The organism is Streptomyces triticisoli (genome assembly GCF_003270085.1).
In the GTDB taxonomy this organism is placed as follows: domain Bacteria; phylum Actinomycetota; class Actinomycetes; order Streptomycetales; family Streptomycetaceae; genus Streptomyces; species Streptomyces triticisoli.
In genome coordinates, this window is the sequence record NZ_QFDQ01000029.1 from 1 (window position 1) to 57,671 (window position 57,671).

The 57,671-nt window shown below is 69.0% G+C and carries 49 protein-coding genes, 2 tRNA genes and 1 pseudogene (1 of these 52 running past the window's edge); 23 read left to right on the plus strand and 29 right to left on the minus strand.

Annotation, left to right across the window (positions count from 1 at the left end):
• From DEP02_RS06050 to DEP02_RS34395, 7 genes and pseudogenes are all read left to right on the plus strand, one after another.
• Positions 1 to 373 (plus strand): FHA domain-containing protein (locus tag DEP02_RS06050; RefSeq protein WP_157977373.1); only part of this gene is annotated, 373 nt, incomplete at its 5' end.
• 10 nt (positions 374 to 383) lie between these two features.
• The gene (locus tag DEP02_RS06055; protein ID WP_112466300.1) at positions 384 to 896 is read left to right on the plus strand and encodes an FHA domain-containing protein FhaB/FipA; all 513 of its coding nucleotides are present in this window, start codon (positions 384 to 386) and stop codon (positions 894 to 896) included.
• A 128-nt stretch (positions 897 to 1,024) separates the two neighbouring features.
• Entirely contained in the window at positions 1,025 to 2,620 is a 1,596-nt protein-coding gene (locus tag DEP02_RS06060; RefSeq protein WP_232838978.1) for a Stp1/IreP family PP2C-type Ser/Thr phosphatase, read from the plus strand.
• A 27-nt stretch (positions 2,621 to 2,647) separates the two neighbouring features.
• Positions 2,648 to 4,093, plus strand: coding sequence for an FtsW/RodA/SpoVE family cell cycle protein (locus tag DEP02_RS06065; protein ID WP_112466301.1), 1,446 nt, complete (start codon positions 2,648 to 2,650; stop codon positions 4,091 to 4,093).
• Complete coding sequence (locus tag DEP02_RS06070) at positions 4,090 to 5,571, plus strand: peptidoglycan D,D-transpeptidase FtsI family protein (RefSeq protein WP_112466302.1); 1,482 nt, start codon at positions 4,090 to 4,092, stop codon at positions 5,569 to 5,571. Before DEP02_RS06065 ends, DEP02_RS06070 begins: the two co-directional genes overlap by 4 nt.
• Positions 5,572 to 5,741: 170 nt before the next feature.
• Positions 5,742 to 7,727, plus strand: a complete 1,986-nt coding sequence (gene pknB / locus DEP02_RS06075; protein ID WP_112466303.1) for a Stk1 family PASTA domain-containing Ser/Thr kinase — start codon at positions 5,742 to 5,744, stop codon at positions 7,725 to 7,727.
• Positions 7,728 to 8,620: 893 nt separating this feature from the next.
• A pseudogene (locus DEP02_RS34395) lies at positions 8,621 to 8,938 on the plus strand (restriction endonuclease); the annotation flags it as partial.
• A gap of 145 nt (positions 8,939 to 9,083) precedes the next feature.
• On the opposite strand, the gene DEP02_RS34400 reads toward DEP02_RS34395, so the two are convergent.
• From DEP02_RS34400 to DEP02_RS06105, 5 genes are all read right to left on the minus strand, one after another.
• Positions 9,084 to 9,863, minus strand: coding sequence for a class E sortase (locus DEP02_RS34400; protein WP_112466304.1), 780 nt, complete (start codon positions 9,861 to 9,863; stop codon positions 9,084 to 9,086).
• A 14-nt stretch (positions 9,864 to 9,877) separates the two neighbouring features.
• Positions 9,878 to 11,107, minus strand: a complete 1,230-nt coding sequence (locus DEP02_RS06090) for a class E sortase (RefSeq protein WP_112466305.1) — start codon at positions 11,105 to 11,107, stop codon at positions 9,878 to 9,880.
• Positions 11,104 to 11,742, minus strand: coding sequence for an aminodeoxychorismate/anthranilate synthase component II (locus DEP02_RS06095; RefSeq protein WP_073950646.1), 639 nt, complete (start codon positions 11,740 to 11,742; stop codon positions 11,104 to 11,106). The genes DEP02_RS06090 and DEP02_RS06095 overlap by 4 nt, the downstream gene beginning before the upstream one ends.
• Positions 11,739 to 11,900, minus strand: a complete 162-nt coding sequence (locus DEP02_RS06100; RefSeq protein WP_112466306.1) for a hypothetical protein — start codon at positions 11,898 to 11,900, stop codon at positions 11,739 to 11,741. Before DEP02_RS06100 ends, DEP02_RS06095 begins: the two co-directional genes overlap by 4 nt.
• 104 nt (positions 11,901 to 12,004) lie before the next feature.
• A complete protein-coding gene (locus tag DEP02_RS06105; protein ID WP_112466307.1) occupies positions 12,005 to 12,784 on the minus strand; it encodes a DUF881 domain-containing protein in 780 nt (259 codons plus the stop codon).
• Positions 12,785 to 12,925: 141 nt separating this feature from the next.
• On the opposite strand from DEP02_RS06105, the gene crgA reads away from it, so the two are divergent.
• On the plus strand, positions 12,926 to 13,180 hold the full coding sequence (gene crgA, locus DEP02_RS06110) for a cell division protein CrgA (RefSeq protein ID WP_112466308.1): 255 nt from the start codon (positions 12,926 to 12,928) through the stop codon (positions 13,178 to 13,180).
• 283 nt (positions 13,181 to 13,463) lie between these two features.
• On the opposite strand, the gene DEP02_RS06115 is transcribed toward crgA, so the two are convergent.
• Together DEP02_RS06115 and DEP02_RS06120 are read right to left on the minus strand one after the other, a co-directional pair.
• On the minus strand, positions 13,464 to 14,390 hold the full coding sequence (locus tag DEP02_RS06115; protein ID WP_112466309.1) for a rhomboid family intramembrane serine protease: 927 nt from the start codon (positions 14,388 to 14,390) through the stop codon (positions 13,464 to 13,466).
• A gap of 141 nt (positions 14,391 to 14,531) precedes the next feature.
• On the minus strand, positions 14,532 to 15,065 hold the full coding sequence (locus DEP02_RS06120; RefSeq protein ID WP_112466310.1) for a peptidylprolyl isomerase: 534 nt from the start codon (positions 15,063 to 15,065) through the stop codon (positions 14,532 to 14,534).
• A gap of 433 nt (positions 15,066 to 15,498) precedes the next feature.
• Between DEP02_RS06120 and DEP02_RS06125 the strand changes: the two genes are divergently transcribed.
• The gene (locus tag DEP02_RS06125; protein ID WP_112466311.1) at positions 15,499 to 16,212 is read left to right on the plus strand and encodes a DUF5324 family protein; all 714 of its coding nucleotides are present in this window, start codon (positions 15,499 to 15,501) and stop codon (positions 16,210 to 16,212) included.
• A 124-nt stretch (positions 16,213 to 16,336) separates the two neighbouring features.
• Here the strand turns inward: DEP02_RS06125 and DEP02_RS06130 are convergent.
• Positions 16,337 to 16,409, minus strand: a tRNA-Ala gene (locus DEP02_RS06130).
• 182 nt (positions 16,410 to 16,591) lie between these two features.
• Between DEP02_RS06130 and DEP02_RS06135 the strand changes: the two genes are divergently transcribed.
• Together DEP02_RS06135 and DEP02_RS06140 are read left to right on the plus strand one after the other, a co-directional pair.
• The gene (locus DEP02_RS06135) at positions 16,592 to 17,140 is read left to right on the plus strand and encodes a helix-turn-helix domain-containing protein (RefSeq protein ID WP_112466312.1); all 549 of its coding nucleotides are present in this window, start codon (positions 16,592 to 16,594) and stop codon (positions 17,138 to 17,140) included.
• Positions 17,141 to 17,212: 72 nt separating this feature from the next.
• Complete coding sequence (locus DEP02_RS06140; RefSeq protein WP_112466313.1) at positions 17,213 to 18,640, plus strand: serine/threonine-protein kinase; 1,428 nt, start codon at positions 17,213 to 17,215, stop codon at positions 18,638 to 18,640.
• Positions 18,641 to 18,678: 38 nt separating this feature from the next.
• Here the strand turns inward: DEP02_RS06140 and DEP02_RS06145 are convergent, their stop codons facing one another.
• Together DEP02_RS06145 and DEP02_RS34405 are read right to left on the minus strand one after the other, a co-directional pair.
• Complete coding sequence (locus tag DEP02_RS06145; protein WP_198668311.1) at positions 18,679 to 19,824, minus strand: hypothetical protein; 1,146 nt, start codon at positions 19,822 to 19,824, stop codon at positions 18,679 to 18,681.
• A gap of 321 nt (positions 19,825 to 20,145) precedes the next feature.
• On the minus strand, positions 20,146 to 20,274 hold the full coding sequence (locus DEP02_RS34405) for a DLW-39 family protein (RefSeq protein ID WP_003999697.1): 129 nt from the start codon (positions 20,272 to 20,274) through the stop codon (positions 20,146 to 20,148).
• Positions 20,275 to 20,611: 337 nt separating this feature from the next.
• On the opposite strand from DEP02_RS34405, the gene DEP02_RS06155 reads away from it, so the two are divergent.
• Positions 20,612 to 20,965 (plus strand): DUF6344 domain-containing protein, encoded by a 354-nt coding sequence (locus DEP02_RS06155; RefSeq protein ID WP_112466314.1) that lies wholly within the window; start codon positions 20,612 to 20,614, stop codon positions 20,963 to 20,965.
• A 346-nt stretch (positions 20,966 to 21,311) separates the two neighbouring features.
• On the opposite strand, the gene DEP02_RS06160 is transcribed toward DEP02_RS06155, so the two are convergent.
• The 9 genes from DEP02_RS06160 to dnaA all read right to left on the minus strand — a co-directional run bounded on the left by DEP02_RS06160 (position 21,312) and on the right by dnaA (position 34,299).
• Positions 21,312 to 21,388 (minus strand) — tRNA-Ile (locus DEP02_RS06160).
• A gap of 124 nt (positions 21,389 to 21,512) precedes the next feature.
• Positions 21,513 to 22,271 (minus strand): DUF3566 domain-containing protein, encoded by a 759-nt coding sequence (locus DEP02_RS06165; RefSeq protein ID WP_112466315.1) that lies wholly within the window; start codon positions 22,269 to 22,271, stop codon positions 21,513 to 21,515.
• Between the two features lie 18 nt (positions 22,272 to 22,289).
• Positions 22,290 to 24,887 carry a DNA gyrase subunit A gene (gyrA, locus tag DEP02_RS06170; protein WP_112466316.1) on the minus strand — a complete coding sequence of 866 codons (2,598 nt, stop codon included), beginning with the start codon at positions 24,885 to 24,887 and terminating at the stop codon, positions 22,290 to 22,292.
• A 42-nt stretch (positions 24,888 to 24,929) separates the two neighbouring features.
• A complete protein-coding gene (gene gyrB / locus DEP02_RS06175) occupies positions 24,930 to 26,987 on the minus strand; it encodes a DNA topoisomerase (ATP-hydrolyzing) subunit B (RefSeq protein ID WP_198668318.1) in 2,058 nt (685 codons plus the stop codon).
• A 415-nt stretch (positions 26,988 to 27,402) separates the two neighbouring features.
• On the minus strand, positions 27,403 to 27,951 hold the full coding sequence (locus DEP02_RS06180; RefSeq protein WP_112466318.1) for a DciA family protein: 549 nt from the start codon (positions 27,949 to 27,951) through the stop codon (positions 27,403 to 27,405).
• On the minus strand, positions 27,948 to 29,069 hold the full coding sequence (gene recF / locus DEP02_RS06185) for a DNA replication/repair protein RecF (protein WP_112466319.1): 1,122 nt from the start codon (positions 29,067 to 29,069) through the stop codon (positions 27,948 to 27,950). The genes DEP02_RS06180 and recF overlap by 4 nt, the downstream gene beginning before the upstream one ends.
• A gap of 63 nt (positions 29,070 to 29,132) precedes the next feature.
• Complete coding sequence (gene gnd, locus DEP02_RS06190) at positions 29,133 to 30,011, minus strand: phosphogluconate dehydrogenase (NAD(+)-dependent, decarboxylating) (protein WP_112466320.1); 879 nt, start codon at positions 30,009 to 30,011, stop codon at positions 29,133 to 29,135.
• Between the two features lie 254 nt (positions 30,012 to 30,265).
• The gene (gene dnaN / locus DEP02_RS06195; protein WP_112466321.1) at positions 30,266 to 31,396 is read right to left on the minus strand and encodes a DNA polymerase III subunit beta; all 1,131 of its coding nucleotides are present in this window, start codon (positions 31,394 to 31,396) and stop codon (positions 30,266 to 30,268) included.
• 959 nt (positions 31,397 to 32,355) lie between these two features.
• Positions 32,356 to 34,299 carry a chromosomal replication initiator protein DnaA gene (gene dnaA, locus DEP02_RS06205; protein WP_112466323.1) on the minus strand — a complete coding sequence of 648 codons (1,944 nt, stop codon included), beginning with the start codon at positions 34,297 to 34,299 and terminating at the stop codon, positions 32,356 to 32,358.
• Positions 34,300 to 34,672: 373 nt separating this feature from the next.
• Here dnaA and rpmH point away from each other — a divergent pair, with 373 nt between their 5' ends.
• The 9 genes from rpmH (at position 34,673) to DEP02_RS06250 (ending at position 41,472) form a co-directional block, all read left to right on the plus strand.
• The gene (rpmH, locus tag DEP02_RS06210; RefSeq protein WP_003956500.1) at positions 34,673 to 34,810 is read left to right on the plus strand and encodes a 50S ribosomal protein L34; all 138 of its coding nucleotides are present in this window, start codon (positions 34,673 to 34,675) and stop codon (positions 34,808 to 34,810) included.
• 21 nt (positions 34,811 to 34,831) lie between these two features.
• Positions 34,832 to 35,203 carry a ribonuclease P protein component gene (rnpA, locus tag DEP02_RS06215; RefSeq protein ID WP_112466324.1) on the plus strand — a complete coding sequence of 124 codons (372 nt, stop codon included), beginning with the start codon at positions 34,832 to 34,834 and terminating at the stop codon, positions 35,201 to 35,203.
• A complete protein-coding gene (yidD, locus tag DEP02_RS06220; protein ID WP_112466325.1) occupies positions 35,200 to 35,553 on the plus strand; it encodes a membrane protein insertion efficiency factor YidD in 354 nt (117 codons plus the stop codon). The genes rnpA and yidD overlap by 4 nt, the downstream gene beginning before the upstream one ends.
• 3 nt (positions 35,554 to 35,556) lie before the next feature.
• The gene (gene yidC / locus DEP02_RS06225; protein WP_112466326.1) at positions 35,557 to 36,831 is read left to right on the plus strand and encodes a membrane protein insertase YidC; all 1,275 of its coding nucleotides are present in this window, start codon (positions 35,557 to 35,559) and stop codon (positions 36,829 to 36,831) included.
• A 15-nt stretch (positions 36,832 to 36,846) separates the two neighbouring features.
• Positions 36,847 to 37,359, plus strand: a complete 513-nt coding sequence (locus tag DEP02_RS06230) for a Jag family protein (protein WP_112466327.1) — start codon at positions 36,847 to 36,849, stop codon at positions 37,357 to 37,359.
• 115 nt (positions 37,360 to 37,474) lie between these two features.
• On the plus strand, positions 37,475 to 38,191 hold the full coding sequence (gene rsmG / locus DEP02_RS06235) for a 16S rRNA (guanine(527)-N(7))-methyltransferase RsmG (RefSeq protein WP_112466328.1): 717 nt from the start codon (positions 37,475 to 37,477) through the stop codon (positions 38,189 to 38,191).
• Positions 38,192 to 38,443: 252 nt separating this feature from the next.
• Positions 38,444 to 39,517, plus strand: a complete 1,074-nt coding sequence (locus DEP02_RS06240; RefSeq protein WP_112466329.1) for a ParA family protein — start codon at positions 38,444 to 38,446, stop codon at positions 39,515 to 39,517.
• A complete protein-coding gene (locus DEP02_RS06245) occupies positions 39,514 to 40,641 on the plus strand; it encodes a ParB/RepB/Spo0J family partition protein (protein WP_112466330.1) in 1,128 nt (375 codons plus the stop codon). Before DEP02_RS06240 ends, DEP02_RS06245 begins: the two co-directional genes overlap by 4 nt.
• A 213-nt stretch (positions 40,642 to 40,854) precedes the next feature.
• The gene (locus tag DEP02_RS06250) at positions 40,855 to 41,472 is read left to right on the plus strand and encodes a GNAT family N-acetyltransferase (RefSeq protein ID WP_112466331.1); all 618 of its coding nucleotides are present in this window, start codon (positions 40,855 to 40,857) and stop codon (positions 41,470 to 41,472) included.
• A 93-nt stretch (positions 41,473 to 41,565) separates the two neighbouring features.
• On the opposite strand, the gene trxA is transcribed toward DEP02_RS06250, so the two are convergent.
• From trxA to DEP02_RS06285, 7 genes are all read right to left on the minus strand, one after another.
• Complete coding sequence (trxA, locus tag DEP02_RS06255; protein WP_112466332.1) at positions 41,566 to 41,898, minus strand: thioredoxin; 333 nt, start codon at positions 41,896 to 41,898, stop codon at positions 41,566 to 41,568.
• 47 nt (positions 41,899 to 41,945) lie between these two features.
• On the minus strand, positions 41,946 to 42,917 hold the full coding sequence (trxB, locus tag DEP02_RS06260; protein WP_112466333.1) for a thioredoxin-disulfide reductase: 972 nt from the start codon (positions 42,915 to 42,917) through the stop codon (positions 41,946 to 41,948).
• Positions 42,918 to 43,124: 207 nt separating this feature from the next.
• Positions 43,125 to 44,030, minus strand: coding sequence for an RsmA family anti-sigma factor (locus DEP02_RS06265; protein ID WP_112466334.1), 906 nt, complete (start codon positions 44,028 to 44,030; stop codon positions 43,125 to 43,127).
• On the minus strand, positions 44,027 to 44,767 hold the full coding sequence (gene sigM, locus DEP02_RS06270) for an RNA polymerase sigma factor SigM (protein WP_112466335.1): 741 nt from the start codon (positions 44,765 to 44,767) through the stop codon (positions 44,027 to 44,029). Before sigM ends, DEP02_RS06265 begins: the two co-directional genes overlap by 4 nt.
• Positions 44,768 to 44,793: 26 nt before the next feature.
• A complete protein-coding gene (locus DEP02_RS06275; RefSeq protein ID WP_112466336.1) occupies positions 44,794 to 46,518 on the minus strand; it encodes a protein kinase family protein in 1,725 nt (574 codons plus the stop codon).
• A 118-nt stretch (positions 46,519 to 46,636) separates the two neighbouring features.
• A complete protein-coding gene (murJ, locus tag DEP02_RS06280; protein WP_112466337.1) occupies positions 46,637 to 48,886 on the minus strand; it encodes a murein biosynthesis integral membrane protein MurJ in 2,250 nt (749 codons plus the stop codon).
• Positions 48,887 to 48,932: 46 nt separating this feature from the next.
• Positions 48,933 to 51,320: a DUF6049 family protein gene (locus DEP02_RS06285; RefSeq protein ID WP_112466338.1), complete on the minus strand. Its 2,388-nt coding sequence runs from the start codon at positions 51,318 to 51,320 to the stop codon at positions 48,933 to 48,935.
• A gap of 297 nt (positions 51,321 to 51,617) precedes the next feature.
• On the opposite strand from DEP02_RS06285, the gene DEP02_RS06290 reads away from it, so the two are divergent.
• On the plus strand, positions 51,618 to 53,090 hold the full coding sequence (locus tag DEP02_RS06290; protein ID WP_112466339.1) for a CCA tRNA nucleotidyltransferase: 1,473 nt from the start codon (positions 51,618 to 51,620) through the stop codon (positions 53,088 to 53,090).
• A gap of 140 nt (positions 53,091 to 53,230) precedes the next feature.
• Here DEP02_RS06290 and DEP02_RS06295 read toward each other — a convergent pair whose 3' ends face one another.
• The 3 genes from DEP02_RS06295 to DEP02_RS06305 form a co-directional block, all read right to left on the minus strand.
• Positions 53,231 to 54,493 (minus strand): MFS transporter, encoded by a 1,263-nt coding sequence (locus DEP02_RS06295; RefSeq protein ID WP_112466340.1) that lies wholly within the window; start codon positions 54,491 to 54,493, stop codon positions 53,231 to 53,233.
• 95 nt (positions 54,494 to 54,588) lie between these two features.
• The gene (locus DEP02_RS06300) at positions 54,589 to 55,671 is read right to left on the minus strand and encodes an inositol-3-phosphate synthase (protein ID WP_112466341.1); all 1,083 of its coding nucleotides are present in this window, start codon (positions 55,669 to 55,671) and stop codon (positions 54,589 to 54,591) included.
• Between the two features lie 45 nt (positions 55,672 to 55,716).
• Entirely contained in the window at positions 55,717 to 56,400 is a 684-nt protein-coding gene (locus tag DEP02_RS06305) for a PadR family transcriptional regulator (protein WP_112466342.1), read from the minus strand.
• Positions 56,401 to 56,797: 397 nt separating this feature from the next.
• Here DEP02_RS06305 and DEP02_RS06310 point away from each other — a divergent pair, with 397 nt between their 5' ends.
• Positions 56,798 to 57,671 carry the 5' portion of a transglycosylase domain-containing protein gene (locus DEP02_RS06310; protein ID WP_112466343.1) on the plus strand. The gene runs 1,817 nt beyond the window's last position, so 874 of the gene's 2,691 nt are visible here — the first part of the coding sequence; its start codon is at positions 56,798 to 56,800; its stop codon lies beyond the right edge, outside the window.

Here is a 57,671-nt window from a genome sequence, read left to right on the forward strand (position 1 = left end):
CATGCCGTCCGCGCCGCCGCCCGGCCGCCCCGGCGGCTACGGCTACCCGCAGCCCGCCCAGCGGCCCCCGCAGGTCCCGCAGGCCGGCGGCCGCACCCGCCACTGGATCGAGATCAACGGCACCCGCCACCAGATCTCCCGCCCGACGCTGGTGCTGGGCCGCAGCACCGACGCCGACGTGCGGATCGACGACCCCGGCGTCTCCCGCCGGCACTGCGAGATCCGGACCGGAACGCCCTCGACGATCCAGGATCTCGGGTCCACCAACGGCATCGTGGTGGACGGGCAGCACACCACCCGCGCTACGCTCCGCGACGGCTCGCGGATCGTCGTGGGCAGCACCACCGTTATCTATAGGCAAGCCGAAGGGTGAAGCGGGGGCAATGTCAGAGCTGACCCTCACGGTCATGCGGCTGGGTTTCCTGGCCGTACTGTGGCTGTTCGTGATCGTGGCCGTGCAGGTCATCCGCAGCGACCTGTTCGGTACGCGCGTCACCCAGCGGGGGTCCCGCCGGGAGGCCGCCAGGCCCCAGCAGGCCGCGCGGCAGGCCGCGCCTCCGCCCCAGCGAGGCCAGCAGGGCGGCGGCCGCCAGCGCCGCAACGCCCCCACCAAGCTGGTGGTGACCGAGGGCACCCTCACCGGAACCACCGTCGCGCTGCAGGGCCAGACGATCACCCTGGGCCGCGCGCACGACTCCACGATCGTGCTGGACGACGACTACGCCTCCAGCCGCCATGCCAGGATCTACCCGGACCAGGGCGGCCAGTGGATCGTCGAGGACCTCGGGTCCACCAACGGCACATACCTGGACCGGTCCCGGCTGACGACCCCCACACCGATCCAGCTGGGAGCGCCGATCCGCATCGGCAAAACCGTCATCGAGCTGCGGAAGTAGTGCTACGTCATGAATGAGCGCGAGCGGAGCGAGCACGCAGCGGCGGCCGTCACCCCGGGCCCCGGCGCGCTCCCGACCGGAGGGTGGGCACCGTGCGGATGTACCCGGAGCCGACGGGCGAGGTGCGCATGAGTCTGTCACTGCGCTTCGCCGCCGGATCGCACAAAGGCATGATCCGCGAGGGCAACGAGGACTCCGGCTACGCCGGACCCCGCCTGCTCGCCATCGCCGACGGCATGGGCGGCGCCGCGGCCGGAGAGGTCGCCTCCTCCGAGGCGATCTCCACCATCGTCGCCCTCGACGACGACATCCCCGGCTCCGACATCCTCACCTCGCTCGGCTCCGCCGTGCGGCGCGCCAACGACCAGCTGCGCGCCATGGTCGAGGAGGACCCGCAGCTGGAGGGCATGGGCACCACGCTCACCGCCCTGCTGTGGACCGGCCAGCGGCTCGGCCTCGTGCACGTCGGCGACTCGCGCGCCTACCTGCTGCGCGACGGCGTGCTGACCCAGATCACGCAGGACCACACCTGGGTGCAGCGCCTCGTCGACGAGGGACGCATCACCGAGGAAGAGGCCACCACCCACCCGCAGCGCGCCCTGCTGATGCGCGCCCTGGGCAGCGGCGAACACGTCGAGCCCGACCTGTCCATCCGCGAGGTCCGCGCCGGCGACCGCTACCTGATCTGCTCCGACGGCCTGTCCGGCGTCGTCTCCCACCAGACGATGGAGGAGACCCTCGCCAGCTACCAGGGCCCCCAGGAGACCGTGCAGGAGCTGATCCAGCTCGCGCTGCGCGGCGGCGGCCCGGACAACATCACCGTCATCGTCGCCGACGTCCTCGACCTGGACACCGGCGACACCCTCGCCGGGCAGCTGTCCGACACCCCCGTCGTGGTCGGCGCGGTCGCCGAGAACCAGCACCCCCCGCACGACAACGGCATCATGCAGACCCCGGCCGGACGCGCCTCCGGCCTCGGCCGCCAGGTCCCCGGACAGGGCGGCAGGGGCGGCGAGTTCGGCCCGCCCGGCTCCGGCGACACCACCGGCTACGTCCCCGCCGACGGCTACGGCGACTACGGCGACGACGACTTCGTCAAGCCGAAGAAGAGCCGCAGGTGGCTGAAGAGATCCTTCTACAGCGTGCTCACGCTCGCCGTCATCGGCGGCGGCCTGTACGGCGGCCACCGCTGGACGCAGACCCAGTACTACGTCGGCGCCAACGAGGAGCACGTCGCGCTGTACCGGGGCATCAGCCAGGACCTGGCCTGGCTGAAGCTGTCCAAGCTGGAGACCGACCACCCCGAGATCGAACTCAAGTACCTGCCGCCCTACCAGCAGAAGCAGGTCAGGGCGACGATCGCCGAGGGCGGCCTCAAGGACGCCCGCAAGAAGATCGACGAGCTGGCGGTGCAGGCCTCCGCGTGCAAGAAGGAGACACAGCGCCGGGCCGCCGAGGAGAACAACGCCAAGTCGGGCCAGGGCCAGGCCGACGGCACCACCGGCACAGACACCGGCACCGCGAGCACCACCGGCACCGCGAGCACCACGGGAACCACCCGCACCGCCTTCACGTCCAAGGCGACACCGACGCCGAACCCATCGGCGTCGAAGTCACCGTCGTCCCCGTCCACGTCCACATCCACGACCGCGTCCACTCCCAGCCCCGGCCCCACTCTCTCGGAGGAAGAGCAGAAGGTCGTCTCGCTGTGCGGTAAGCAGTAGGCAAGCCGTGAGAGGCCCTGTCACACGATGAGCAGCACTACCAACCCGTCGTCGCACCACACGTCCACGATCGGCGCGATCGGCGCACCGAGCCGGCGCAACACCGAACTCGCACTGCTGGTCTTCGCCGTCGCCGTCCCGGTGTTCGCCTACGCCAACGTGGGCCTGGCCATCAACAACCAGGTGCCCGCCGGCCTGCTGAGCTACGGCCTGGGCCTGGGCCTGCTGGCCGGCGTCGCCCACCTTGCCGTACGCAAGTTCGCCCCGTACGCGGACCCGCTGCTGCTGCCGCTGGCCACGCTGCTGAACGGGCTCGGACTGGTCGTCATCTGGCGCCTGGACCAGTCGAAACTGCTGCAGGCAATCCGCCAGGCGGGAACGGCCGCACCCCGGCAGCTGTTCTACACGGCGATGGGCATCGCCCTCTTCGTAGTGGTGCTGATCTTCCTCAAGGACCACCGCGTCCTGCAGCGCTACACCTACATCTCCATGGTCGGCGCACTGGTCCTGCTACTGCTGCCCCTGGTCCCCGGCCTCGGGCAGAACATCTACGGCGCCAAGATCTGGATCTCGGTCGCCGGATTCTCCATCCAGCCCGGTGAGTTCGCGAAGATCGTGCTGGCGGTCTTCTTCGCCGGCTACCTGATGGTGAAACGCGACGCGCTGGCCCTCGCCAGCCGCCGCTTCATGGGCCTGTACCTGCCGCGCGGCCGCGACCTCGGCCCGATCCTGGTCGTCTGGGCCATCTCCATCCTGATCCTGGTCTTCGAGACCGACCTCGGCACCTCCCTGCTGTTCTTCGGCATGTTCGTGATCATGCTGTACGTCGCCACCGAGCGGACCAGCTGGATCGTCTTCGGCCTGCTGATGTCCGCCGTCGGCGCCGTCGGCGTGGCGTCCTTCGAGCCGCACATCCAGACCCGCGTCCAGGCCTGGCTCGACCCGATGCGGGAGTACCAGCTGAGCCGGGCCGGCACCAAGGACGGCATCGTCCACTCCGAGCAGGCCATGCAGGCCCTGTGGGCCTTCGGCTCCGGCGGCACCCTCGGCTCCGGCCTCGGCCAGGGCCACTCCGACCTCATCCGGTTCGCCGCCAACTCCGACTTCATCCTCGCCACCTTCGGCGAGGAACTCGGCCTGGCCGGCATCATGGCGATCCTGCTGATCTACGGCCTGATCGTGGAGCGCGGCATACGCACCGCACTGGCCGCCCGCGACCCCTTCGGCAAGCTGCTCGCCATCGGCCTGTCCGGCGCCTTCGCACTGCAGGTCTTCGTCGTGGCCGGCGGTGTGATGGGCCTCATCCCGCTCACCGGCATGACGATGCCGTTCCTGGCCTACGGAGGCTCCTCCGTCATCGCCAACTGGGCCCTGATCGGCATCCTGATCCGGATCAGCGACACCGCGCGCCGCCCCGCACCCGCCCCCGCCTCCGACCCCGACGCCGAGATGACCCAGGTGGTCCGCCCGTGAACAAGCCCCTGCGCCGGATCGCGATCTTCTGCGGCCTCCTCATCCTCACCCTGCTCATCCGCAGCAACTGGATCCAGTACGCCAAGGCCGACAGCCTCAAGAACGACTCCGAGAACCGCCGCGTCACCATCGCCCGCTACTCCACCCCGCGCGGCGACATCATCGTCGGCGGCTCCCCGATCACCGGGTCGACGGAGACGAAGAGCAGCGGGCTCAACGACCTGAAGTACAAGCGCACGTACAAGAACGGCCCGATGTGGGCGCCCGTCACCGGTTTCGCCTCGCAGGCCTACGACGCCAACCTTCTTGAGAAGGTCGAGGACGGCATCCTCACCGGCAACGACGACCGGCTGTTCTTCCGCAACACCCTGGACATGATCACGGGCAAGCCCAAGCAGGGCGGCAACGTGGTCACCACGCTCAACGCGGCCGCGCAGAAGGCGGCGTACAACGGACTGAAGAGCCACGGCAAGGGCGCCGTCGTCGCCCTGGAACCGTCCACCGGCAAGATCCTGGCACTGGCCTCCTACCCGTCGTACGACCCCTCGTCGTTCGCCGGCACCGCCAACGCGGACGCCGAGGCCTGGAAGAAGCTCCAGAAGGAGAACAACCCCGACGACCCGATGCTCAACCGGGCGCTGCGCGAGACCTACCCGCCCGGCTCCATCTTCAAGGTGGTCACCGCGGCCGCCGCACTGGAGAACGGCCTGTACACGTCGGCGGAGCAGCCCACCGACTCGCCACTGCCCTGGGTCATGCCCGGCACCACCACCGAGCTGAAGAACCAGGGCGACATCCCCTGCAAGAACGCCACCATGCGTGAGGCGCTGCGGGTGTCCTGCAACACCGTCTTCGGCAAGATCGGCTCGGACCTCGGCAACGAGAAGATGCTCGCCGAGGCGGAGAAGTTCGGCTTCAACAAGGAGCAGTTCACCCCGGTCCGCGCCAACGCGTCGGTGTTCTCCGACGACATGAACAAGTCGCAGACCGCGCTGTCCTCGATCGGCCAGTTCAACACCGCCACCACCCCGCTGCAGATGGCCATGGTCACCGCGGCGATCGCCAACGACGGCAAGCTGATGAAGCCGTACATGGTCGACGAGCTGCAGACACCGAGCGTCGACACCCTCGAGCAGACCCGGCCCGAGGAGCTGAGCCGGCCGCTGTCGTCGAGGAACGCCCAGATACTGCAGTCGATGATGGAGACCGTCGTCAAGGACGGCACCGGCAAGAACGCGCAGATCAACGGCGTCACGGTGGGCGGCAAGACCGGTACCGCGCAGCACGGCGTCGACAACAAGGAGAAGCCGTACGCCTGGTTCATCTCCTACGCCAAGACAGGCGACGGCAGCTCGCCGGTCGCCGTCGCCGTGGTCGTCGAGGACGAGAACGCCAACCGCGGCGACATCTCCGGTGGCGGCCTCGCGGCCCCCATCGCCAAGAGCGTGATGGAGGCGGTCATCAACTCCAGGAAGTGACACCTGTCACGCCCCCTTCACATCGGTGCACGTTGGGATACCGGTCCTGTATCGGGTGACGGGCTTGGCCAGGTCACACAGAGCGATCCGGGTACGGTAGGCCCGGACAGCAGCCTCCGGCGGCACACGTGGTGCCGGTCGGGACCGACGGAGAGGGCTGGTAGGGAACTATGGAAGAGCCGCGTCGCCTCGGCGGCCGGTACGAGCTGGGCCATGTGCTCGGCCGTGGTGGCATGGCGGAGGTGTACCTCGCGCATGACACCCGCCTGGGCCGCACCGTGGCGGTGAAGACGCTGCGCGCCGACTTGGCGCGCGACCCTTCCTTCCAGGCCCGGTTCCGCCGGGAGGCCCAGTCGGCCGCCTCGCTCAACCATCCCGCGATCGTCGCGGTCTACGACACGGGCGAGGACTACATCGACGGGGTCTCGATCCCGTACATCGTCATGGAGTACGTCGACGGCTCCACGCTCCGTGAACTGCTGCACAGCGGCCGCAAGCTGCTGCCCGAGCGGGCCATGGAGATGACCATCGGTATCCTCCAGGGCCTGGAGTACGCCCACCGCAACGGCATCGTCCACCGCGACATCAAGCCGGCCAACGTCATGCTGACCCGCAACGGCCAGGTCAAGGTCATGGACTTCGGCATCGCCCGCGCCATGGGCGACTCCGGCATGACGATGACCCAGACCTCGGCCGTCATCGGCACCGCCCAGTACCTGTCTCCCGAACAGGCCAAAGGCGAACAGGTCGACGCGCGATCAGACCTCTATTCGACGGGCTGCCTGCTCTACGAACTGCTGACGGTCCGCCCGCCCTTCGTCGGCGACTCCCCGGTCGCGGTCGCCTACCAGCACGTCCGCGAGGAACCGCAGTCGCCGAGCGTCTTCGACCCCGAGATCACGCCCGAGATGGACGCGATCGTGCTGCGCGCGCTGGTCAAGGACCCCGACTACCGCTACCAGTCCGCCGACGAGATGCGCGCCGACATCGAGGCCTGCCTCGACGGCCAGCCGGTCGCGGCCACGGCCGCCATGGGCTCGGTCGGCTACGGTGCCTACCCCGACGACCAGCCGACCACCGCCCTGCGCTCCGAGTCCACCGCCGGCGCCACGACGATGCTGCCGCCCATGAACCCGGACGACGGCGGCTACGGCTACGACGACCGCCCGGACCGGCGGCGCCAGAAGAAGTCCAACACCTCCACGATCATGCTGATCGTCTCCGGCGTCCTGGTCCTCGTCGGCGCCATCCTCATCGGCATGTGGATCTTCGGCGGCGACGGCGTCAAGAACGACAGGGTGCCCGTACCCAACTTCGTCGGCCAGACGAAGAGCGACGCCGAGGACACGGCGAAGAACGTCAGCCTGGAACTGGCGTTCACCAAGGACACCTGTGACGACCAGCCCAAGGGCAAGGTCTGCTCGCAGAACCCCGAGCCGGACTCGGACGCCAAGAAGGGCGACACGATCAACCTGGTGCTGTCCACGGGGGCGCCGAAGGTACAGGTGCCCGGGGTGATCGGTCTCAGTCTCGACGACGCCAAGGCGAAGCTCGAGGGCGACGACTACCAGTTCAAGGTCGAGACCAAGTTCAGGGAGTCGACGCAGGACGCGAACAGCGTCCTTGATCAGAACCCGGTGAACGGCAAGGAAGTCGAGAAGGGCTCGACGATCACCCTCACCGTCGCCAAGGCCATCGAGAAGGCCACTGTTCCGAACGTCGTGGGCCGGACCTGCGACGAGGCCAGGGCCCAGATGGAGGGCAGCGGCCTCATCGGCGACTGCACCGAGGCGCCCACCGACGATCCCAGCCAGAACGACAGGGTCATTGGGACCGTTCCGGACATCGGCCAGCAGGCCGACAAGGGCTCCCGGGTGAACATCAAGATCGGCAAGTTCCAGCAGCAGGACAAGACGCGGGTACCGAGCGTCTTCGGGATGACCGTGGCGGAAGCCAGGCAGAAACTGGCGGAGTTCGGCTTCACCAACGTCCAGGTCGCCGAAGGCAACGACCCGAGCGATGAAGCACGCGTCTTCGGCCAGGACCCGAGGGCCAACAAGCCGGTCGACGACCCCGGCAGCACAGTGATCACACTGAGGACCGCCGGCGGAAACAACGGCGGCGGAAACGGCGGCTTCTTCGGTGGAGGCGGCTGACCCGACCGCTTCCCGGCCCCGACGACAAGAGCCCCGGCCCCCTTTCACGAGGGAAGCCGGGGCTCCGTCGTACCGCCGTCCCACCCCACCACAAACCTGTACGCAATCCGATCGTGTCTTCACATGTCACCACTCGTTGATCGGGTGGGGTGGGGAATCGGAACGCTCTGCCCCGACCACGTGGCCGCACACGAACAGAAGGGCAGAACATGATCAACGAGTCGGTACTCCTGGAATCGAAGAGCATGCGCAACAGCGTGCTCGACCGCACGGACGTCCTCGACAAGGTGAAGGCGCTGTCACTGCTGCCGGACGGGATGCATGTCACGACGGCGATGGTGGCGGCGTACTTCGAAGTCACCGTCGAAGTCGTCCGTCAACTGACCAGGCGCCACCGCGAAGAGCTCAATGCCAATGGCATGGTGGTTCTGCGAGGCGCTGACCTGCGAAAATTCGAGAGTGACAACATGTCACTCTCGACGGGCAGTTATCCACAGGCGCGCCGAAGCCTCACCATCTACTCCCGCCGCGCCGTCCTCAACGTCGCGATGCTTCTCCGCGACAGCGACATCGCACGTCAGGTACGCACCTACCTGCTCGACATGGAGTACCTGGCGCGCACACAGCCTATGGAAAACTCACCGCAGCCGCCCGCCGTCTCCCTCGACGACCGCATCGACCAGCGCATCAGCCACGTTCTCGGCAGGACCGTCGTCCCCATGTTCAACGCCCTGATCGAAACGTCGGGCGAGCACCGGCGGGAGCTGATCGCGCTCCGCGCAGGCGTCCAGCACATCGAACGGCGGCTGCAGCAGCACCACGCCCGCCTCCGCAGTCTGGAGAGCCCCCGCCAGGACCGTCCCCTCGCCGGAGTCATGGCCGCCATGGACGCCATGACCGGCCGTGAGTTCGAGGAGCACATCGCCATGCTTCTGCAACGCGACGGCTGCACCAACGTCGTCGTCCTCGGGCGCCACGGAGACCGAGGCGTCGACATCACCGCGCTCACCGCCGACGGTCGGCGCCTCGTCGTCCAGTGCAAGAGGTTCGCGCCCCACCTGCGAATCACCAGCCCCGAGGTCCAGAAGTTCGTCGGATCCGCCAAGGTTCTGTACGCCTCGGACGTAGCCCTGTTCGTGGCGACGTGCCGCTTCACCCCCGACGCCCTGAGCATCGCCGAGGAGGCCGGCATCACCGCCGTACACCGCGGGCTGCTGGAGAAGTGGGGCGCGGGCGACATGCTCACGGTCCTGAAAGTAGGACCGGAACGACAGCAAGGGGCCCGAAGCCGCAAGACGAAGTTGCGGCTTCGGGCCCTCGCCATGTTAGGTGACTGCCCCCCTCGAAGGGGGTCAGTCAGCTCGCCCGCAGCTCCTTCGGCAACGTCCGCTCGGCGTCCACCTTCTCCACCCGGACCAGCTCGCCCCAGACGATGTACCGGTACCGCGAGGTGTACACCGGCGTGCACGTCGTCAGGGTGATGTAGTGGCCCGGCTTCTTCACGCCCGACTCCTTCGGGACCGGGGAGAGTACCTCGACGTTGTACTTCGAGGTCTCCGGGAGGATGTTGTAGACCTTGTAGACGTACCACTTGTCCTTCGTCTCGAAGACGACCGGATCGCCCACCCGCACCTTGTCGATGTTGTGGAACTTAGCCCCGTGCCCGTCCCGGTGGGCGGCGAGGGAGAAGTTGCCCGTCTTGCCGGACGTCGGGAGGGCCGCCTTGACGGGGTCCAGGTAGTAGCCGGCCACGCCGCCGTTCAGTACGTCGTCCGACGTGCCCTTCTTGACCAGGACCTCGCCGCTGTGCATGGACGGCACGTGCAGGAAGCCGATGCCGTCCCTGGTGTCCAGCGCGCCGGGGCCGCCGGAGGCGGACTGGGCCCACTCGTCGCGGACCTTGTTGCCCTGCTGATCGGCCTTGCGGTCCGCCAGGACGTTCGTCCACCACAGGGAGTAGGCGACGAACAGGCCGAGGACCAGACCCGCCGTGATGAGAAGTTCACCGAAAAAGCTGACGGCGAGGGCCAGCGGGCCGGGCCGCCGACGGCGTCCCCCGGGGCCGGCAGCCGGCGCGTCACCGCGCCTTCGACTGCCGTCGCTGTGCTCTGCCGTGTCGTCCGTGGTCGCTGCCACTGTTCATCCGCCCTTTAACTGACGAGCGCATCCGGCTTGCCCTTGCTGCGCGGCCGTTCCTCGACCATCTTGCCCCAGACGATCATCCGGTACGTGCTGGTGAACTCCGGCGTGCAGGTGGTCAGCGTGATGTAGCGGCCGGGCTTGGTGAAGCCCGAACCCTTCGGGACGGGGTCGAGGACACCGATGTTGGCCGGCGACGTCACCGGCAGTATCGACGCCATCTTGTAGACGAAGTACGTGTCCTGCGTCTCGACGACGATCGGGTCGCCCGGCGAGAGCCTGTTGATGTACCGGAACGGCTCGCCGTGCGTGTTGCGGTGGCCCGCGAGCCCGAAGTTGCCCGTCTTCGCCTCCGGCATCGCCGTGCTGAGGCCACCCTCCGCATAGTGCCCGACCATGCCCTTGTCCAGCACCTTCGACTTGCTGATGCCTTCCGCGACCGGCACCACCACGTCCAGCTTCGGAATGTGCAGAAGGGCGAAGCCCTGCCCCGGCTCGAACGTCCCCGGGTTCCGCTTGCCGCTCGCCCAGTCGTTCTGCAACTGGCTCGCCTCACTGCCCGCCTGGGCCTGTGCCCGCACGTTCGTCCACCACAGCTGGTAGGTGACGAAGAGCAGCATCACCACACCCGTGGTGATGAACATCTCACCGATGACCCGGCTGACGACGACACCCGGGCTCGCCCTGCGCGCCCGTGCCTGCCGACGCGCCTCCACCCGCGACAGCGGCGCGGACGGCCGGTCCGCCGGCCTGTCCTCCTCCGGCCCCGTCTCCGCGGCGGACCCACTGCGGCCGTGACGGCGCCTGGCCGCCTTTCTGCGGGCCGCACGCCCACCCCCCGGAGGTCCAGTGGCCCCCGCGGCCGAAAACTCGCCAGGCGGCGGATCCGGGATCCGCAGCGCCATCGTCTCCTCGTCGACGACAGGCGGAGCGGGGTGCGGAACGGAATGCGGGGCGGAATGCTGCGGCCCGGGCTGTGCGTATGCCGTCACCGCGTCACCGGCCGGCTCGTACGGCACCCCCGCCGACCCCGCCCGGGTCGCCCCCGGGTCCGCGTAAGGGTCCGCGTAAGGATCCGCGTAGGGGTCCGCGTAGGGGTCCGCGTAAGGATCCGCGTACGGCCCCTGAGGCACGCCCTGCGCCCCCGCGCCGCCGTACCACTCCCCGAACGTACCCGGCTCCCCATACGGCTGCTGCCCGTACGAGGTGTCCGTCTCGCGCTCGGGGCGCAGCGCGGTCACGCCGTGGCCCTGCCCACCACCGGGGCCAGCCCCGCCGATCTCGCCACGGCCCCCTCGTCGCCGCACTCCACCAGCCAGTTGGCCAGCATCCGGTGCCCGTGCTCGGTCAGCACCGACTCGGGATGGAACTGCACACCCTCCACGGGGAGTTCACGATGCCGCAGCCCCATGATGATGCCGTCGGGCGTACGCGCCGTCACCTCCAGCTCCGCGGGCACGGTCGCGGGCTCGGCGGCCAGCGAGTGATAGCGGGTCGCCGTGAACGGGGAGGGCAGACCGGCGAAGACGCCCTTGCCCCCGTGCTCCACCGGCGAGGTCTTGCCGTGCAGCAGCTCGGGCGCGCGGTCCACCACACCGCCGTACGCCACCTGCATCGACTGCATGCCCAGACACACCCCGAAGACCGGAACACCGGTAGCGGCACAGTGACGGACCATCTCCACACAGACACCGGCCTGCTCGGGCGTGCCCGGACCCGGCGAGAGCAGCACCCCGTCGAAGCCGTCCTGGGCGTGCGCCGTCGACACCTCGTCGTTGCGCAGCACCTCGCACTCGGCCCCCAACTGGTACAGGTACTGGACCAGGTTGAAGACGAAGCTGTCGTAGTTGTCGACGACGAGAATCCGCGCGCTCACTGGTTGTCCACCGTCACATCGTTGAAGGGAAGCAGCGGTTCGGCCCACGGGAAGACGTACTGGAACAGGGCGTAGACCACAGCCAGGACCAGCACCAGTGAGATCAGCGCCTTCACCCACGCGTTCCCCGGCAGATGCCGCCAGATCCAGCCGTACATGCCGTCCCTTCCGTCTCCCCCGGCACCAGACTCACGCCGTACACCACCAGACTAACGGCGCGGCGCCCAAGGTTTCGCTGCCTTCACGCGGCCGGACCGCTCCGCTACTCCACGGGCTTCGCGTAGTGCAGGTCCACTGTGCCCGAGTAGCCCGGAAGAGTCACCGTCCCCTCGTCGGTGACCTTCCAGCCGAGGCCGTAGACGTTGACGTACACCATGTAGTTCTGGATCGCCGGGGAGTCGGCGAGCGCCTTGCGCAGCTTCTCCGGGTCGCCGACCGCCGTGATCCTGTACGGCGGTGAGTACACGCGGCCCTGAAGGATCAGCGTGTTGCCCACGCAGCGCACCGCGCTGGTGGAGATCAGCCGTTGGTCCATGACCTTGATGCCCTGGGCGCCGCCGTTCCACAGCGCGTTGACCACGGCCTGGAGGTCCTGCTGGTGGATCACCAGGTAGTCGGGCTGCGGCTCGGGGTAACCGGGGAGTTTCGCGGTGGCGTCCGGCGGGGCGTCGTCGAGGGTGACCGTGATCGCCCTGCCTTTGAGCTTCTGCGTGCCCGCGCTCTTCTCCAGGCCGGCGAGCCTGTCGCCCCGGGCCTTGCCGTCGCCGTCGCCGCGCCGGGCGAGGGACTCGATGTCGTCGCGCAGGGCCGCGTTGGACTCGTCCAGTTCCTTGTTCTTGCGGCTGCGCTCCTGGACGAGGTCGGACAGCTTCAGCAGGGACGCGTCCGTGCGGATGTTGGTGCCCTTGGCCGTGTTGAAACTGGTGAAGAAGATGAGCCCGGCGAGGGCGAAGACGGCCGCGGTGAGGATCCGCACGGGCCTCAGGCGGCGCGAGCGGGCCGGTCCGTCACCCGTCGCGGGGAAGTCGGCGGAATTGCTCAACGTACCCTTATCTCCTTCTGCGCCGCGGAAGCACTACGCTAACGGACGCCCGGGAGAGTACTCAGTGTCCCCTTGTACGCTGCCCCGGAGCCAGCCCAGTTCCCTGCGCGGCCACGCAGCGCATCGACAGGAGAGACCCTCGTGCCGAAGTCACGTATCCGCAAGAAGGCCGACTACACCCCGCCGCCCGCCAAGCAGCCCGCGAGCATCAAGCTGGAGAACCGCAGCTGGGTGGCGCCCGTCATGCTGGCCATGTTCCTCATCGGTCTGGCCTGGATCGTCGTCTTCTATGTGACCGACGGCTCACTGCCCATCGACGCCCTGGGCAACTGGAACATCGTGGTGGGCTTCGGCTTCATCGCCGCCGGATTCGCCGTCTCCACGCAGTGGAAGTGACGTCGGCTTCCCGGTGACCACAGCTCTGCCCACAGCTGTTCGCTGAGTTATCCACAGGTCGGCGTAAAGCGTCCACAGGGAACTGGGGAAAAGCCCCGATCTGTGGATAACCTTTCCGCCGTTGACGCCCGTACGACTGTCACACCACCCCCCGACACCCCCGCCCCCTCCCTGACCTGCACAAACGCAGGCGGCAGGGGGCACGCTTGTTCCCACAGGCTATGCACAAGATTCGCCACCGTCTGTGGACAACGGTAGGGCCGCGGGGTTTCCGGCCGTGGTCTCAGGTGAGCTGAGCCGTTCTGAGCAGCGCCAGCACCACGACGACCGCCAGCACCAGCGCACAGGTCCCGTACTGCACCAGGGTCCGCCGCTCGCGCGGGGCGTGGACCATCGCGTACCCGATGACCGCGCCGGCGACCAGGCCGCCGATGTGGGCCTGCCAGGCGATGTTCATGCCCGGGCTGAAGGTGAAGATCAGGTTGATCGCCAGCAGGATGATGATCGGCCGCATGTCGTAGTTGAGCCGGCGCATCAGCACGGCGGTGGCGCCGAACAGGCCGAAGATGGCGCCGGAGGCGCCGAGCGAGGGCTGGCTCGGGGACTCGAGCAGATACGTCAGCGCGCCGCCCGCGAGGCCGGAGACGAAGTACAGCGCGAGGTAGCGCGCCCGGCCGAGGGCCGCTTCCAGGGGGCCGCCCAGCCACCACAGGCCCAGCATGTTGAAGGCGATGTGCCAGATCTCCTTGTGGGTGAACATCGAGGTCACCAGGCGGTACCACTCGCCGCCCGCGAGGCCCGTGGTGGGCGTGAACGGCGGCGGCGGCCACGCGCCGAGCAGGACCAGGTACTGCAGGAGCGAGGAGTCGGCGTGGACCGCGATGAACACCGAGACGTTGATCCCGATGAGGATCTTGGTGAGCAGGCGGGGGTCGGCGGTCACGGTGCCGCCGGCCAGGGTGCGGGGCCGGTTCGCGGCGGGCGCGTGGCCGGTGCCGGAGCCGCTGCGGACGCAGTCCGGGCACTGGAAGCCCACGGAGGCGTTCACCATGCACTCGGGGCAGATCGCCCGGTCGCAGCGGGTGCAGCGGATGCCGGTCTCGCGGTCCGGGTGGCGGTGGCAGGTGGGCAGGCGGTGGGCGTCCTGCGGGCCCTGCCCCGTCGGGTCCTGCCCCGTCGGGCCCTGCGTGCTGCCTGCTGCCTGGTCCATGGGGGTCCCCTCGATTCGTCGTGGGCGGTGCGCGGCTGCGGCTCCTTCGGGCAAGGCACCGCCCCGCTCATCCTTACGGACGAGCGGGGCGATTGGTTCCCTCGAGTTCCCTCGGGGAGTCGTCGGTCCGGGCCCTCGGGCTCAGCCTTCGCGGGTCTCGACGACGACGGACTCGATGACGACGTCGTCGACGGGACGGTCGGTGCGCGGGTTGGTCTGCGTGGTCGCGATGGAGTCGACGACCTTCTGACTGGCCGGGTCGGTGACCTCGCCGAAGATGGTGTGCTTGCGGTTCAGCCAGGTCGTCGCGGCGACGGTGACGAAGAACTGCGAGCCGTTGGTCCCCGGGCCGGCGTTGGCCATCGCCAGCAGGTAGGGCCTGTCGAAGGAGAGGTCCGGGTGGAACTCGTCCTTGAACTGGTAGCCGGGACCGCCGGTGCCGTTGCCCAGCGGGTCACCGCCCTGGATCATGAAACCGCTGATCACCCGGTGGAAGACCGTGCCGTCGTAGAGCTTCGCCGTGGATTTCTCGCCGGTGGCGGGGTGGGTCCACTCGCGCTCGCCCTTGGCGAGCTCGACAAAGTTCCGGACCGTCTCGGGGGCATGGTTCGGCAGGAGCCGGACCTCGATGTCGCCGCGGTTGGTCTTCAGGGTGGCGTAGAGCTGCTCAGCCACGATCTGCCTTCCGTTGTCTTCCTGTAACTCCCCGATCCTCGCACGGCCTGCGCCGTGCGTCGCCCGGCGGTGGTTTCCGGACGGACATTCGCCGGATTCGGTTGCGCGGCACCCGGCCGGTCCTCCCGGGTCGGGAGCGCGGCGCGACGATCCGTGGCATTGTCGACGAAAAGACCCTATTGCTCCGCACCCATCCGATTGATCTGATGTATCCGATCCATCCGATCAACCTGTTTTACCCGCTATCGCATGATCCGCCATCGCACGTGATCGTCTCGCGGCGGGCTCCTGACCGGAAGGGCCGCTGTGGTCGCCGAAGTCATGGCCCGTGACCCGGATGCCCGTCATCACATGCCCCCGGGCGCGTGGACAGGCATGATCCGTAAAAGGGTGGAAAGTCGAAATACCGTACGCCACCGAGGAGGAGGAACCCGTGACCCGCATCGACAGCGTGCGCGCCGCGACCGGCTCGGCGAAGGACAGCGTGCTGCACGCCGCGGAAGTGGTGGCGCCCTACGCCGACACGGCCAAGGAGAGGGCCGCGCACTACGCACACGAGGCACGCGTACGGCTCGCGCCGAAGGTGTCGCTGGCCGCCGACCAGGCCCGCGTCCAGTACGGCGCCCATGTCGCACCCCGGCTGGAGCAGGCTCGTGCGCAGGCCATGGCCCATGTGCCGCCCAAGGTCGACCTGGCCGCCCAGCAGGCGGCCGAACGGACGCGTAGGGCCGCCCGGCAGGCCGCCGAGTATTCCCGGCCGAGGATCGAGCATGCGAGGGCCGCGGCGGGGCCGGTCGCGGACGAGGCCGCCGCGCGCGGTGCCGCCGCGCTGGTCGCGCTGCGCGGTCAGGTCCCGGCACGGAAGATCCAGAAGCTGGCCCGCAGGCAGCAGCGGCGGTGCCGGGCGGGCCGTGTCGCGAGGATGTTCGCGGTGGCGGGCGTGCTCGCCGGTGGTGCCTTCGCCGCCTGGAAGTGGTGGGACAAGCAGGCCAACCCCGACTGGCTGGTGGAACCGCCGGCCGCCACGGAGGTGCCCGAGTCCGGTGGGCTGGCCTCGGTCGACGGCAGCGGCCAGTCCGTACTGGACCCGGAGGTCCAGGCGAAGCAGGCCCAGGAGGAGGCGGCTCGCCGCGACGAACGCGGCTGACCGCCTCCCGGTGGCGCGGCCATCGGCCGACGAGGCACGAAGCAGCTCCTCCTGATCCGTTCCCCGGATCGGGGGAGCTGCTTTCTCGCGTCCACGTCCGTGCCCACGGCCGTGTCCGTGTCCGTGGAGCCTAGGGGAGTCGAACCCCTGACATCTGCCATGCAAAGACAGCGCTCTACCAACTGAGCTAAGGCCCCGGAAGAGGAGCATCCGGCCGGACATCGGGCTGCCGGTCGGGTGCCGCAGACCAGAGTACCGGGTCACCCCCCGGATCCCGCAAAAGGATTGGGGGTCCCCGTGGCCGACCACTCTCCGTAAGATGCTCGGCGTGGTTCGCTACAGCGAACCTCGGTACCCGGGGAAGCGATGGGGAGACGCAATGGACGCCGCACAGCAGGAAGCGACCGCAAGAGCGCGGGAACTGCAGCGGAACTGGTACGGGGAGCCGTTGGGGGCGCTCTTCCGCAAGCTCATAGATGATCTCGGGCTCAACCAGGCCCGGCTGGCGGGGGTGCTGGGGTTGTCCGCGCCGATGCTGTCGCAGCTGATGAGCGGCCAGCGCGCGAAGATCGGCAACCCGGCGGTGGTGCAGCGGGTGCAGCTGCTGCAGGAGCTGGCGGGGCAGGTGGCGGACGGCAGCGTCAGCGCGGCCGAGGCCACCGAGCGCATGGAGGAGATCAAGCGGTCGCAGGGTGGCTCGGTGCTCAGCAACACCACGCAGTCGACGAACAGTTCGGGGGCGCCGACGGTCAAGCGGGTGGTCCGCGAGATCCAGTCGCTGCTGCGCTCGGTCGCGGCGGCCGGTGACATCATCGACGCGGCGAACGTCCTGGCCCCGACCCACCCCGAACTGGCGGAGTTCCTCCGGGTGTACGGCGCGGGCCGCACCTCGGACGCGGTCGTGCACTACCAGACCCACCAGAACTGACCCGGCGGGGGCCGTGTCCCCCCGCCGGGGAGGACACGGGGGTGGCCGCAGGGGGAGGAGCGACGCACAGCCATGGGTGAGGTCTTCGCCGGCCGGTACGAGCTGGCCGACCCGATCGGACGCGGTGGAGTGGGCGCGGTCTGGCGTGCCTGGGACCACCGGCGTCGCCGGTATGTGGCCGCCAAGGTGCTGCAGCAGCGCGACGCGCACTCGCTGCTGCGCTTCGTGCGGGAGCAGGCGCTGCGGATCGACCACCCCCATGTGCTCGCACCGGCCAGCTGGGCCGCCGACGACGACAAGGTCCTGTTCACCATGGACCTGGTGGCCGGTGGCTCACTGGCCCACCTGGTCGGGGACTACGGTCCGCTGCCCCCGGCGTTCGTCTGCACCCTGCTCGACCAGTTGCTGTCGGGGCTCGCCGCGGTGCACGCGGAGGGGGTCGTGCACCGCGACATCAAGCCCGCCAACGTGCTGCTGGAGGCGACCGGGACGGGCCGGCCCCGGCTGCGGCTGTCGGACTTCGGCATCGCGATGCGGCTGGGCGAACCGCGGCTGACGGAGACCAACCTGGTGGTGGGGACGCCGGGTTATCTCGCGCCCGAGCAGATGATGGGTGCCGAACCGGACTTTCCCGCCGATCTGTTCGCCACCGGTCTGGTCGCCCTCCATCTGCTGCAGGGTGCCAAGCCCGACGCCAAGGCGCTCGTGGAGTACTTCGTGGAGCACGGGACGCCGGGTGCGCCCCAGGGCGTGCCCGAGCCGCTGTGGCAGGTCGTGGCCGCGCTGCTGCAGCCGGACCCGCAGTCCCGGTTCCGTACGGCGACGGGTGCGCGCAAGGCCCTCGTCGCGTGCGCCGAGCTTCTGCCGGAGCCGGGTCCGGACGACGAGCTGATCGAGATCTTCGACCAACTCGGACCGCTGCCACCGGGGTTCGGACCGGAGGGTCCGCTCAGGCGTAGCCCGGGGGTGACGGTCGGGCCCGGTGGGGTGGCTGGGTCCGCCGACGCCTCGGAAGGAGCCGTCGTACCGGCTCGGCCCGGCACCGGGGCTGTCGCAGCCGGCTCCGCGGACTCGGGCACGGGTGCCGTCTCGTCGCCCCAGCGGCTCGCTCCCCGGCAGGGGACCGGGCCGGTGCCGGAGCCGGACGGCAGCGGGTCGTCTGCCGGTCCGGCCCAGCCCTCCACGATGTCGGACACCGGCAGCTTCCACCTGCCGCCGCCGCAGGCCGTTCCGCCCGCGCAACCCACGCCGGCCGCTCCTCCGGCCCAGGTCCTGCCGCCCTCCGGCGGCGTGCCGCCCGAACCCGTGCTCCGCGCCGATGCTTCCACTGCTTCGTACACCGCTCAGGACCCGCGGGTTCCCGTTCCGGCTCAGAAACGCTCCCGCCACCGTGCCGCACGTCCTCGCCGTCCCGGTCCGCCCGCCAGGGTGGCGGTCCCGCTGCTGCTGCTCGCGCTGGCCTGCTACGCCGTGGGTTTCTGGGCGCTGACCCGTCAGTGAGGCCCGCCCGGGCAGGGTGCGGTCACCCCGTCCGCGTCCTACAGGGCGCCCGAGGGGCCCGAAGCATTCGGGTCGTGAGCGGTGACGTCGAAGAGCTGCCCGGGTTCGGACCGGCCCGCGTAGTCCGGTCCGGGCCGTGCCTCACCGTCCACCCGCACGCGCAGGGTCAGGCCGTAGGGGCCCTCGCCGAATCGTTCGGCGGTCTGGGCGGCGAGGTGCACGACCAGGTAGTGGAAGCCGGCGAACCGCAGGCTCTTCACCTGGTCGGCGAAGCCGTAGCGGTTGGCGTGGGCGACGGGCGGCAGGGTCGCGAGGCCGGCCGAGGTCTGCCGGCCGCTGTAACCGGCGTACGCCTCCTCGACGTGTCCGCGCACCGGGTTGTACAGCGACAGTGTCAGCGCGCCGCTCACATAGCCGCTGCCGCTGCTCGAGCTGCCCAGTTCGGCGGTGGCGTGCGGCTGCTGTCCCCAGTCGACCGGCACCCGGTAGAAGAGGGTCTGGCCGGGCCGTATCCGGGTGCGCCAGGCCCCCGGTCCGATCGTGCTCGCCGCGGCGAATCCGGCGCCGCCCGCGCGTTCCACCTCCTGGCCGGTGACCGGCTCGGGCGAGGCGGAGTTCCAGGACTCGGGCGCTCTTGTCGCTCCGGTGTGTCCCAGGGGCGGCTCCGAGAACACGGCGAGTTCGAGGGGCCAGGTGTCGGACGAGGAGCCGTCGGCAGCGATGCGTTCGACCAGTACGTAGTACGTGCCGGCCCCCTGGCACAGTGTGCGGCCGGGGGAGGCGTCGCGTGCCCCCCAGGCGGCGATGGGGTGCGGGCTGCGGCTCGCGCCGAAGCGGGCGGTCTGGAAGGAGCAGGAGGAGCCGTGGGCGTCCTGCACCGAGATCCTGAGACCGTCGGTGGCGGCGACCGTGGTGCCGGCCGCGGGCACCGCGGTGGCGGAGACGTACGCGGCGGAGGTGGCGTCGAGGTCGAGGCGGTAGGAGAGCTTGCCGTCCCTGGGCAGGGAGCTTCTGTAGGTGCGGCCGGGCTGGAGGCGTTCGGCGTCCGTGGTGCTCGTCGTCCCGGTGACGGGCGGGGCGCCGTCGGTGAAGGCGTACGACCCCGGTGACCCGGCCGCAAACGCGTGCGGCCCGGGGACGGCCGCCGTCAGGGACAGCGCCGCCGCGGCGACGGCCAGGCGCACGGCGGGGTGGTGCGGGGGTCGGCGAGCGCGCCGGTCCCGCCGGTCGCGCCGGGGGCGTCCCGTCCTCGTCCGCCGTCCCGCTCCGCCCCGTTCCATGCCGCGCCACCCCTCGCGTCTCGTCGCTCCGGACGTCGCCCATCCTGCCCCGCGCGCCGCTGGGCCATCCGCGCATTCCGTACGAGCGTCCGAAACGTCCGCCTCCGGGAGCGGGCCCTGACCCACGAGGCGCGCCCGCGCAACAGGAGGCCGGGCCCGCGGGCCCCGACACAAAACCCCGACCGCTCGGGCGGCCGGGGTCTGCTCAGTACCGGATGCCGGTGCTCACGAACCCGTGGGCACGGAGTCAGTCGCCTCCGTCCACAGATCCTGCTCGGCGCGATCCGCCTGGATCTGGCGGTACACGAGGAGCCCGCCGATGGCGGCCAGTGCGACCAGGAGAAGCTTCTTCACCGCGCGACCTCGTCTTTCCTTGACGTAGGGGACCTCTGGCGCCCGACTATACACACCGGCCGATACCGATCGGTGACCTGCGTCGGCCCTCAACTGCCGTGTGCGCGAGCGCAGTAGGCGCGGGCGAAACCGCCCGGACCGGAGGGTGGCCGCACCCGCACGGACGGTGATTTCGACCACCCTCCTCCCTTCTTGGCAGCTTTTCGCCGCTCATGCGCCCATCCGAGTGGTGTTCATCCGAAGATCGCGGTGTCACGGGCGTCGGTCCACCACTTCGCGGCCCTCATACACATCATGAGCAAAGTACGCAAATCGCCCAACCCGAAAGTGAGGGGACATGGACCAGCACAAGGTCATGAAGCTGTGGACCGCCATCGTCACTGCCTTCCTCGCGCTGTGCACGGCGCTCGGACTGATCACCACGACCGCCTCCACCGCCGCGGCCGCGGAGCAGCCCGAGACGACGCCCAAGCGCACCGCGCCGGTGCCGGCCCAGCCGACGTCACCCTGGTCCAGAGTGCATGCACGGTCCCTTCCCCCCACGATGAAACAGCGCATCCGCGCCGAGGCCCACGGCAAGACCCCCGCATGCCGCCACCGCCCGACGGCCGACAGCCCTTCCCTCGCCGCCGATCCCCAGTGCGTCCCCGCCGGTCCACCGGCCCGGCCCACCATCCCCCTGCAACGCTGACAGCACCGCACCGGCCCCGCCGGTGCCCCTCCGCCCGCACCCATGACACAACGGCGACATTGCGTACAGCACCAGCCGCAACCCCGAAGACCCCCGGTCACCCCGACCGGGGGTCTCCGCGTTCCCGCCCCCGATCCCTCTCGGTCTCCCCGGTCTCCCCGGTCTCCCCTGGGCTCTCCCGCTCTCCCTCGGCTCCTGCGATCCGGGGGCTTTCCGGCGTTGCCGGCCGTGTCTCTCCGCCTCTGCGCGTCTGCCGCCCGCGCCCGCTGGACACCGGCCGATGCCCGCCCACGTCAGCTGTAGACGCAAAAGGTCACCTACTCAGATGAGCAGGTGACCTTCTCGCTGGTGGGGCTAACAGGATTTGAACCTGTGGCCTCATCCTTATCAGGGATGCGCTCTAACCAACTGAGCTATAGCCCCGCCGCGCTCTGCGGTATATGTTCCGCGCGCTGACTCCTGAAGGTTAGCGCACGAGGGGGGCAGTCCCAAAATCGATTGGCGAGGGACCGTCGGCGGACATTCGCGAGGCGCGTCGAGCCTCGCGTCACTCGTCCTCGGCCAGCGTCAGCTCGATGCCGCCGACGAAGCCCGCGGAGAGGTTGTAGATGAACGCTCCGAGGGTCGCCAGGGCCGTGGCGAGGACCACGTCGATGACGGCGATGACCGACGCGAACATCAGGACGTTCGGGAGCGACAGGAAGGACTGCAAGTCGAAGCCGTTCGACTCGTTCGAGCCGGTAGCCTCGGAGATCGTCCCGCCGACCGTGGAGAACACGCCCATCGCGTCCATGACCATCCACAGCACGGCGGACGCCACGACGGTGCAGATGCCCAGCGCGATGGAGAGCAGGAAGCTGACCTTCATCACCGACCACGGGTCGGCCTTGGCCACGCGCAACCGTGCCTTGCGGGTGCGCGGCACGGTACGCGCGTCCGTGCGCGGCCGGCGCACCGCACTCGCGGGTGCGGGCGCCTCGGCCGACGGATAGGCCTGCGGCGGGTGGTACGGCCCCGAGGGCTGCTGCGGCTGCCGCTCCCCCGGCAGCGGAGAGCCCGCCGCCTGCTGCGGGGCCCCCGGACCCGTCTGCCGGCCGGCCGCGTTCCGGTCCTGCTGGGGCTGTGTGCCTCGGGCGTCCGTCACCGTTGCCCCCTGGGATCCGTGCGCGTCGGTCGCGGGCGACTTGATCGCCTGCAGGTTGGTCGTGTGCGTGTCCGTCGCACGCGCGGCGGAGCCACGGCCGCCGCCGTTCGTTTCCGTACCAGTGGAGGTACCGGCCGACCCGGCGCCCGTGGCTCCGCTCACGATGACTCTCTCCTCGTACTACTCGTCCGAGGGCACCTCACCCTCGTCCGTGCCGGTGGTCACGGCACCCTCGGCGGTGTCGTCCACGGCCACGTCGCCGTCGACTTCCTCCGCCTCCCGCCCCGCCTCGGCGTTACGTGCGATCCCGACGACGGCATCGCGCTTGCCCAAGTTGATCAGTTGGACGCCCATGGTGTCACGGCCCGTCTCCCTGACCTCGTTGACCCGCGTACGAATCACACCACCAGAGAGCGTGATGGCGAGGATCTCGTCGCTCTCCTCGACCACCAGCGCGCCCACGAGCGAGCCGCGGTCCTCCACGGTCTTGGCGGCCTTGATGCCGAGGCCGCCACGGCCCTGGACGCGGTACTCGTCGACGCGGGTCCGCTTGGCGTACCCACCATCAGTGGCAGTGAACACGAACGTACCGGGTCGAACAACATTCATCGAGAGCAGTTCGTCGCTCTCGCGGAAACTCATGCCCTTGACACCCGAGGTGGCACGGCCCATGGGGCGCAGAGTGGCGTCCGAGGCGGTGAACCTGATCGACTGCGCCTTCTTGCTGATCAGCAGCAGATCGTCCTCGGCCGAGACGAGTTCGGCTCCGATCAGTTCGTCGTCGGATCCGTCCTCCCGCGCGCGCAGGTTGATCGCGATGACACCGCCGGAGCGCGGCGAATCGTAATCCTTCAGAGGCGTCTTCTTGACCAGGCCGGCCTTGGTGCCGAGCACCAGGTACGGCGCCGCCTCGTAGTCGCGGATCGCGAGGATCTGGGCGATGGCCTCGTCCGGCTGGAAGGCCAGGAGGTTCGCCACGTGCTGCCCGCGCGCGTCCCGGCCCGCGTCCGGCAGCTCGTACGCCTTCGCCCGGTACACCCGGCCCTTGTTGGTGAAGAACAGCAGCCAGTGGTGCGTGGTGGAGACGAAGAAGTGGTCGACGATGTCGTCCTCCTTCAGCTTCGTCCCGCGTACGCCCTTGCCGCCGCGCTTCTGGGCACGGTAGTCGTCGGTCTTGGTGCGCTTGATGTAGCCGCCGCGGGTGACCGTGACGACGATGTCCTCCTCGGCGATCAGGTCCTCGATGGACATGTCGCCCTCGTACGGGATCAGCTTGGTCTTCCGGTCGTCGCCGTACTTCTCGACGATCGCGGCCAGCTCCTCGCTGACGATCCCGCGCTGACGGACCGGGGAGGCCAGGATCTCGCTGTACTCGTTGATCTTCGCCTGGAGTTCGTCGTGCTCCTGGACGATCTTCTGGCGCTCCAGGGCGGCCAGTCGCCGCAGCTGCATCTCGAGGATGGCGTTGGCCTGGATGTCGTCGATCTCCAGCAGGCTCATCAGGCCCTCGCGCGCGACCTCGACGGTCGCACTGCGCCTGATCAGCGCGATGACCTCGTCGATGGCGTCCAGGGCCTTCAGCAGACCGCGCAGGAGGTGCGCCCGCTCCTCGGCCTTGCGCAGCCTGAAGCGCGTACGGCGGACGATGACCTCGATCTGGTGCGTCACCCAGTGGCGGATGAACGCGTCCAGTGACAGCGTGCGCGGCACGCCGTCGACCAGCGCCAGCATGTTGGCGCCGAAGTTCGTCTGCAGGTCGGTGTGCTTGTACAGGTTGTTCAGGACGACCTTGGCGACCGCGTCCCGCTTCAGCACGATGACCAGGCGCTGGCCCGTGCGCGAACTCGTCTCGTCGCGGACGTCCGCGATACCGCCGATCTTGCCGTCCTTCACCAGGTCGGCGATCTTCTGCGCGAGGTTGTCCGGGTTGACCTGGTACGGCAGCTCCGTGATCACCAGGCACTGACGGTTCTGGATCTCCTCCACCTCAACCACCGCGCGCATGGTGATCGAGCCGCGGCCGGTGCGGTACGCCTCCTCGATGCCCTTGCGGCCCACCACCAGCGCGCCGGTCGGGAAGTCCGGGCCCTTGATGCGCTCGATCAGGGCTTCCAGGAGCTCCTCGTGGGAGACCTCCGGGTTCTCCAGGTACCACTGGGCGCCGGCGGCGACCTCGCGCAGGTTGTGCGGCGGGATGTTGGTCGCCATGCCGACCGCGATCCCGGCCGAGCCGTTGATCAGCAGGTTCGGGAAGCGGGACGGCAGGACGGTCGGCTCCTGGGAGCGGCCGTCGTAGTTGTCCGTGAAGTCGACGGTCTCCTCGTCGATGTCACGGACCATCTCCATCGACAGCTGCGCCATCTTGCACTCGGTGTAGCGCATGGCCGCCGCCGGGTCGTTGCCCGGCGAGCCGAAGTTGCCGTTGGAGTCCACCAGCGGCATCCGCATCGCCCACGGCTGCGCCAGGCGCACCAGCGCGTCGTAGATCGAGGAGTCGCCGTGCGGGTGGTAGTTGCCCATGACGTCGCCGACAACACGGGCGCACTTGTAGAAGCCGCGGTCGGGACGGTACCCGCCGTCGTACATGGCGTACAGCACGCGGCGGTGGACGGGCTTGAGACCGTCGCGCACGTCCGGCAGCGCACGCGAGACGATGACGGACATCGCGTAGTCGAGGTAGGAGCGCTGCATCTCCGTCTCGAGCCCGACGGGCTCGATGCGCAGCGTGGCCCCGCCCTCGGAGTCTTCAGGCATGACGGGGGTGTTCTCGTCGGCCATTGCTGGTGGGATTCCTTCCTGGTGCGGTCAGCTGAGACCGACTCAGATGTCGAGGAAGCGGACGTCCTTGGCATTGCGCTGGATGAACTGCCGACGGGCCTCGACGTCCTCGCCCATCAGGACCGAGAACAGGTCGTCGGCCTGGGCGGCGTCGTCGAGGGTGACCTGCCCGAGGACACGGTGGTCGACGTCCATGGTGGTCACGCGCAGCTCCTCGGCGTTCATCTCGCCGAGGCCCTTGAAGCGCTGGATCGAGTCCTCCCTGACCCGCTTGCCGCGCTGCCGGCCCATCTCGATCAGCGCGTCACGCTCACGGTCGGAGTACGCGTACTCGACGTCCTCCCGGCCCCACTTGATCTTGTACAGCGGAGGGCGGGACAGGAACACGTGCCCGGCCTCGACCAGCGGCCGCATGAAGCGGAACAGGAAGGTCAGCAGCAGCGTGTTGATGTGCTGACCGTCGACATCGGCGTCCGCCATCAGGATGATCTTGTGGTAGCGGAGCCTGTCGATGTCGAAGTCCTCGTGCACCCCCGTGCCGAACGCGGAGATCAGCGCCTGGATCTCCTGGTTCTGCAGGATCTTGTCCAGGCGTGACTTCTCCACGTTGAGGATCTTGCCGCGGATCGGGAGGATCGCCTGGTACTCCGGGTTGCGGCCGGACTTGGCCGAGCCGCCGGCGGAGTCGCCCTCGACGATGAAGATCTCGCACTTGGACGGGTCGTTGGACTGGCAGTCGGCCAGCTTGCCCGGCAGGGACGCGGACTCCAGCAGCCCCTTGCGGCGGGTCAGGTCACGCGCCTTGCGGGCCGCCACGCGCGCGGTGGCCGCCTGGATGCCCTTGCGGACGATGTCCGCGGCCTCGTTCGGGTTGCGGTCCAGCCAGTCGTTCAGATGCTCGTAGACCGCCCTCTGGACGAAGGTCTTCGCCTCCGTGTTGCCCAGCTTGGTCTTCGTCTGGCCCTCGAACTGCGGCTCGCTCAGCTTGACCGAGATGATCGCGGTCAGCCCCTCGCGGATGTCGTCACCGGTGAGGTTCTCGTCCTTGTCGCGCAGCAGCTTCTTGTCGCGCGCGTACTTGTTGATCAGCGAGGTCAGCGCGGCCCGGAAGCCCTCCTCGTGCGTACCGCCCTCGTGGGTGTGGATGATGTTGGCGAACGAGTACACGCCCTCGCTGTAGCCGCTGTTCCACTGCATCGCGACCTCGAGGGACAGGCTCTTGTCCTTGTCCTCGGCCTCAAGGTCGATCACGGTGGGGTGCACCGCTTCGCCCTTGCGGGAGTTGAGGTACTTCACGAAGTCGACGATGCCGCCGTCGTAGCGGTACGTGACGGCCTTGACCTCGTCCTTCTCGTCCGCGCCCGCCTCGTCCGCGCCGGCGGTGGCCTTCGCCGACTCCCGCTCGTCGGTCAGCTTGATCGTCAGACCCTTGTTGAGGAACGCCATCTCCTGGAAGCGCCGTGACAGCGTCTCGAAGGAGTAGTCGGTGGTCTCGAAGATGTCCTGGTCGGCCCAGAACGTGACCGAGGTGCCGGACTCGTCCGTCTCCTCGTGCTTGACCAGCGGCGCCGTCGGAACGCCCATCTTGTATTCCTGCGTCCAGCGGTACCCGTCCCGCTTGATGTCGACGGACACCTTGCTGGACAGGGCGTTCACGACGGAGACACCGACGCCGTGCAGACCGCCGGAGACGGCGTAGCCGCCGCCGCCGAACTTGCCGCCCGCGTGCAGGACGGTCAGCACGACCTCCACGGCCGGCTTGTTCTCGGAGGGAACGATGTCCACCGGGATGCCACGGCCGTTGTCGACAACGCGCACGCCACCGTCGGACAGGATCGTCACGTCGATGGTGTCCGCGTACCCGGCCAGTGCCTCGTCGACGGAGTTGTCGACCACTTCCTGCACGAGGTGGTGCAGGCCACGCTCACCGGTCGAACCGATGTACATGCCGGGTCGCTTGCGGACCGCGTCCAGACCCTCGAGGACGGTGATCGCGCTGGCGTCGTAGGAGGCCGTGGCCTCACCGTTCGAAGAGACGGCACCGTTCACGCCGGCGTCGGTGGACGGGATGTTCTCGTTGGGGTTGCCGGAATCGGCCACGAAGCGCCCTTTCTGGCACAGCACGAGCCGGGCTCCTGGGGGTGCCCCCTCCGGGGGAGGGTTGCCGGAGCGGCTGCGGCATGTTGCGTTGATAAGCCCTTGATCAGCGTTGCTCAGCTTTTCCCGGACGGTCCCCACGTTCGGGGCGGGATTGTCCTCCAGTCTACCGGTAGCGCAGACAGTGATGGGCGTTTGCCGGTACCTGAGTACGCATGTGGCGCCCTGAACCGGTCTTGGCCGGACCCCGATATGCACAAGGGGGCTCCGAGGGGCTCACAGCGGCACTCAGCGCTTCCGGGCGTCAACCCTTCGCTACCCTCGGACCAGGTCGGGATTCGCAAGAGCGTGCGGTTGCGCGGCAGGCGGTCGGCACACCCCACCACACGCCCCCCATGAACCCACTGTGTGAGGTATGTCACCCGTAGGTGTCACCGGGGCCCCTGCTGCCCGGCGCCCGCAGCGGACCGTACCCACGGCCACCCGCACCAGGCCCGAAAACCCTGATCGTCCGAACCGCACCATGCCCGAGATCCTCGTTCAGCCGGGCCACCAGCGTCGGAGCCAGCAGGCGCAGGTTCGTCGCCCACGCGGTCGAATCGCAGCGCACCACCAGCACCCGCTCGACCTCGTCGTACCTCTCCGGCACACAGTGCTTGGCCACATCCGGACCCACGATCTGCGGCCAGCGCCCCATCACACCGCCCACCGCCGCCGGCGTCTCCCAACCGCGCTCCGTGATCAACCGGTTGATCGCAGCACCGAGCGCCATCGGATCACGACCGTCGGCGCGCGCGCCGGAGCGCAGACCACCACGCCGCGCCTGCTTCCTCTGCTGCGCCGCATCCCCACGCGCGCGTGCCGCCTCCCTCGCCGCACGCAACGCCACGCGCGCGAGGTCCACACCGGACGGCTCGGCCGCCTTCCAGGGACCGTCACGAGGTGCGGGGTCCTGCTCGATGCTCATACGCGCTCCACCGCCCCGTCCGACACGACGAACCGCGTCCCCGCCAGCACATGCGGCACGTCGTCGTCCACCGCGGCCGTCACCAGCACCTGCTCACCCGGTGCGACCAGCTCGGCCAGCCGCTCACGCCGCCGCGTGTCCAGCTCGGCGAAGACGTCGTCGAGGATCAGCACCGGCTCATTGCCCTCCGCCCGCAGCAGGTCGTACGACGCCAGACGCAACGCCAGCGCGTACGACCAGGACTCCCCGTGGGAGGCGTACCCCTTGGCGGGCAGCTGCCCCAGCTTGAACACCACATCGTCCCGATGCGGCCCCACAAGCGTCACACCCCGCTCGATCTCCTGCTTGCGGACCTCGGCGAGCGCGGCCATCAGCTGCCCGAAGAGCTCCTCACGCGCGTGTGCCCCACCGGGCGCGGACGGCCTGTACTCCAGCGCCAGCGGACCACCGCCCGGAGCCAGCTGCTCGTACGCCTTGTCGGCCAGCGGCTGCAACACGGCCACCAGGTCCAGACGCTGGGCCAGCAGCTCCGCACCCGCGCGCGCGAGGTGCTGGTCCCACACGTCCAGCGTGGACAGGTCCATCGAACGGCCACCGTGCCGACGCGCCATCGCCGCCGACTTCAGCAGCGTGTTGCGCTGCTTGAGCACCCGCTCGTAGTCCGAGCGCACCCCCGCCATCCGCGGGGAGCGCGCGGTGACCAGCTCGTCCAGGAAACGCCGCCGCTCCCCCGGATCACCCTTGACCAGCGCCAGGTCCTCGGGCGCGAACAGCACGGTCCGTACGATCCCCAGCACGTCCCGCGGCCTGACCTGCGAGGACCGGTTGATGCGGGCCCGGTTGGCCCGGCCGGGATTCAGCTCCAGCTCGACCAGCTGCTGCCGCTCGCCCTGCCTGACCTGCGCCCGGATCACCGCCCGCTCGGCACCCATACGGACCAGAGGCGCGTCGGAGGCGACACGGTGACTGCCGAGCGTGGCGAGATAGCCGATCGCCTCGACAAGGTTCGTCTTCCCCTGGCCGTTCGGGCCGACGAACGCCGTGACGCCCGGGTCGAGCCCCACCTCGGCCCGGGCGTACGAACGGAAGTCGGCCAGCGACAGATGCGTGACGTGCATGGTCGTACGCCGACCTCCCCCGGCGTTGGGGACCACTCGGTGGCCCTGTGGACTGCTTCTTCTCTACTGCTTCTTCTCTACGGCATGACCACCGAACTGGTTGCGCAGCGCGGCGATCATCTTCATCTGCGGGGAGTCCTCCTGACGCGAGGAGAACCGCGCGAACAGCGAGGCCGTGATCGCCGGCAGCGGCACGGCGTTGTCGATGGCGGCCTCCACCGTCCACCGGCCCTCACCGGAGTCCTGCGCATACCCCTTCAGCTGCTGCAGATGCTCGTCCTCGTCGAGGGCGTTCACGGCGAGGTCGAGCAGCCAGGAGCGGATGACGGTGCCCTCCTGCCAGGAGCGGAAGACCTCGCGGACGTTGTCCACGGAGTCGACCTTCTCCAGCAGCTCCCAGCCCTCGGCGTAGGCCTGCATCATCGCGTACTCGATGCCGTTGTGGACCATCTTCGCGAAGTGACCCGCGCCCACCTTGCCGGCGTGCACCGAGCCGAGGTCGCCCTCCGGCTTGAGCGCGTCGAAGACGGGCTGCACCTTGGCGACGTGCTCCGCGTCGCCGCCGTACATCAGCGCATAGCCGTTCTCCAGACCCCACACGCCGCCCGAGACGCCGCAGTCGACGAAGCCGATGCCCTTCTCGGCCAGCTGCTTCGCGTGCCTCTCGTCGTCCGTCCAGCGGGAGTTCCCACCGTCCACGACCACGTCACCGGGCTCCAGCAGCTCGGCGAGCGCGTCGATCGTGGTCTGGGTGGGCTCACCGGCCGGAACCATCACCCAGACCACACGCGGACCCTGAAGCTTGCCCACAAGCTCCTCCAGGCTGTGGACATCCGCGTGGTCGGGGTTGCGGTCGTATCCGACGACGGTGTGGCCCGCGCGGCGTATTCGCTCGCGCATGTTGCCGCCCATCTTGCCGAGGCCGACGAGACCGAGCTCCATCAGTTGCGTTCCTTAGGTTGCACGACGTGGCGTTCCGGCACTTTCGTACCTGCGTCCGAGCCTAAACCCGGACGCTCGCGCACATCCGTGGGCATACACGCTCATGCGTACACCCACGCCTGAGGCCCGCCACCTGCGGAAATCCGCTCGGCCCGTCGGACCGGCCGGCCGATCAGCCGCTGAGCCGCACCGGCATACTGCGGCCTTGTGGGGGACGCCCCCCACACCCCCAGCAGCCGGCTGCCCAGAACAGCTCAACCACTCAGCCGCACCGGCATGATCAGGTACTTGTAGGCCTCGTCCGCCTCGGCGTCCACCGCCGGCTTGCCGCTGAGCAGCGCGGGCTTGGTGGACGTCGTGAAGGACAGCTGCGCCGCCGGGGAGTCGATGGCGCTCAGGCCGTCCAGCAGGAACGTCGGGTTGAAGGCGATGGAGATGTCGTCGCCTTCCAACTGCGCGTCCACCCTCTCCACAGCCTGGGCGTCGTCGCTGGAGCCGGCCTCCAGGATCAGCACCCCCTGCTCGAAGCTCAGCCGCACCGGGGTGTTGCGCTCGGCGACCAGGGCCACACGCTTGACGGCCTCCACGAAGGGGGCGGTCTCGATGACGGCGACCGAGTTGAACTCCGTCGGGAACAGCGTGCGGTACTTCGGGAGGTCGCCCTCCAGCAGACGCGTGGTCGTACGCCGCCCGGCACCCTCGAAACCGATCAACCCCTCACCCGCGCCGGAGCCGGACAGCGCCAGGGTCACGCTGTCGCCGCTGGTCAGCGCCTTGGCGGTGTCCAGCAGGGTCTTGGCGGGCACCAGGGCGACCGCGGAGGCGTCCGGGTTCTCCGGCTTCCACAGGAAATCGCGGACCGCGAAGCGGTAGCGGTCGGTGGAGGCCAGCGTGACCGTGTCGCCCTCGATCTCGATGCGGACACCGGTCAGGACGGGCAGCGTGTCGTCGCGGCCCGCCGCGATGGCGACCTGCTGCACGGCGGAGGCGAAGACCTCGCCGGGGACCGTGCCCGTCGCGGTCGGCATCTGCGGGAGCGCCGGGTACTCCTCCACAGGCAGTGTGTGAAGTGTGAAGCGGGACGAGCCGCAGACCACCGTGGCCCGTACACCGTCCGTGGAAATCTCCACCGGCCGGTTGGGCAGGGCGCGGGAGATGTCGGCGAGCAGCCGGCCGGAGACCAGGACCGTGCCCTCCTCCTCGACCTCGGCCTCCACCGACACGCGCGCGGAGACCTCGTAGTCGAAGCTGGACAGGCTCAGCTGGCCGTCCTCCGCCTTCAGCAGCAGGCCGGCGAGAACAGGCGCCGGCGGACGGGCCGGGAGGCTGCGTGCCGCCCAGGCCACTGCCTCCGCGAGTACGTCGCGTTCCACCCGGATCTTCACGGTAAGCCGCCTCCTGCTGTTGCCACTGAGTCGCTGCTGACTCCTCCGACTCGGTGTCACCGCCCACTGCGACGGGAAGGACACCGAGGACCAGTCTGACGCACGGCACTGACAGTAGGTGCCTGTCGGGGTCAAGTCGCTCCGAGGGGCGGTCGGGCCCGGGAGGGCGAGTTGTGCACAGGACCCGCTTCGAAACGAATTCAGCGCTCTCTCTAGTCGGGGGTAGTAGTAGGGGCTGTGGATACGGTGGATAACCACGTTTGCCCAGCTCAGCGCGGAGATTTTGTCCACGGGCCCTGTGGGCGGCACCGGTGGACAACTCGGGGGTTCTGTGGAGAACGGAAAGTTCTGCACACCCCGCCCACAGCCCGAGGTGAGTTCTCCCCAGCTGCGTCCCCAGATTTGCTTAGGTTTCCCACATCCCCATGCGGCACCTCGGTGTGACGGCTTTCACTCGACGTGGTGAGCGGCCGCTCCGAGTTGCCGAACAGTGGACAGAGCTGTGGAGAAGCTACCGATGGCTGGGGACAACAGAACCCGTCCTGTGGGTTGCCGGTGGACAACTCGACGCGGAGCCTGTGGATCCTTCCTTCGTCCACAGTCTGTGGAGATCGCTCGTCCACGGATCCACAGGTTGATGAGCTGGGCTGATGGCCGGCCGGCAGCACGGCCTGTGGATGCTGTCTGGACAACTTGGCGGTCCCCAGGATGTGGACGGAAAAAACTTCAGGAATCTGTGGAGAGCGGCCGTAACCCGGGGCGGATTCGAACAGTGGGAGAGGCCGGACCTGGGCCCGCCTGGGCGGTGCGGGGGAGCTCCCGGGGTGGGTCTGTGTCCGATCCGTCGTCCTGCCCCGGCTCAGCACGGTGGAGGGCACGTAGGAAGGCCCGGGCCCGGGTACGGCAAAGGGGCGCCCCGGGACCACCGGGACGCCCCCTTCGCGCCGTACCGCTGCTGCTCAGCCGTTCTTGATGCGGTTGGTCAGCTCCGTGACCTGGTTGTAGATGGAGCGCCGCTCGGCCATCAGCGCGCGGATCTTGCGGTCGGCGTGCATGACGGTGGTGTGGTCGCGGCCGCCGAACTGCGCGCCGATCTTCGGCAGCGACAGGTCGGTCAGCTCGCGGCACAGGTACATGGCGATTTGCCGGGCGGTCACCAGGGCGCGGCCGCGTGAGGTGCCGCACAGGTCCTCGACCGTGAGACCGAAGTAGTCGGCCGTGGCCGCCATGATGGCCGTCGCCGTGATCTCCGGGGCGGTGTCCTCGCCACCGGGGATGAGGTCCTTGAGGACGATCTCCGTCAGGCCCAGGTCCACCGGCTGCCGGTTGAGCGAGGCGAACGCGGTCACCCGGATCAGCGCGCCCTCCAGCTCGCGGATGTTGCGCGAGATCCGGGAGGCGATGAACTCCAGTACCTCCGGCGGGGCGTTCAGCTGTTCCTGTACCGCCTTCTTGCGCAGGATGGCGATGCGTGTCTCCAGCTCGGGTGGCTGGACGTCGGTGATCAGGCCCCACTCGAAGCGGTTGCGCAGCCGGTCTTCCAGGGTCACCAGCTGCTTGGGCGGCCGGTCGCTGGAGAGCACGATCTGCTTGTTGGCGTTGTGGAGGGTGTTGAAGGTGTGGAAGAACTCCTCCTGTGTCGACTCCTTGTCCGCGAGGAACTGGATGTCGTCGACGAGCAGGATGTCCATCTCGCGGTAGCGCTTGCGGAAGCTGTCGCCCTTGCCGTCGCGGATGGAGTTGATGAACTCGTTGGTGAACTCCTCGGAGCTGACGTACCGCACGCGCGTGCCCGGGTACAGGCTGCGCGCGTAGTGTCCGATCGCGTGCAGCAGGTGCGTCTTGCCGAGCCCGGACTCCCCGTAGATGAACAGCGGGTTGTAGGCCTTGGCCGGCGCTTCGGCGACGGCGACCGCGGCGGCGTGTGCGAAGCGGTTGGAGGCGCCGATGACGAACGTGTCGAAGAGGTACTTCGGGTTCAGACGCGCGGTCGGTTCGCCGGGTCCGGTCGCCGGTGCGGGTTGTGCGGCGAGCGGGCCGGGGGCGCCGGTGGTGGGCAGGTTCGGGCCCATGGGACCGCCGCGGTGCACCTGGCCGGAGCCGGCCGGCGGCTCGGGCAGTTCACGGCGGCCGACGTCGCGCTGGTCGTAGTCGGGGCGGGAGGGGTGGTACGGCGGGCGGTCCATCGGCTGCGGACGGTAGTCCTGGGCCGGCGCCGACGGGCCGTAGGGAACCTGTGGGCCGTAGGGGTCCTGTGGGCCGTAGGGGTCCTGTGCGGAGGGGGAGGCGTACGGGTCCCGCTCGGGGAAGCCGAGCCGCTGCTGCTGCCAGCCGTAGTCGTCCTGGAGCTGGCGGGGCCAGGCGCCGGGCTCGGGGCGCTGGTAGTCGGCGTACTCCGCGGGGTAGGCGGGGCGGGCGGTCGGGAGCGGGTCGGAGTCGTCGGCCGGCTGGGGGCCGGTGCGCGGGGGCGGCAACTGGTCGCCTCCGGTGCCCGGGAGCTGGTCGGCGTGGCCGGGGCGGTGGCTGTCGGGCCGGCGCCGGCCGTAGGTCTCGTATCCGCCCTGGCCGGTGGGCAGCTCCTGTTCCTCGTAGCGCGGTGCGGGTGGTGCGGGAGCCTGGTGCTCGCCGACGGAGCTGTCGACGGTGATGGCGATGCGGATGGGGCGGCCGCATTCGCGGCTCAGGGTCTCGCTGACGACCGGGGCGAGGCGCCCCTCGAGGACCCCCTTGGCGAACTCGTTCGGCACGGCGAGCAGGGCGGTGTCGGCGACCAGCGCGAGCGGCTGGCAGCGCCGGATCCAGTGTTCGTCCTTGGCCTCGACGTCCTGTCCGCGGCCGTCGCCGAGAAGCTGCTCCAGGACTCGTGGCCACACTGCGGCAAGATCGGCAGGTACGTCAGCCACAGGGCACGCTCTCTCACGGGTCCCACGAACGTGTGGTTCGGGACGGGTCGGTATCTATTCGGGTGGGGCGGGGGACAAGGGAACGAATCGGAGTTCAGCCACGGTAGTCAGCGCGGCGGGTGCGGTTCAAGTTGTTGTCCCCAGGCTGTGGACAGTGTCTCCCCGTGTCCCGCGGTTTGACCGGACGGCGCAGCCGCGCGTACCGTAACGAGGTCGAGTTGTCGATGGCTGCTGCCGCCTGCCTCCGATGGGCACAGATCGCGTCAAGGTGATCGGTAGCGGTGCACTCGGGCGTAACTGCGAGCTACTCGTGGGCGCACGGTGACAGCCAGGACGGCACCCGCCACTACCGATTTCTTTCTGGAGCCCCCGAGTGAGCAAGCGCACCTTCCAGCCGAACAACCGTCGTCGCGCGAAGACCCACGGCTTCCGGCTGCGTATGCGCACCCGTGCCGGCCGCGCGATTCTCGCGTCCCGCCGCAGCAAGGGTCGCGCTCGTCTGTCCGCCTGATCCCGATCAGGTCATGACGTCGTGCTGCCCACCGAGAACCGGCTGAGGCGGCGCGAGGACTTCGCGACCGCGGTACGACGAGGGCGCCGGGCCGGACGCCCGCTCCTCGTCGTCCATCTACGTAGCGGTGCCACGGACCCGCACGCGCCTGGGGAGAGCGCTCCTCCGCCGCGTGCGGGTTTCGTCGTGAGCAAGGCTGTGGGTGGCGCGGTCGTACGCAACACGGTGAAGCGCAGACTTCGTCATCTGATGCGTGAGCGGGTCGCCCTGCTGCCCCCCGGTAGCCTGGTAGTCGTGCGAGCGCTGCCCGGTGCGGGCGACGCCGACCACGCACAGCTGGCCCGAGACCTGGATGCCGCCCTTCGACGACTACTGGGAGGGGGCGCGCGATGAAGTACCCGCTGCTGGCTTTGATCAAGCTGTACCAGTGGATCGTCAGCCCGTTGCTCGGGCCGGTGTGCAAGTACTACCCGTCGTGTTCCCACTACGGCTACACGGCCATCGACCGGCACGGTGCGATCAAGGGGACGGCACTCACTGCCTGGCGGATCCTGCGGTGCAATCCGTGGTCGCTGGGCGGTGTGGACCATGTCCCGCCGCGCAGGCGTCCGCGGTGGCACGAAATGCTGCGCAGCGCCTGGCGCGCACGCAAGGGCGGGTCCTCCGCCGCCGAAACGGCCACCGACGGGGACGTTCCGTCGAGCCCGGCCGCAGAGACCTCGTCCCATGCCCAAGGAGCATGATTAGTGGACACGATTGCCAGCCTCTTCAGCTTCATCACGACACCCGTTTCCTGGGTCATCGTCCAGTTCCACACGGTGTACGGTGCGATCTTCGGTCCTGACACCGGGTGGGCCTGGGGCCTGTCCATCGTGTCCCTGGTGATTCTGATCCGTATCTGCCTGATCCCGCTGTTCGTGAAGCAGATCAAGGCGACGCGGGCGATGCAGACGCTCCAGCCGGAGATGAAGAAGATCCAGGAGCGCTACAAGAACGACAAGCAGCGTCAGTCCGAAGAGATGATGAAGCTGTACAAGGAGTCGGGTACCAACCCGCTCTCCTCGTGCCTTCCCATCCTGGCGCAGTCGCCGTTCTTCTTCGCCCTGTACCACGTGCTCAACGGCATCGCTTCGGGCAAGACCATCGGTGTCATCAACGACCAGCTGCTGGCCAGCGCGCAGAAGGCGCACATCTTCGGCGCTCCGCTGGCCGCGAAGTTCATGGACAGCTCGTCCAAGGTCGAGGCGCTCAACGCTTCGTTGACCGATGTGCGGGTCGTCACCGCGGTCATGATCATCCTGATGTCGGCGTCGCAGTTCTACACGCAGCGCCAGCTGATGACGAAGAACGTCGACACGACGGTGAAGACGCCGTTCATGCAGCAGCAGAAGATGCTGATGTACGTCTTCCCGGTCATGTTCGCCGTCTTCGGCATCAACTTCCCGGTCGGTGTCCTCGTCTACTGGCTGACCACCAACATCTGGACCATGGGTCAGCAGATGTACGTCATCCACAACAACCCGACTCCGGGTTCCAAGGCCCAGGCCGCGTACCTCGAGCGTCTCTTCAAGCACGTCACGCATCACGGCAAGATCCGCAGGCGGAGTGAGAGGGCCGTCGTCAAGGCAATCGTCGCCAAGGGCCGTGACCGCAACGAGTTCGAGCGCAAGTTCATCAACGGTCTGAACAAGGCGGGCCTGGCGGCTCAGGCCGACGGTGCCGTGGTGAAGAGCGAGAGCGCCGTGGCCGCACAGTCCGAGGACGGTACGACCGCCACGGTCACCGCCCCGCGGCGTCAGCAGCCGAAGCGCCAGACCAAGGCGCAGCGCCAGTCGGGTGGTGTCAAGTCGGCCGATGACGCCACGGCGTCCCCGTCGCTGAGCAAGTCCGAGCAGCCGCAGGGAGCCTCGTCCGGGGCGGCCAAGAAGACCGCCCCGGAGCCGGGCAACGGTACCCGCAGCCGGGCCCAGTCCGGCCAGCGCAAGGGTCCGCAGCGGCCCAAGTCCCCGTCCAAGAAGTAAGAAGGAGCCCATCCCGTGACGGAAGGCACCACCTCCGCCGCTGCCGAGGGCGCGGACGCCCTGACCCGCCTGGAGCAGGAGGGCGAGATCGCGGCGGACTACCTCGAGGGTCTGCTGGACATCGCCGACCTCGACGGTGACATCGACATGGATGTCGAGGCCGACCGCGCCTCTGTCTCGATCATCAGCGACACCGGCAGCCGTGATCTGCAGAAGCTGGTCGGGCGTGACGGCGAGGTGCTGGAGGCGCTGCAGGAGCTCACGCGGCTGGCCGTGCACCGGGAGACCGGTGACCGCAGCCGTCTGATGCTGGACATCGCCGGCTACCGCGCCAGGAAGCGTGCCGAGCTGTCCGAGCTGGGCGCCAAGGCCGCGGCCGAGGCCAAGAGCAGCGGCGAGCCCGTGAAGCTGAAGCCGATGACTCCGTTCGAGCGCAAGGTCGTGCACGATGCGGTCAAGGCCGCGGGCCTGCGCAGCGAGTCCGAGGGCGAGGAGCCGCAGCGCTTCGTCGTCGTGCTTCCCGCCTGAGCGGTCCCACGTTCCACCGGCCCCGTCTGCCTGCAGGCGGGGCCGTATTTTGTCAGCCTGGTAGTTCTGGTGGTCGGCGCTGATCGCGCTGATGTGGTACGGAAGGACGGTCCCCGTGACGGAGGCAGCGGAGCTTCCCCCTGCGCCCGAGCAGGCACGTGACGTATTCGGCGATCGCTTCGCGGATGCGGTCCGGTACGCCGAGCTGCTGGCCGAGGCAGGGGTGCAGCGAGGGCTCATCGGCCCGCGTGAGGTACCCCGTCTGTGGGAGCGGCACCTGTTGAACTGTGCGGTGCTCTCCGAGGTCGTGCCCGAGGGGGTGACGGTGTGCGATGTCGGCTCGGGCGCCGGCCTGCCGGGCATTCCCCTGGCGCTGGTCCGGGAGGACCTGAAGATCACGCTGCTGGAGCCGCTGCTGCGGCGGACCAACTTCCTCACCGAGGTCGTCGAGCTGCTGGGGCTCGATCATGTCACGGTGGTCCGTGGGCGTGCCGAGGAAGTGATGGGCAGGATCCCGCCGGTGCATGTGGTGACCGCCCGGGCGGTCGCCCCGCTGGACCGTCTGGCCACCTGGGGCATTCCGCTGCTGCGTCCTTACGGCGAGATGCTCGCCCTCAAGGGGGACGCGGCCGAGGAGGAGCTGAAGAGCGCGGCCACCGCCCTGACCAAGCTCGGCGCGGTGGAGACATCCATCCTGCATGTGGGTGAGGGGGTCGTGGATCCCCAGTCCACCGTTGTGCGGGTCGAGGTAGGGGAGAGCCCGGGCGGTGTGCGCTTCGCGGCCAAGCGTGCGAAGGCGGCTCGGACGGGACGGGCGCGACGGCGCCGATAGCCGGACGTACTCCACACAAGCTGCCAAATCCGCGCATGACGGAGTGTCGCGACGGTTCGGCCACGGCCGCTGTGCATCGTGTTTCACGTGAAACGTCGCTCACTGTTGCACGGCATCATCAACCGTGGCCGCGCTGCGGCCCACCCTCGCGACCGCAAGCCGCTGGGTTCACTCGGACAGGGAGTGGAGTTGTCCACAGAGGTGGATTTCTCCACAGAACGACAGGCCTCACTGGTTCACGACCCCGAAGGCATGGGAGGCTCTGTTCATTGCGAGCCTGAAGTCGAGGAGAGTGAATCCTTGCGGTCCGACGCCAACATCGCGGGACCGATGACCGATCCGGTCCCCGGTCCCCGTACCGAGTCGACGGGGGAGGATGTTTCACGTGAAACACCGCCCCCGATGGACGACACTCCCATCGGTCGTGCTGCCCAACTGGCGGTCGAGGCTCTGGGCCGCGCCGGCGAGGGGCTGCCCCGGCCCGAACAGACCCGTGTCGTCGTGGTCGCCAACCAGAAGGGCGGCGTGGGCAAGACGACGACGACCGTCAACCTTGCTGCTTCGCTGGCTCTGCACGGCGGCCGCGTCCTGGTGATCGACCTCGACCCGCAGGGCAATGCCTCCACCGCGCTGGGTATCGACCACCACGCGGAAGTCCCTTCCATCTACGACGTGCTGGTGGAGAGCAGGCCGCTGGCCGAGATCGTCCAGCCCGTCCCCGACGTCGAGGGCCTCTTCTGTGCCCCCGCCACGATCGATCTCGCTGGTGCGGAGATCGAGCTGGTGTCCCTGGTGGCGCGGGAGAGCCGTCTGCAGCGGGCGATCCAGGCCTACGAGCAGCCGCTGGACTACATCCTCATCGACTGCCCGCCCTCCCTCGGCCTGTTGACGGTCAACGCCATGGTCGCCGGTCAGGAGGTCCTCATCCCGATCCAGTGCGAGTACTACGCGCTGGAGGGCCTGGGGCAGCTGCTGCGCAATGTCGACCTGGTGCGGGGGCACCTCAACCCCGCTCTGCATGTGTCGACCATCCTGCTCACCATGTACGACGGCCGGACGCGCCTTGCGTCCCAGGTCGCCGAAGAGGTGCGCACCCACTTCGGTGAGGAGGTGCTGCGGACGAGCATCCCCCGCTCCGTCCGTATCTCCGAGGCACCGAGCTATGGGCAGACGGTGCTGACTTACGATCCAGGATCGAGTGGTGCCCTCTCCTATCTTGAGGCGGCACGAGAAATCGCGCTGAGGGGTGTTGGTGTCAGCTATGACGCCGCGCACGCCCACATCGGCGCACAGAGCGATCCGAGCATGGTGGAGGGGATTCAGTGAGCGAGCGACGGAGGGGGCTGGGTCGTGGTCTTGGCGCACTCATTCCTGCTGCCCCGACCGCGGAGAAACCGTCGGCCTCATCGGCCGTGGGAGGCGCTGCCTCCGCATCGCCCGCGGCTGTCCCGGTGCTGACCGGTGACCGGGGAGTAGCGGCGGCGAAGGTGACCATGCTGCCGCCTGTTTCACGTGAAACAGGGGAGCCGTCGTCGAGCAGCGCTGCGGAGGTTCCCGCGGCTCCCCTGGGTGCCCACTTCGCCGAGCTGCCCCTCGACTCCATCACGCCGAACCCGCGCCAGCCGCGTGAGGTCTTCGACGAGGACGCGCTGGCCGAGCTCGTCACCTCCATCAAGGAGGTCGGACTGCTCCAGCCCGTCGTCGTACGGCAGCTCGGCCCCGCGCGCTACGAGCTCATCATGGGCGAGCGGCGCTGGAGGGCCTGCCGTGAGGCAGGACTCGAGGCGATCCCCGCGATCGTGCGGGCGACGGATGACGAGAAGCTGCTCCTGGACGCCCTGCTGGAGAACCTGCACCGGGCCCAGCTGAACCCGCTGGAGGAGGCGGCCGCCTACGACCAGCTGCTGAAGGACTTCAACTGCACGCACGACCAGCTGGCGGACCGCATTGGCCGATCCCGCCCGCAGGTCTCCAACACCTTGCGGCTGTTGAAGCTGTCGCCGGCGGTGCAGCGCCGGGTCGCTGCCGGGGTTCTCTCGGCAGGACATGCGCGGGCGCTGCTCTCGGTGGAGGACTCCGAGGAGCAGGACCGGCTGGCCCACCGGATCGTGGCCGAGGGCCTGTCGGTACGGGCGGTCGAGGAGATCGTCCACCTGATGGGGTCGCGGCCGAAGGCGGCGCCACGATCCAAGGGTCCCCGTGCCGGGGCCAGGGTCTCTCCGGCCCTGTCGGGTCTCGCCACTCGTCTGTCCGACCGTTTCGAGACCCGGGTGAAGGTCGACCTGGGGCAGAAGAAGGGCAAGATCACCGTCGAATTCGCCTCCATGGAGGACCTGGAGCGCATTCTCGGCACGCTGGCTCCGGGCGAGGGCCCGGTGCTGCAGAAGAGCCTTCTGGACGGCGGGGCAGAGGAGGACGGCGGGGCGGAGGAGACGGAGTCGGACGCCTGAGATCCCGTTCGGGGAGGTGTCGAGTCGACCGTTCGGCAGAAGCGGGCCATGTCCGGTGTGTACCGGAACAGGGCCCGCTCTTTGCTTTCAGCCGGTATCGACGCAATCGCATCCTGGTTACGATGCGTTCGGATATGCGCATCCATCCGCCGGCACCTGTGATGGACGCCCGTGCATGACGCTTGAGGGTGAAGGAAGCGAGGAACAGCTTTCATGGGCCGTAGGCTCGTACCACTCACGCTGGACAACCTTCAGGACCTTCCCGAGCGCTGTCGTGCGTGTGTCTTCTGGGAGCTGGATCCCGTCAGTGGCGAAGCCGCGGTGAAGGCGGGCACGCCCGCACTGGAAAAGGAAGCGTGGATCTCCGCCGTCCTGCTGGACTGGGGTTCCTGCGGCCGGGTCGTCTACGTCGACGACATCCCCGTGGGCTTCGTGCTCTACGCTCCCCCCGCCTACGTCCCCCGTTCCACGGCGTTTTCCACGAGTCCCGTCTCGCCGGACGCGGTGCAGCTGATGACCGGCTTCATCATGCCGGGCTACCAGGGGCAAGGGTTGGGCCGAGTGATGGTGCAGACGGTCGCGAAGGACCTGCTGCGGCGGGGCTTCAAGGCCATCGAGGCATTCGGGGACGCCCGCTGGAAGGAACCCGCCTGCATGCTCCCGGCCGATCATCTGCTGGCCGTGGGGTTCAAGACGGTCCGGCACCACCCCACCCACCCACGGCTGCGGCTGGAACTGCGGTCGACGCTGTCGTGGAAGGAAGACGTGGAGATGGCGCTCGACCGGCTTCTGGGAGCCGTGCAGAAGGAACCGGTGCTGCGGCCGCTGTAGAGGGGTCGCTTTGCGCGAATGGGCCAACCCTGCAGGGTTGGCCCATTCGCGTTTCACGTGAAACATGCGCCGTCGTCGCGACGACCTGTCACGTCACTCGGCGATGAAGTCCTCGAGGTCGCGAACGATCGCGGCCTTCGGCTTGGCCCCCACGATGGTCTTGGCGACCTCGCCGTTCTGGTAGACGTTCAGGGTCGGGATGGACATGACGCCGTACTTGGCGGCCGTGTTCGGGTTCTCGTCGATGTTGAGCTTGACGACCTCGATCTTGTCGCCGTACTCGGTGGCGATCGCCTCGAGGGACGGAGCGATCTGGCGGCAGGGACCGCACCAGGCGGCCCAGAAGTCCACCAGGACGGGCTTGTCGCTCTTGAGGACGTCCTGTTCGAAGGTGTCGTCGGTCACGTTCTTCAGGGTGCCGGCCACAGCGGGCTCCTTAACTGGTCGTGCGTGGGGTGGGGTGGTTGAGGGTCTCAGACGGTGGACTTCTCGGGCTCGGCCTTCTGCTCGTTGTCCGCGACAGCGGCGAGGAAGCGCTCAGCGTCCAGGGCGGCGGAGCAGCCGGTGCCGGCCGCGGTGATCGCCTGGCGGTAGGTGTGGTCGACCACGTCACCCGCGCCGAAGACACCGGTGACATTGGTGCGGGTGGACGGCGAGTCGACCTTCAGGTAGCCCTCCTCGTCCAGGTCCAGCTGGTCCTTGAAGAGCTCGGTGCGCGGGTCGTGACCGATCGCGATGAACAAGCCCGTCACCGGAAGATCCGAGAGTTCGCCGGTCTTGACGTTGCGCAGCTTCAGACCGGAGAGCTTCTGATCGCCCTGGATCTCGGCGACCTCGCTGTCCCAGACGAACGTGATCTTCGGGTCGGCGAAGGCGCGCTCCTGCATCGCCTTGGAGGCCCGCAGAGTGTCCCGGCGGTGGACGACGGTGACGGACTTCGCGAAGCGGGAGAGGAAGGTGGCCTCTTCCATGGCGGTGTCGCCGCCACCGATCACGGCGATGTCCTGGTCCCTGAAGAAGAAGCCGTCACAGGTGGCGCACCAGGAGACACCCCGGCCGGTGAACGCGTCCTCGTTCGGCAGGCCGAGCTTGCGGTGCTGCGAGCCGGTGGCGACGATGACGGCCTTCGCCCGGTGCACCGTGCCCGCCGTGTCCGTGACGGTCTTGATCTCACCGGTCAGGTCGGCGGAGACGGCGTCGTCCGGGACGAGCTCGGCTCCGAAGCGCTCGGCCTGCGCGCGCATGTTGTCCATGAGGTCGGGGCCCATGATGCCGTCGCGGAAGCCTGGGAAGTTCTCCACGTCGGTGGTGTTCATCAGCGCGCCACCCGCAGTGACGGCACCCTCGAAGACCAGCGGCTTCAGCGACGCGCGCGCGGTGTAGAGCGCCGCCGTGTAGCCGGCGGGCCCGGAGCCGATGATGATCACGTTACGGACGTCGCTCACGGCTTGATTCCTCGTCTCTGGACTGTGTCGTACGGCCGGTGGGAGCCCTGTCTCACAGCTCTCACCCCATCCAACGGATCCTACGGGGCGAGCATTCCCGGTGTGCCCGGGCACACGGAGGCGCGTCAGAGTACGGGAGTACGGGATACCACGGGGCGCGAGAGTCCAAGCGTGCGCGCGCTCAGGGAACGCGCGTAGGAGTGCTGGCTAACGCGCGTAGGAGTGCTGCAGCAGAACCTTGGGCGCGGCTGAGGGGTGCTGGACGCAGCTCGCGTCGACCAGGTAGGCCGTGACGCGGGTGCTGTCACCGGAGGGGTCGGGCAGCACGACGAGATAGGCGTCCTTGCCGTCGTAGGCGCCCGCCTGGGCGGCGAGAGGGGCGCCGGAGTCGCTGATGCCCTGCCGGACACACGAGGGCACCGTGACGGTGGGTGTCTTCAGAACCTTCGGCTTGCCGGTGCCCGAAGCGGAGCCCACGCCGAAGCTGCGCGGGGCACGGGTGTCTCCCGGCGCTTTCTGTGTCTTCTCAAGGAGGTCCGCGACCTGGGTCTTGAGCGTTCCCTCGGAGAAAGTGTCCGCGGACGCACTCGGTCGGCCGTGCGCCGTGGTGTCGGAACCCTTGTCGTCGTGCTGGGTCGCCACCACCACGGAAGCGACGCCCAGGGCGGCCACGGCAAAGGCGGAGCCCAGGACGGCGATCCTGCGACGCCCGCGCCGGGTGCGGGGCTTGCGGCCTGGCCCGGTGCTGGAAGCGCGCGCCCGGCCCGAGGGGCGGTCCGCGGCCGATGTTTCACGTGAAACATGCGCGTTCCCGGCGACGGAACCGGACCCAGTCGGCTCTGCGGTCTCGGTGGCCTTGACCGTCTCGGCGGCTTCGGCGGCGAGGGCTGCGTCGATGCGGTCCGCGACGTCACCGGGCATGCCCGGCGGGTCCGGCAGTGTGCCGAGCAGGCCACGGATCTCCTCCAGCGACGCGTGGACATCGGCGCACAGCTCGCACTCGTCCAGGTGCCGTCGAAGGTCCGTGGCCCGGGAGGGGCCGAGGATGCCCTCAGTGAGATCGGAGATCTCCGTGACGTCCGGGTGCCCGGCCGCGTCCGTCGTGGTTGTCACGCTCGCCCACCTCCGCCCTTCACAGCAGCTGAATCGCTTGCTCCCGCGCCCTGCGTGCCCGTTCCTTGCGTGCCCGTGTCCTCAGGACTCGCTGCCGGTGGGACGGATGCCCCCTGCGTCCGGTTCCGTCTCGTGCCCGGTTCCTTCTTCTCGCCGGTGCTTTCCGGTCGTAGATGGGTGAGCAGCGGCAGAAGTCTTGCCCTGCCCCGGGCACAACGGCTCTTGACCGTCCCGGGCGGCACATCGAGGACGCGTGCGGCCTCGGCGACCGGATACCCCTGCATGTCCACGAGGACCAGTGCGGCCCGCTGGTCGGGCGGCAGGGCGCCCAGTGCCTCGAAGAGCTGCCGCTGCACGTCGTTCCTCTCGGCGGGCGCCGAGGCCGCCTCGTGCGGTTCCAGCAGCTGCTCCAGGCGCTCGGTGTCGTCCACCGGCGACGTCTTGCGCGAGGCCGCCTTGCGGGCCCGGTCCAGACAGGCGTTCACCGTGATCCGGTGCAGCCAGGTCGTGACGGCCGACTGCCCCCGGAAGGTGTGAGCGGCCCGGTAGGCGGAGACGAACGCGTCCTGAACGGCGTCGGCGGCCTCCTCACGGTCGCCGAGCGTACGCAGGGCGACCGCCCAGAGCCGGTCGCGGTGGCGCCGTACAAGCTCACCGAAGGCTTCGGGGTCACCCTCCACATGACGGGCCAGGAGATCCTGATCGCTCGCGTCGCCGTATGCGGTGCCGTCCGCCATCGGATCCCCTCCCCCTTGGTGAGACGTCAGCCCGTGAATTTCACGTCGGTGATGGCTTGTTTGTAACCGGCACCGCTGTAGCCGTCACTGGGCGCCATGGGCACATCCGTGATCCACAGCAGCACGTACTGAGTCTTCAACGACTTCGTCGCTTTCACCGTGAGAGAGGTCCCACTGGTGGTCGCGGTCCCGATCTTCTTCATCCCCCCGATCCCGGTCGAGGGGCTCAGGGAGTCCGTGGCGTAGAGGTGGACCGTGGTGTGGTCGCCGGCGTAGCGGAGCCCTATCGATGCTGCGGAGATCTCCTCGGCCGAGCCGAGGTCGTAGACGATGCCCACACCCGGCTTGTAGGGGGCAAGCCTCGGGCCGTCGGCGTAGCTCTTGGTCCGCCAGTACGTGGAGCTGTCATTGTCGTAGGTCTTACCGACGTCTCCCGCAGCCTGGGCACCACCGACGACGACGTACTCCTGTGCCCCCTGGACCTGGATCGACTTGACCGGATTCGGCCGCTTGTCGTTCTTGTCGTTGCCGTCCTGCGTCTGGGTCTGGGTGTTGTCGGGCTTGCGGCCTCCGCTCATCAGAGTGTCCGCGAGCTGCCAGCTTCCCAGGCCCAGGGCGGCGATGAGCAGCGCCGAGACGGCCCACTTCAGGGCCTTGCCGGTGCGGCTCTGCAGCGGGGGCGGCGGGGCCGGAACCGGCTGGGTGACGCCGGGGTGCGCCGCCGGACGGCCGTACGTGCCCTGCTGGTACGAGGTGTGCTGGTACTCCGGCGGCGCGGTGAACGCCGGCTCCGGAGGACGGATGCGCGGCATCTCGCCGATCGCCCTGACCAGTTCCTCCGGCGTGGTGCACGCCGCCTCGTGCCGGGAGGCGGTGGCGCCGTCGTTGACGAGGGCGCGCATGGCGAGTTCGGACAGGCCGCGGTGGATGCCCGCGCGCACCTGGTCCGGGGCGATGAGGCCGATGTCCTTGGGCAGACCGGACAGGCCGTAGGCGTCGTTCTCGTACGGCCAGCGCTGGGTGAGCGCCGCGTACAGCAGGGCGCCGATCGCCTCGGTGTCGGTGCGCTGCGGGGTGTCGGAACTGACGCCGCGCAGCGCGGCGTTCACGGCCAGGCCGCGGATGCGCCACTGTCCGGTGGAGGTGTGCAGCACGGCGTTGGGGTTGAGTCGCAGATGTGCGAGACCCTCACGGTGCGCGGCGGCCATCGCGGAGGCGATCTGGCTGACCAACTGGTAGGCGTCGTGCGGCTCCAGAGGTCCGGAGGACAGCAGCGCGGTCAGCTCCGTGGCATCGGGCAGCCATTCGTGGACGACGTAGACGAGGTCGTTCTCCTCGACGGCGTCGAGGACCTGCACGAACCGGGGGTCGCCGAGCAGCGCGGAGGAGCGGGCCGCGGCCAGCACGGACCGGGCGCGGGCGTGGTCCGCGGGCAGGATGTGCACCCCGACGGCGCGACGGAGTTTCTCGTCCACCGCGCGCCAACTGCTGAATCCGTCCAGACGGGTGATGCACTCCTCGAGGCGGTAGCGTCTGGCCAGCTTGTGCCCGCTGTGCAGTTCGGGAGGCGAGGACTTCTTTCCGGGACTCTCGGTCTCGGTCCCGCCGCTTCCCTGTGCCTCGTCGTTGTCCGTGTCCCGCTTCCGGTTCTGGGCCACTCCGTCGGACGTGGACTGGTCCGCCTTGGCGGTCAGCGACTCCTCGCCGCTGTTGTCTGCCACGTCGACGGCAGCCGTGCTCCGTTCTGCCACCGTCGCTCCTGCCTCCCCATCCATCGTGCGCTGTCCGACGCCGAAACCAATTGTGCCCACAGTCCGCCGCTATGCACGACACACGGCTGCGGACGATGGTTGTGCGCCTACCCCCGTCTCAGCGCCCCAGGCGCCCGCGGACCATGCCCACGAGCGAGTTGACTTCCTCGATGCGCATGCGGCGGGCGGCGACGAAGAAGACGCCGAGCAGCAGGGCTCCACCGGCCAGCAGTGCGGCGAACGACCCCACGACACCCTGGCCCAGTGTGTGACCGATGCCGTAGCAGGCTGCGCCGCTGACGAGTGCAGCCGGTACCGAGGCGATGCACAGCCGGGCGTACGTCCGCACCACGCGCGAGCCGTCCAGGTCGCCGCCCAGCCGCTTGCGCAGCCGCCGCCAGGCGACACCGACGCCGAACGCGTACGCGAGACCGTACGCGGCGGCCATGCCTGCAACGGCCCACCGGGCCGGGAGCAGGAAGTAACACAGGACCGAGGCAGCCGCGTTGACCGCGGCCACGATGACCGTGTTGTAGAAGGGCGTGCGGGTGTCCTCGTAAGCGTAGAAGGCGCGCAGGACGATGTACTGCACGGAGTAGGGAATCAGGCCGAGACCGAAGGCCATCAGCATGTAGCCCATGTTGGTGGCGGCCCCGGTGCCCGAGGAGCCGAACATCAGCGTGCACATCGGGATGCCGATCGAGAGGAAGCCGAAGGCGATGGGCACGATGGCGACGGCGGTGGTCCGCAGGCCCTGAGAGATGTCGTCGCGGACGGCGCCGCTGTCGTCCTCGGCGGCCGAACGGGAGATCCGCGGCAGCAGGGCGGCCATCAGGGAGACGGTGATGATGGCCTGCGGCAGGCCCCAGATCAGCTGGGCGTTGGCGTACGCGGCGAAGCCGGTGCCGACGACGCCGGACTGCTTGCCCGCGGCCGTGGACAGCTGGGAGACGACGAGTGCGCCCGCCTGGTTGGCCAGGACGAACAGGATGGTCCACTTGGCGAGTGCCGCGGCCTTGCCGAGGCCGTGGCCCCGCCAGTCGAAACGCAGCCGCAGCCGGAACCCGGTCTCGCGCAGGTACGGGATCATCGCCAGGGCCTGTACGACCAGTCCGAGCAGTACGCCGATGCCGAGCAGTCGCTGGCCCTCCGGCGGGATGTTCGTGACTTTCATGCCGGAGTGGGCGGCAGTGCCGTAGACCCAGATGAACGTGCCAAGCGTCACGATGATGACGATGTTGTTCAGGACCGGGGTCCACATCATCGCGCCGAACTTTCCGCGGGCGTTGAGGATCTGGCCCATCACCACGTGGACGCCCATGAAGAAGATCGAGGGCAGGAAGTAGCGGACGAAGGTGATGCCGACTTCGTTGGACGCCGGGTCGCTGGCGACCGAGTCGGACAGCATGCGGATCAGGAGGGGGGCGGCGAGCATCGCAAGGCCGGTGAGCGCACCCAGCGCCACCATGACGAGGGTCAGCAGCCGGTTGGCGTATGCCTCGCCTCCGTCGTCGTCTTCCTTCATGGCGCGCACGAGCTGGGGCACGAAGACGGAGTTGAGCCCGCCGCCGACGGTCAGGATGTAGATCATCGTCGGCAGCTGGTAGGCCACTTGGAAGGTGTCACCGAGCACACCGATGCCAAGTGCTGAGACGATCATCGCCGAGCGGATGAACCCGGTGAGGCGGGAGACCATGGTGCCCGCCGCCATCACGGCGCTCGACTTCAACAGGCCGGAAGCCTTTCCGCCCCTCTTGGCCGGAGCGGGAGCCGGCTCGGCTGCCGGGGCTGTGGCCTCGACTGCGGTCGCGGTGGGGGCATACGGACCCATCGGCCCCTGGCCGGCCGCCAGGGTCGGGGCGGGGCCGGGCACCGAGGGGGCTTCGACCGGGGGGTGCCCGCCGGCCTGCTGCTGGTCCCGGAAGAGGTGGGCGAAGGCGTCCGGCTCGTGGCGCTTCTCGCCGGAGTGGCTGACCAGGTCGTCGACGCCGACGAACTGTGTGGTGCGGGGGTCCTCGCCGTGCGGCAGGTACTGGGTGGTGCCCGACGGCTCCGGCGGTGGAGTCTGCGCCCACACCCGCGGGTCGGGGGCGTGCGGCGACTGCGGCGGCTGCCCGTAGAGCGGCTGCTGAGGTCCGTGGGTGCCGGGCGGTGGCGGGGGGTGCGCGGCGCGGTCGTACAGCGCCTCGCCGACCGGATCCTGGGCGGTGAGGTCCTGAGCCCGGTAGGGGTCCTCGGCGTAGGCGTCCTGGAGATACATGTCCGCGGGCGGCTGCGGCGGCATCTGACCGTGCTCGGGCGGCGGGGCGTCGGGGCTGTCCGAGCCGCCCACGGTCCGGCCGCGGTCACCGTCGTACGGCGCGTTCATGGATTACCCCACCTCATCGTCCCGGGCCCTCCGGGCCACGACATCCTCAACGGTCCACTTTCTCACCCGTGCCGGACGGGCCGGCGTCTTCCGCTGCGGTGTCCGGTGCCGGGTCACTCGGCTGCTTTGGGGCGTCGTTCTCCGGCTCGCCCGTGATCTCGCCGGTCCCGTCGGCGCCGCCCTCACCGCTGTCCGTGTCCGTTTTCTCGGCGGCCTCGGCCGTAGCAGCGCCCTGTGCGGCCTCCCGGGCCGCCGCCCGCTTGCGCTGGGTGTACATGCGGAAGCCGGCGAGGACGAGCAGCAGGACACCGCCGCCGATGACCAGCATCACCGTGGCCGTGATCTCGGTGACCTTCACGTCGAAGGTGATGGGCGTCCCGTACTCCCGGCCGTCCTGCGTGTAGAGCTGGGCGACCACCGTCACCGGACCGTTGGCGTTGGCCGATGTGGTGAACTTCACGGACTGGCTGTGCCCACCGGAGACCGCGACGGACTGCTCCGAGTAGGCCTTGCCGCCGATCTTGAGACGGGTGGGGTTGGTCGAGGTGAGCCGCAGCACCAGATGGTCGACGCCCTGCACCAGGTTGTTCTGCACGGTCACCGGGATCGTGGCGCTGCGGCCGGAGAGCTTCGTCTCCGACTTGTCGATCAGCTTGACCTGTTCGGAGAGGTCGTCGAGGTACGCCTCCACGCCGTCCCGGAAGTGCTCCGCCTCGTCGGCCCGGCCGCGCCACGCCGTGGACATCTCGCGGTTCATGGCGCGTCCGAAGGGTGTGACGACCCGGGACTCGTCGGTCAGGACGACCTTGAAGTTGTCGACCTTGTCCTGCGTTCTGGCGATCGCCGCGAAGGCGGAGCGGCCCAGTTCCTTCTTGCGCAGCGAGGAAGGGTAGCCGGCGGTCGACGGGACCCTCGTGGTGGCACCGGGGTCCGGCACGGCCTTGGCGGCCGCGGTCAGGTCCTGCGACTGGGACCAGGTGCTCTGCTGGAGGGCCGTCAGCGCCTGCGCCATGGCCTGGGCCTGGTGCGCGGTCGGCATGCGCTGCGGGGCCACGACGATGCTGCGCTGCTTGTTCGTCTGGTCGTGGAGCTCCAGGCTCTGGGCGAGGAACTGCTGTACGGCGAGTGTGGTGGTGCCGGCCCGCGACATGTCGCCCTCGAACGCCGTTGACAGGCGCTCGTCCGCGACGACTGCCGTGGTGCCGCCGCCGATGGGGCGGGCCGCGGAGGGCGTGTAGGTCATGTCGTCGGTCTCCCGCAGGCTGTCGCTGCGCGCAATGACCTTGTCGGCGCCCGCGGAGGTGGCGACCTTGACGATCGAGGGGTCTACGGCGCCGTCCACGGGCCAGGCGAAGTCCGTGCTCGGTTTCACATGGAGCACCGTCTCCACCGTGCCGGCGGCGACGTCGGTGGCGTCCTTGAGCTGGCTCAGCGAGCCGGTCACGCTCGTGCCGCCGTGGGCGAGGGAGGCCAGGTCGGGGTCGGCGAAGGGCAGCGCCACGACCTCCTTGCCCGCCACCGCCTGCTGCAGTTCGGCGAGCCACTGCTTGGCGACCGCCTGATGGGTGCCCGGGATGGGCGTGCCGCCGTCCGTCTGGACGCGGTAGCTGCGGGTCATGGCGTCCACGGACGCCAGCAGGTCGGGGTCGATGACCCAGGTGACGTCGAGGTTCTTGCCCAGCGACAGCATCTGCTCCAGGCGGCCACCGGGAGCGATGTCCTTGGCCAAGTCGTCGTTGAGGAAGACCGGCGTCTGCTGGGCGCCGGGCCCCGTCTCGGCGGTCATGTGGACGTGGGACACGAGCGGCCACAGATAGGTCGTCTTCGTCTTCGTGTCCGCATCGGCCGGCTTCCACGGCAGGAACGTGTGCTGGATGCCCAGCACCTGCTCCCAGGGCTGTGCGGAGGTCTGGCCGGACAGTGAGACGGAGAACCCGTAGACCCCGTCCGTGCCGAGGTTCAGCTTGTCGACCGGCACGGAGATGTTGAAGTGCTCGGCGACGCCCGGGGCGAGCTTGGCGAACTTCTGGACGTACTTGCCGCCGACCTCGGAGCCGTCGGCGCCCCACTCGAACGCGGTGCGCCGGGCCACGGCGTCGATCGCCGAGCGGGTGTCCAGTTCCCGACCTACGCGCAGTCCCACGTGGGCGTCGGTGACCGCCTGCTTGCCGTTGTTCGTCACGGTGCCCGAGACGGTCAGCGTGTCCCCGTCCGAGGGAACGCTGGGGCTGAGGGAGTCGAGGGAGACGGACACCGTGCGTGAGCCCGACGCGGCCCGGGGGGAATCCTGGCCGGCGGCGTGCGCGGCCGGCGCGGCGGGCAGCTGGAGCAGTCCGGCCAGCAGGGGTGCCCCGGCGAGCAGTGCCCCGGCACGCCGCAGCAGGCGGCGGGCAGGTGAGGGACAGGTCCCCTGGAAGTCTGCCGCCTCGGCCACGCGCTCGCCCGTCCCTCGTCGTCTTTGGTCGTCGGAATGTGCGTCCACGCATGGTAACGATGCGCGCCGAAGGGAAGTGCCGCGGAGCCGGTCATACGATCATGGGACGCCGACAGCTGCCCTGGATGTACGAGCATCCGAGGACATCATCCGTTACGCCGCAAAGGCTGGTCCTGGTGGGTAATGAGAGGTCTGTCTTCGCGTTCCACGGGATGCCGTCCCCGCACGCCCGCCGGGTGTCCGCGCGGGAACAATGACGGCGCGGCCGACCGCCTGGGCCACGTACCCTTTTCTGTTGTGCCGAACGCCAACGAAGACACTTCCTCTGTTCTGAGCCAGGTGCAGCAGCGCGCTGTGAGCGAACTGCTGCGGGTGGCCCCCGTCGCCGACGATCTCGCGTGCCGCTTCCAGGAGGCCGGGTTCTCCCTCGCCCTGGTCGGCGGCTCGGTCCGGGACGCGCTGCTCGGCCGGCTCGGCAACGACCTGGACTTCACCACCGACGCCCGACCCGAGGACGTACTGAAGATCGTGCGGCCGTGGGCCGACGCCGTGTGGGACGTCGGGATCGCCTTCGGTACGGTCGGGGCGCAGAAGCACGTCCGCGTCGGAGACACTGATCGATGCTTCCAGATCGAAGTGACCACCTACCGGTCGGAGGCCTACGACCGCTCCTCGCGCAAGCCCGAGGTGTCGTACGGCGACTCCATCGAGGAAGATCTCGTCCGGCGTGACTTCACCGCCAACGCGATGGCCCTGGCGTTGCCGGAGAAGACGTTCATCGACCCGCACAACGGCCTCGCGGACCTCGCGGCGCGCGTGCTGCGTACCCCCGCCACGCCCGAGGAGTCCTTCTCCGACGACCCGCTGCGCATGATGCGGGCCGCGCGTTTCGCCGCCCAGCTCGACTTCGAGGTCGCCCCCGAGGTCGTCACGGCGATGAAGGAGATGTCCGCCCGTATCGAGATCGTCTCGGCCGAGCGGATCCGGGACGAGCTGAACAAGCTGATTCTGTCGGTCCACCCGCGCCAGGGTCTGACCTTGCTCGTCGACACCGGTCTCGCCGACCATGTCCTGCCCGAACTGCCGGCCCTGCGCCTGGAGAGCGACGAGCACCACCGGCACAAGGACGTCTACGAGCACACGCTGACCGTCCTGGAGCAGGCGATGGCGCTGGAGGAGGACCCCGACCTGACCCTCCGCCTGGCCGCCCTTCTGCACGACATCGGCAAGCCGCGCACACGCCGTTTCGAGAAGGACGGCCGGGTCTCCTTCCACCATCACGAGGTGGTCGGCGCGAAGATGACCAAGAAGCGCATGACGGTGCTGAAGTACTCCAACGAGCTGGTGAAAGATGTCTCCCGTCTGGTCGAGCTCCACCTGCGCTTCCACGGCTACGGCACCGGTGAGTGGACGGACTCCGCGGTCCGCCGCTACGTCCGTGACGCGGGCCCGCTGCTCGACCGGCTCCACAAGCTGACCCGCTCGGACTGCACCACCCGCAACAAGCGCAAGGCTGCCGCGCTGTCCCGGGCGTACGACGGTCTGGAGGAGCGCATCGCCCAGCTCCAGCAACAGGAGGAGCTCGATGCGATTCGCCCGGACCTCGACGGCAATCAGATCATGGAGATCCTCGGCATCAAACCCAGCCCGGCCGTCGGCAAGGCGTACAAGCACATGCTGGAACTCCGTCTGGAGAACGGACCGATGGAGCACGATGCGGCGGTGGCGGCCCTCAAGGAGTGGTGGGCCGAACAGGACGGGCTGAGCTGACGCCGTGCGACGGGGTCATGTTTCACGTGAAACATGACCCAGGGGAGAACCCCGAGGGGCGATGTTTCACGTGAAACGTCGCCCCTCCTTCATCAAGCCCAAGGGGCTGTTGATCATCAAGGGGCGCATCGATGTGGCATTCATCGACGCTCGAAGCCGACCATGGTGACCGCAACCGCTGCATGGATGACAGCGGCCATGATCACCAGCACGGCCGAGCGGCCGTCCGGTGGCAGTATCAGCGTGGCGACGCCCGCGGCGCCCACGAAGGCGACATTGAACAGCACGTCGTACACGGAGAAGATCCGGCCGCGAAAGCCGTCGTCCACCGCGGACTGCACCACGGTGTCCGTGGCGATCTTCGCGCCCTGAGTGGTCAGCCCCAGGACGAACGCCGCGACCAGCAGGGGGCCGGTGGTGAACGGCAGGCCGAGGGCGAGTTCGAGGACCGCCGCGCAGCCGGCGCACACGGCGATCCAGCGGGTGGGTCCGAGTCGTCCCGCCGCCCACGGCGTCACGACGGCCGCCGCGAAGAACCCGGCGCCGGAAAGCCCCAACGCCAGCCCGAGCAGGCGCAGTCCGTCCTTCGTGTCCGAGGTCAGGCCATAGCGGCACAGCATCAGCACCATGACCGTCAGAGCTCCGTAGCAGAACCGCATCAGTGCCATCGACGCCAGCGCCAGGGCGGCTTCCCGGCGCGGCGGTGCGGCGAGATGCCGTATGCCCGCCATCAGGCCGCGCGCGGTGCCGGTCAGTGCCGCGCCCAGCCGGGGGTGGACCGGTGCCCGGTCGGGGCCGAGCAGTTCCGGAGCCATGAGGAGCGAGGTGAGTGCCGCGCACAGGTAGAGGACGGCCCCCAACAGCACCACGGCCGCGTCGGAGTCCGCGCCCAGCAGCCGTACGAGGAAGGCGAGACCGCCACCCGCGAACGCGGCCAGGGAACCGGCGGTCGGCGACAGGGAGTTGGCCATCACCAGCCGCTCGGCGTCGACCACGCGCGGCAGCGCGGCGGACAGCCCGGACAGAACGAAGCGGTTGACGGCGGTGACGCACAGGGCGGAGACGTAGAACAGCCAGTCCGGCACGGTGGCGACCATCAGCACCGCGGTGGTGGCCGCCATCACCGCGCGTGCCAGGTTGCCGTAGAGGAAGACCTGCCGGCGCCGCCAGCGGTCCAGCAGGACACCGGCGAACGGGCCGACCAGAGAGTACGGGAGCAGCAGGACCGCCATCGTGGAGGCGATCGCGGCGGCCGAGGTCTGCTTCTCCGGAGAGAAGACGACGTACGCGGCAAGCGCGACCTGGTAGACCCCGTCCGCGCCCTGGGAGAGCAGCCGCACGGCGAGCAGGCGTCTGAAGTTCCTCAAGCGCAGCAGAACGCGCAGGTCACGGACGACGGCCATGGGGCACAGCCTCACATACGGCAGGCCCCCGGGAGCACGCACGGTGCGTCCGGGGGCCCAACAGCCCTGGCAGGAGCGGTTTCAGAAGCGGATGGTCAGCGCTCGGCCTCGCCGCGGATGAACTTCTCCACGTTCTCGCGGGCCACGTCGTCGAAGTACTGCACCGGCGGGGACTTCATGAAGTAGGAGGACGCGGAGAGGATCGGACCACCGACGCCCCGGTCCTTGGCGATCTTCGCGGCGCGCAGGGCGTCGATGATGACACCGGCGGAGTTCGGGGAGTCCCAGACCTCGAGCTTGTACTCCAGGTTCAGCGGGACGTCGCCGAAGGCGCGGCCCTCGAGGCGGACGTAGGCCCACTTGCGGTCGTCGAGCCAGGCCACGTAGTCGGACGGACCGATGTGGACGTTGTCCTCGCCGAGGTCCCGGTCGGGGATCTGGGAGGTGACGGCCTGGGTCTTGGAGATCTTCTTGGACTCCAGGCGGTCGCGCTCGAGCATGTTCTTGAAGTCCATGTTGCCGCCGACGTTCAGCTGCATCGTGCGGTCCAGGATGACGCCGCGGTCCTCGAACAGCTTCGCCATGACACGGTGCGTGATGGTGGCGCCGACCTGCGACTTGATGTCGTCACCGACGATCGGCACGCCCGCCTCGGTGAACTTGTCCGCCCACTCCTTGGTGCCGGCGATGAAGACCGGCAGGGCGTTGACGAAGGCGACCTTGGCGTCGATGGCGCACTGGGCGTAGAACTTCGCCGCGTCCTCGGAGCCCACGGGCAGGTAGCAGACGAGGACGTCGACCTGCTTGTCCTTGAGTACCTGGACGACGTCGACCGGCTCCTCGGCAGACTCCTCGATGGTGGCGCGGTAGTACTTGCCGAGGCCGTCGAAGGTGTGGCCGCGCTGGACCGTCACTCCGGTGGAGGGCACGTCGCAGATCTTGATGGTGTTGTTCTCGGAGGCGCCGATGGCGTCCGCGAGGTCCAGGCCGACCTTCTTCGCGTCGACGTCGAAGGCGGCGACGAACTCGATGTCACGCACGTGGTAGTCGCCGAACTGCACGTGCATGAGGCCCGGGACCTTGGACGCCGGGTCGGCGTCCTTGTAATACTCCACGCCCTGTACCAGCGACGCGCTGCAGTTGCCCACGCCGACGATGGCTACGCGAACCGAACCCATTGGCGGTTGCTCCCTGTGTGTACTCGGTGAAGCCCCGACGGGACCTCACGTGGCGGTGTCGTCGGGCGTATCCGGCCGGGAAGGCTCCCCGGACCGGGGCAGGCCGCCCGTCGCTCCAGTTGCGGTGTCCTGCGAGGCGGGCCCCCCGGAGCCGGAACCCTTGAGGTCCCGCCCGGCCCGCTCGCTCTCGATGAGCTCGTTCAGCCAGCGCACTTCGCGCTCCACGGACTCCATCCCGTGGCGCTGGAGCTCGAGTGTGTAGTCGTCGAGGCGCTCTCGGGTGCGCGCCAGGGAGATCCGCATCTTCTCCAGGCGCTCCTCCAGCCGGCTGCGGCGGCCCTCGAGCACGCGCATGCGTACGTCGCGCGACGTCTGCCCGAAGAAGGCGAAGCGCGCGGCGAAGTGCTCATCCTCGTACGTGTCGGGGCCCGTCTGGGAGAGCAGCTCCTCGAAGTGCTCCTTGCCCTCGGCCGTCAACCGGTAGACGATCTTGGCGCGGCGTCCCGCGAGCGCGGCGGCGACGGCGTCCTCCGGTGCGCTCCCCGGCTCCTCGATCAACCAGCCGTTGGCGACCAGCGTCTTGAGGCAGGGATAGAGCGACCCATAGCTGAACGCCCGGAACACGCCCAGTGACGTATTGAGCCGTTTGCGCAGCTCGTAGCCGTGCATCGGAGATTCACGCAGCAGGCCGAGTACGGCGAACTCCAGGATCCCGGAACGCCGGCCCATCGTCGCCTCCTCTCTGCCGCGACCCGGTGTGGAGGGTGCCGCTCCGGGTGCCATGACGGTCTTTATCTCGCGCTGATGTATCGACTCGATACATCACGACGATAGAACGGTGCTTCGGATGCGACAAGAGGGGAACGGGTGAGCGGGATCACATCACCGCTTTGTTGAAGCCAAGTTGCCTGGTTTGGGGTGAACTTCGGGGTTCAGCGGGTTGCGGTGGTGCGTAGTCTGTGCGCCATGCATACCGCCGGGAACCGAGTGACGCCTGGGGACGTCCTCGTCCCGGGTGCAGTACGGGTGAATGTGCGACCGACCGCATCCGTACTTCGGGGGGACCGGAAACCAGCCGCCTTTTCCAGGCGCGCAAGGGTGCGCCTGCCCGAGGAGTAGTCGTTCGATGAGCGAGCACCGTCGCAAACCGCCGCAGCCGCAGGGAGGCGGACGTGCCGCGGCCCGACGCGGCCAGTCCGGTTCGTCCTCCGGCCGCCGCGCGGCACCGCGAGGCGCCACCGGATCTCCTGCCGGCTCCTATGGGGCCGATTCGCATGGATCGGGTCGTGGGTCGAGTTCGTACGGCGCGGGAGGTGGGGAGCGCCCGTACGGCGGCCGTGCCGAAGCCCGGCGGGCCGCGCAGAGAAGCGGCGGCCGACGAGGCCGGCCGCCGGGCGGCCCCAACGGGCGCGGTCGTGGCCGGGCGGCACCGCCCGGCCAGAACCGGATCATCGACTACCCGCGTGCGGACAAGTACGGATGGCGCCGCTGGATGCCGTCCTGGAAGCTCGTGACGGGGCTGTTCATCGGCTTCATGGGGAGCCTGGTGGCGCTCGCGGGCATCGGGTACGCGATGGTGTCCGTGCCCAATATCGACGAGACCGCGACCGCTCAGAACAACGTGTACTACTGGTCGGACGGCAGCGAGATGGTGCGAACGGGTGGTGAGGTCAACCGCCAGATCATCAACTACGCATCCATCCCCGAGGAGATGCGGTACGCCGTCATCTCGCAGGAGAACAAGACCTTCGAGACCGACAGCGGCATCGACCCCAAGGGCATCGGTCGTGCCGTGTTCAACATGGCGAGGGGCGGCCAGACGCAGGGTGGTTCCACCATCACTCAGCAGTACGTCAAGAACGCCATGCTCAACGACCAGTCGCAGACGCTCTCACGCAAGTTCAAGGAGATCTTCGTCGCGATCAAGGTCGGGGCCACCGTGGACAAGCGCGACATCATGGCCGGCTACCTGAACTCCGCGTACTACGGCCGCGGGGCGT

Bases quoted from the DNA above. Each gene is read 5' to 3' on its own strand.
- DEP02_RS06055 (WP_112466300.1), top strand. From the start codon at position 384: ATGTCAGAGCTGACCCTCACGGTCATGCGGCTGGGTTTCCTGGCCGTA.
- DEP02_RS06060 (WP_232838978.1), top strand. From the start codon at position 1,025: ATGAGTCTGTCACTGCGCTTCGCCGCCGGATCGCACAAAGGCATGATC.
- DEP02_RS06065 (WP_112466301.1), top strand. From the start codon at position 2,648: ATGAGCAGCACTACCAACCCGTCGTCGCACCACACGTCCACGATCGGC.
- pknB (WP_112466303.1), top strand. From the start codon at position 5,742: ATGGAAGAGCCGCGTCGCCTCGGCGGCCGGTACGAGCTGGGCCATGTG.
- DEP02_RS06100 (WP_112466306.1), bottom strand. From the start codon at position 11,900: ATGTACGGCTGGATCTGGCGGCATCTGCCGGGGAACGCGTGGGTGAAG.
- DEP02_RS06115 (WP_112466309.1), bottom strand. From the start codon at position 14,390: ATGGACCAGGCAGCAGGCAGCACGCAGGGCCCGACGGGGCAGGACCCG.
- DEP02_RS06135 (WP_112466312.1), top strand. From the start codon at position 16,592: ATGGACGCCGCACAGCAGGAAGCGACCGCAAGAGCGCGGGAACTGCAG.
- DEP02_RS06140 (WP_112466313.1), top strand. From the start codon at position 17,213: ATGGGTGAGGTCTTCGCCGGCCGGTACGAGCTGGCCGACCCGATCGGA.
- DEP02_RS06155 (WP_112466314.1), top strand. From the start codon at position 20,612: ATGGACCAGCACAAGGTCATGAAGCTGTGGACCGCCATCGTCACTGCC.
- gyrA (WP_112466316.1), bottom strand. From the start codon at position 24,887: ATGGCCGACGAGAACACCCCCGTCATGCCTGAAGACTCCGAGGGCGGG.
- DEP02_RS06180 (WP_112466318.1), bottom strand. From the start codon at position 27,951: ATGAGCATCGAGCAGGACCCCGCACCTCGTGACGGTCCCTGGAAGGCG.
- recF (WP_112466319.1), bottom strand. From the start codon at position 29,069: ATGCACGTCACGCATCTGTCGCTGGCCGACTTCCGTTCGTACGCCCGG.
- gnd (WP_112466320.1), bottom strand. From the start codon at position 30,011: ATGGAGCTCGGTCTCGTCGGCCTCGGCAAGATGGGCGGCAACATGCGC.
- yidD (WP_112466325.1), top strand. From the start codon at position 35,200: ATGAAGTACCCGCTGCTGGCTTTGATCAAGCTGTACCAGTGGATCGTC.
- DEP02_RS06240 (WP_112466329.1), top strand. From the start codon at position 38,444: ATGGGAGGCTCTGTTCATTGCGAGCCTGAAGTCGAGGAGAGTGAATCC.
- DEP02_RS06250 (WP_112466331.1), top strand. From the start codon at position 40,855: ATGGGCCGTAGGCTCGTACCACTCACGCTGGACAACCTTCAGGACCTT.
- sigM (WP_112466335.1), bottom strand. From the start codon at position 44,767: ATGGCGGACGGCACCGCATACGGCGACGCGAGCGATCAGGATCTCCTG.
- murJ (WP_112466337.1), bottom strand. From the start codon at position 48,886: ATGAACGCGCCGTACGACGGTGACCGCGGCCGGACCGTGGGCGGCTCG.
- DEP02_RS06295 (WP_112466340.1), bottom strand. From the start codon at position 54,493: ATGGCCGTCGTCCGTGACCTGCGCGTTCTGCTGCGCTTGAGGAACTTC.
- DEP02_RS06300 (WP_112466341.1), bottom strand. From the start codon at position 55,671: ATGGGTTCGGTTCGCGTAGCCATCGTCGGCGTGGGCAACTGCAGCGCG.
- DEP02_RS06305 (WP_112466342.1), bottom strand. From the start codon at position 56,400: ATGGGCCGGCGTTCCGGGATCCTGGAGTTCGCCGTACTCGGCCTGCTG.